This window comes from Microcoleus sp. AT9b-C3 (assembly GCF_036705485.1).
Taxonomy (GTDB): domain Bacteria; phylum Cyanobacteriota; class Cyanobacteriia; order Cyanobacteriales; family Microcoleaceae; genus Microcoleus.
On record NZ_JAUBUR010000026.1, the window covers coordinates 1 to 57671 of the forward strand.

At 45.4% G+C, this 57671-nt stretch carries 47 protein-coding genes and 2 tRNA genes; 21 read left to right on the forward strand and 28 right to left on the reverse strand.

The window, feature by feature from the left end; all coding sequences use genetic code 11:
* Positions 1 to 19 precede the first annotated feature (19 nt).
* The 6 genes from QUB77_RS21350 to QUB77_RS21375 all read right to left on the reverse strand — a co-directional run bounded on the left by QUB77_RS21350 (position 20) and on the right by QUB77_RS21375 (position 6242).
* A tRNA-Ser gene (locus tag QUB77_RS21350) sits at positions 20 to 106 on the reverse strand.
* Between the two features lie 60 nt (positions 107 to 166).
* Complete coding sequence (locus QUB77_RS21355; RefSeq protein ID WP_333177017.1) at positions 167 to 2785, reverse strand: ComEC/Rec2 family competence protein; 2619 nt, start codon at positions 2783 to 2785, stop codon at positions 167 to 169.
* A 211-nt stretch (positions 2786 to 2996) separates the two neighbouring features.
* A complete protein-coding gene (locus QUB77_RS21360; protein ID WP_333177014.1) occupies positions 2997 to 3476 on the reverse strand; it encodes a DUF4079 domain-containing protein in 480 nt (159 codons plus the stop codon).
* Between the two features lie 698 nt (positions 3477 to 4174).
* Complete coding sequence (locus QUB77_RS21365; RefSeq protein WP_333177011.1) at positions 4175 to 4519, reverse strand: DUF1815 family protein; 345 nt, start codon at positions 4517 to 4519, stop codon at positions 4175 to 4177.
* 317 nt (positions 4520 to 4836) lie between these two features.
* Complete coding sequence (gene radC / locus QUB77_RS21370) at positions 4837 to 5568, reverse strand: RadC family protein (RefSeq protein ID WP_333177009.1); 732 nt, start codon at positions 5566 to 5568, stop codon at positions 4837 to 4839.
* A gap of 122 nt (positions 5569 to 5690) precedes the next feature.
* Positions 5691 to 6242, reverse strand: coding sequence for an excalibur calcium-binding domain-containing protein (locus QUB77_RS21375; RefSeq protein ID WP_333177006.1), 552 nt, complete (start codon positions 6240 to 6242; stop codon positions 5691 to 5693).
* A 1112-nt stretch (positions 6243 to 7354) separates the two neighbouring features.
* Here QUB77_RS21375 and QUB77_RS21380 point away from each other — a divergent pair.
* Both QUB77_RS21380 and QUB77_RS21385 read left to right on the forward strand, forming a co-directional pair.
* A complete protein-coding gene (locus QUB77_RS21380; RefSeq protein ID WP_333323349.1) occupies positions 7355 to 8371 on the forward strand; it encodes a succinate dehydrogenase/fumarate reductase iron-sulfur subunit in 1017 nt (338 codons plus the stop codon).
* Positions 8372 to 8465: 94 nt separating this feature from the next.
* Positions 8466 to 8654 carry a chlorophyll a/b-binding protein gene (locus QUB77_RS21385; protein WP_006634850.1) on the forward strand — a complete coding sequence of 63 codons (189 nt, stop codon included), beginning with the start codon at positions 8466 to 8468 and terminating at the stop codon, positions 8652 to 8654.
* Between the two features lie 234 nt (positions 8655 to 8888).
* Here the strand turns inward: QUB77_RS21385 and QUB77_RS21390 are convergent, their stop codons facing one another.
* Complete coding sequence (locus QUB77_RS21390) at positions 8889 to 9509, reverse strand: pre-peptidase C-terminal domain-containing protein (RefSeq protein WP_333323351.1); 621 nt, start codon at positions 9507 to 9509, stop codon at positions 8889 to 8891.
* On the opposite strand from QUB77_RS21390, the gene QUB77_RS21395 reads away from it, so the two are divergent.
* On the forward strand, positions 9508 to 9705 hold the full coding sequence (locus tag QUB77_RS21395; RefSeq protein WP_333176995.1) for a hypothetical protein: 198 nt from the start codon (positions 9508 to 9510) through the stop codon (positions 9703 to 9705). The genes QUB77_RS21390 and QUB77_RS21395 overlap by 2 nt on opposite strands.
* Positions 9706 to 9753: 48 nt before the next feature.
* Here the strand turns inward: QUB77_RS21395 and QUB77_RS21400 are convergent, their stop codons facing one another.
* The 4 genes from QUB77_RS21400 to psbX form a co-directional block, all read right to left on the reverse strand.
* Entirely contained in the window at positions 9754 to 11205 is a 1452-nt protein-coding gene (locus QUB77_RS21400) for a trypsin-like peptidase domain-containing protein (protein WP_333176993.1), read from the reverse strand.
* Positions 11206 to 11314: 109 nt separating this feature from the next.
* The gene (locus QUB77_RS21405; RefSeq protein WP_333176990.1) at positions 11315 to 12439 is read right to left on the reverse strand and encodes a redoxin domain-containing protein; all 1125 of its coding nucleotides are present in this window, start codon (positions 12437 to 12439) and stop codon (positions 11315 to 11317) included.
* Between the two features lie 353 nt (positions 12440 to 12792).
* Positions 12793 to 13605: a Ycf66 family protein gene (locus QUB77_RS21410; protein ID WP_333176987.1), complete on the reverse strand. Its 813-nt coding sequence runs from the start codon at positions 13603 to 13605 to the stop codon at positions 12793 to 12795.
* Positions 13606 to 13886: 281 nt separating this feature from the next.
* The gene (psbX, locus tag QUB77_RS21415) at positions 13887 to 14006 is read right to left on the reverse strand and encodes a photosystem II reaction center X protein (protein ID WP_333051895.1); all 120 of its coding nucleotides are present in this window, start codon (positions 14004 to 14006) and stop codon (positions 13887 to 13889) included.
* Positions 14007 to 14130: 124 nt separating this feature from the next.
* Here psbX and QUB77_RS21420 point away from each other — a divergent pair, with 124 nt between their 5' ends.
* Positions 14131 to 14415, forward strand: coding sequence for a YggT family protein (locus QUB77_RS21420; RefSeq protein WP_006634856.1), 285 nt, complete (start codon positions 14131 to 14133; stop codon positions 14413 to 14415).
* Positions 14416 to 14489: 74 nt separating this feature from the next.
* Here QUB77_RS21420 and accC read toward each other — a convergent pair whose 3' ends face one another.
* Positions 14490 to 15845: an acetyl-CoA carboxylase biotin carboxylase subunit gene (gene accC, locus QUB77_RS21425; RefSeq protein WP_333176983.1), complete on the reverse strand. Its 1356-nt coding sequence runs from the start codon at positions 15843 to 15845 to the stop codon at positions 14490 to 14492.
* Between the two features lie 228 nt (positions 15846 to 16073).
* Between accC and QUB77_RS21430 the strand changes: the two genes are divergently transcribed.
* Positions 16074 to 16157, forward strand: a tRNA-Leu gene (locus QUB77_RS21430).
* A 126-nt stretch (positions 16158 to 16283) separates the two neighbouring features.
* On the opposite strand, the gene QUB77_RS21435 is transcribed toward QUB77_RS21430, so the two are convergent.
* Positions 16284 to 16523: a hypothetical protein gene (locus QUB77_RS21435; protein ID WP_333176981.1), complete on the reverse strand. Its 240-nt coding sequence runs from the start codon at positions 16521 to 16523 to the stop codon at positions 16284 to 16286.
* 126 nt (positions 16524 to 16649) lie between these two features.
* On the opposite strand from QUB77_RS21435, the gene QUB77_RS21440 reads away from it, so the two are divergent.
* Positions 16650 to 16862 (forward strand): helix-turn-helix transcriptional regulator, encoded by a 213-nt coding sequence (locus QUB77_RS21440; protein ID WP_333176978.1) that lies wholly within the window; start codon positions 16650 to 16652, stop codon positions 16860 to 16862.
* Positions 16863 to 16930: 68 nt separating this feature from the next.
* On the opposite strand, the gene QUB77_RS21445 is transcribed toward QUB77_RS21440, so the two are convergent.
* Positions 16931 to 18385, reverse strand: coding sequence for a hypothetical protein (locus QUB77_RS21445; RefSeq protein WP_333176975.1), 1455 nt, complete (start codon positions 18383 to 18385; stop codon positions 16931 to 16933).
* Positions 18386 to 18438: 53 nt separating this feature from the next.
* Positions 18439 to 22527: a CHAT domain-containing protein gene (locus QUB77_RS21450; RefSeq protein ID WP_333296075.1), complete on the reverse strand. Its 4089-nt coding sequence runs from the start codon at positions 22525 to 22527 to the stop codon at positions 18439 to 18441.
* Between the two features lie 500 nt (positions 22528 to 23027).
* On the opposite strand from QUB77_RS21450, the gene QUB77_RS21455 reads away from it, so the two are divergent.
* On the forward strand, positions 23028 to 23270 hold the full coding sequence (locus QUB77_RS21455) for an AbrB/MazE/SpoVT family DNA-binding domain-containing protein (protein ID WP_333176970.1): 243 nt from the start codon (positions 23028 to 23030) through the stop codon (positions 23268 to 23270).
* Complete coding sequence (gene mazF, locus QUB77_RS21460) at positions 23267 to 23611, forward strand: endoribonuclease MazF (protein ID WP_333176967.1); 345 nt, start codon at positions 23267 to 23269, stop codon at positions 23609 to 23611. Before QUB77_RS21455 ends, mazF begins: the two co-directional genes overlap by 4 nt.
* Before the next feature lie 253 nt (positions 23612 to 23864).
* On the opposite strand, the gene QUB77_RS21465 is transcribed toward mazF, so the two are convergent.
* The 3 genes from QUB77_RS21465 to QUB77_RS21475 all read right to left on the reverse strand — a co-directional run bounded on the left by QUB77_RS21465 (position 23865) and on the right by QUB77_RS21475 (position 30544).
* Positions 23865 to 25136 (reverse strand): FAD-dependent hydroxylase, encoded by a 1272-nt coding sequence (locus QUB77_RS21465; protein WP_333176965.1) that lies wholly within the window; start codon positions 25134 to 25136, stop codon positions 23865 to 23867.
* Between the two features lie 209 nt (positions 25137 to 25345).
* A complete protein-coding gene (locus tag QUB77_RS21470; RefSeq protein WP_333176963.1) occupies positions 25346 to 28855 on the reverse strand; it encodes a PAS domain S-box protein in 3510 nt (1169 codons plus the stop codon).
* A 558-nt stretch (positions 28856 to 29413) separates the two neighbouring features.
* Positions 29414 to 30544 carry a serine/threonine-protein kinase gene (locus QUB77_RS21475; protein WP_333176961.1) on the reverse strand — a complete coding sequence of 377 codons (1131 nt, stop codon included), beginning with the start codon at positions 30542 to 30544 and terminating at the stop codon, positions 29414 to 29416.
* A 603-nt stretch (positions 30545 to 31147) separates the two neighbouring features.
* Here QUB77_RS21475 and QUB77_RS21480 point away from each other — a divergent pair.
* Together QUB77_RS21480 and QUB77_RS21485 are read left to right on the forward strand one after the other, a co-directional pair.
* A complete protein-coding gene (locus tag QUB77_RS21480) occupies positions 31148 to 32842 on the forward strand; it encodes a S8 family serine peptidase (RefSeq protein WP_333176959.1) in 1695 nt (564 codons plus the stop codon).
* Positions 32843 to 33041: 199 nt separating this feature from the next.
* Positions 33042 to 33578 (forward strand): GUN4 domain-containing protein, encoded by a 537-nt coding sequence (locus QUB77_RS21485; RefSeq protein WP_333176955.1) that lies wholly within the window; start codon positions 33042 to 33044, stop codon positions 33576 to 33578.
* A 307-nt stretch (positions 33579 to 33885) separates the two neighbouring features.
* On the opposite strand, the gene QUB77_RS21490 is transcribed toward QUB77_RS21485, so the two are convergent.
* The gene (locus tag QUB77_RS21490) at positions 33886 to 34551 is read right to left on the reverse strand and encodes a glycosyl hydrolase 108 family protein (protein WP_333176953.1); all 666 of its coding nucleotides are present in this window, start codon (positions 34549 to 34551) and stop codon (positions 33886 to 33888) included.
* 99 nt (positions 34552 to 34650) lie between these two features.
* On the opposite strand from QUB77_RS21490, the gene QUB77_RS21495 reads away from it, so the two are divergent.
* The 5 genes from QUB77_RS21495 to QUB77_RS21515 all read left to right on the forward strand — a co-directional run bounded on the left by QUB77_RS21495 (position 34651) and on the right by QUB77_RS21515 (position 40055).
* Complete coding sequence (locus QUB77_RS21495; RefSeq protein WP_333176950.1) at positions 34651 to 36831, forward strand: tetratricopeptide repeat protein; 2181 nt, start codon at positions 34651 to 34653, stop codon at positions 36829 to 36831.
* Positions 36832 to 37207: 376 nt separating this feature from the next.
* Positions 37208 to 37804, forward strand: coding sequence for a tRNA isopentenyl-2-thiomethyl-A-37 hydroxylase MiaE (locus QUB77_RS21500; RefSeq protein WP_333176947.1), 597 nt, complete (start codon positions 37208 to 37210; stop codon positions 37802 to 37804).
* A 91-nt stretch (positions 37805 to 37895) separates the two neighbouring features.
* Entirely contained in the window at positions 37896 to 38393 is a 498-nt protein-coding gene (locus QUB77_RS21505) for a GNAT family N-acetyltransferase (RefSeq protein WP_333176944.1), read from the forward strand.
* Positions 38394 to 38407: 14 nt separating this feature from the next.
* Positions 38408 to 38590, forward strand: coding sequence for a hypothetical protein (locus tag QUB77_RS21510; protein WP_333176941.1), 183 nt, complete (start codon positions 38408 to 38410; stop codon positions 38588 to 38590).
* 76 nt (positions 38591 to 38666) lie between these two features.
* Entirely contained in the window at positions 38667 to 40055 is a 1389-nt protein-coding gene (locus tag QUB77_RS21515) for a cytochrome P450 (RefSeq protein ID WP_333176938.1), read from the forward strand.
* A 56-nt stretch (positions 40056 to 40111) separates the two neighbouring features.
* Here the strand turns inward: QUB77_RS21515 and QUB77_RS21520 are convergent, their stop codons facing one another.
* The 3 genes from QUB77_RS21520 to QUB77_RS21530 form a co-directional block, all read right to left on the reverse strand.
* Positions 40112 to 43954: a PAS domain S-box protein gene (locus QUB77_RS21520; RefSeq protein ID WP_333176935.1), complete on the reverse strand. Its 3843-nt coding sequence runs from the start codon at positions 43952 to 43954 to the stop codon at positions 40112 to 40114.
* A gap of 435 nt (positions 43955 to 44389) precedes the next feature.
* Entirely contained in the window at positions 44390 to 45781 is a 1392-nt protein-coding gene (locus QUB77_RS21525; RefSeq protein WP_333176932.1) for a malic enzyme-like NAD(P)-binding protein, read from the reverse strand.
* 712 nt (positions 45782 to 46493) lie between these two features.
* Complete coding sequence (locus tag QUB77_RS21530) at positions 46494 to 46889, reverse strand: hypothetical protein (RefSeq protein WP_333176930.1); 396 nt, start codon at positions 46887 to 46889, stop codon at positions 46494 to 46496.
* Positions 46890 to 47510: 621 nt separating this feature from the next.
* On the opposite strand from QUB77_RS21530, the gene argS reads away from it, so the two are divergent.
* The gene (argS, locus tag QUB77_RS21535; RefSeq protein WP_333176927.1) at positions 47511 to 49268 is read left to right on the forward strand and encodes an arginine--tRNA ligase; all 1758 of its coding nucleotides are present in this window, start codon (positions 47511 to 47513) and stop codon (positions 49266 to 49268) included.
* A gap of 108 nt (positions 49269 to 49376) precedes the next feature.
* Here argS and QUB77_RS21540 read toward each other — a convergent pair whose 3' ends face one another.
* From QUB77_RS21540 to QUB77_RS21550, 3 genes are all read right to left on the reverse strand, one after another.
* Positions 49377 to 49637 carry a ParE family toxin-like protein gene (locus tag QUB77_RS21540; RefSeq protein ID WP_333176924.1) on the reverse strand — a complete coding sequence of 87 codons (261 nt, stop codon included), beginning with the start codon at positions 49635 to 49637 and terminating at the stop codon, positions 49377 to 49379.
* Entirely contained in the window at positions 49634 to 50047 is a 414-nt protein-coding gene (locus QUB77_RS21545; protein ID WP_333176921.1) for a hypothetical protein, read from the reverse strand. The genes QUB77_RS21540 and QUB77_RS21545 overlap by 4 nt, the downstream gene beginning before the upstream one ends.
* Before the next feature lie 79 nt (positions 50048 to 50126).
* Positions 50127 to 51047 carry a hypothetical protein gene (locus QUB77_RS21550; RefSeq protein ID WP_333176918.1) on the reverse strand — a complete coding sequence of 307 codons (921 nt, stop codon included), beginning with the start codon at positions 51045 to 51047 and terminating at the stop codon, positions 50127 to 50129.
* Positions 51048 to 51239: 192 nt separating this feature from the next.
* Here QUB77_RS21550 and QUB77_RS21555 point away from each other — a divergent pair, with 192 nt between their 5' ends.
* The gene (locus tag QUB77_RS21555; protein ID WP_333176916.1) at positions 51240 to 52532 is read left to right on the forward strand and encodes a hypothetical protein; all 1293 of its coding nucleotides are present in this window, start codon (positions 51240 to 51242) and stop codon (positions 52530 to 52532) included.
* A gap of 277 nt (positions 52533 to 52809) precedes the next feature.
* Here QUB77_RS21555 and QUB77_RS21560 read toward each other — a convergent pair whose 3' ends face one another.
* The 3 genes from QUB77_RS21560 to QUB77_RS21570 form a co-directional block, all read right to left on the reverse strand.
* Positions 52810 to 53652, reverse strand: a complete 843-nt coding sequence (locus QUB77_RS21560) for a YheC/YheD family protein (protein WP_333176914.1) — start codon at positions 53650 to 53652, stop codon at positions 52810 to 52812.
* Between the two features lie 87 nt (positions 53653 to 53739).
* Entirely contained in the window at positions 53740 to 54429 is a 690-nt protein-coding gene (locus tag QUB77_RS21565; RefSeq protein WP_333176912.1) for an ImmA/IrrE family metallo-endopeptidase, read from the reverse strand.
* Positions 54430 to 54444: 15 nt separating this feature from the next.
* Positions 54445 to 54768 (reverse strand): helix-turn-helix domain-containing protein, encoded by a 324-nt coding sequence (locus QUB77_RS21570; protein ID WP_172189318.1) that lies wholly within the window; start codon positions 54766 to 54768, stop codon positions 54445 to 54447.
* A gap of 254 nt (positions 54769 to 55022) precedes the next feature.
* Here QUB77_RS21570 and QUB77_RS21575 point away from each other — a divergent pair, with 254 nt between their 5' ends.
* The 4 genes from QUB77_RS21575 to QUB77_RS21590 all read left to right on the forward strand — a co-directional run bounded on the left by QUB77_RS21575 (position 55023) and on the right by QUB77_RS21590 (position 57637).
* Entirely contained in the window at positions 55023 to 55289 is a 267-nt protein-coding gene (locus QUB77_RS21575) for a hypothetical protein (RefSeq protein ID WP_190662273.1), read from the forward strand.
* A gap of 179 nt (positions 55290 to 55468) precedes the next feature.
* On the forward strand, positions 55469 to 56173 hold the full coding sequence (locus QUB77_RS21580; protein ID WP_190734387.1) for a hypothetical protein: 705 nt from the start codon (positions 55469 to 55471) through the stop codon (positions 56171 to 56173).
* A 61-nt stretch (positions 56174 to 56234) separates the two neighbouring features.
* A complete protein-coding gene (locus QUB77_RS21585) occupies positions 56235 to 56603 on the forward strand; it encodes a hypothetical protein (protein ID WP_333176910.1) in 369 nt (122 codons plus the stop codon).
* Between the two features lie 56 nt (positions 56604 to 56659).
* Positions 56660 to 57637, forward strand: coding sequence for a hypothetical protein (locus QUB77_RS21590; RefSeq protein WP_333176906.1), 978 nt, complete (start codon positions 56660 to 56662; stop codon positions 57635 to 57637).
* Positions 57638 to 57671 lie beyond the last annotated feature (34 nt).

Here is a 57671-nt window from a genome sequence, read left to right on the forward strand (position 1 = left end):
ATGTGGAGTAAGGGTTCTACGGAGAGGGTGGGATTTGAACCCACGTTGAAGTTGCCTCCAAAATAGATTTCGAGTCTACCGCATTCAACCGCTCTGCCACCTCTCCAATTGATTTGAGATGTGAGCTAAAAGTATTTTACCGCACAGTGCGCCAGATTGTAAATCTTTATAAAAAAGAAGTTTGATTTTCTTCAGATTCCAGAGTGGTCTTAAATCCCCCTGCTGGAGTCCACTGGAGGGCTCCGTCGCGCCCTGTCCAGAATATCTGAGTTTTGCTTTGGCGCAGTTGAGCTGCGGTTTCTGGGTCGATTTCGTCAGCAGATGCGATCGCCACTTGTGGCCCAACTGCGCCCAATAACTCAGCCGTCAGGGTTTTTCCTGACCACCACAGCACTTGAGCCGGCTTCAAGGTTCCCGTTGCGACCAATTGTTTTTGCGCCTCCGGTGTCATTTCACCCACGAGCAACCAAGTTCGATTTCCCACCAGGAATTCTACCACCGGAATCTCCGCATTCACCAACTGCAACCGAGTCGAACCCATATCAACTGTACTGTTAGTTTCTAAAGGAAAGTAAACGCCTTGGCGAGATTGCACAGCCGTCATAAATTCCTGATTGTTGCCACGGTGAATTTGTTTCGGAGCATTATTATCATAAAATGTTTTAATTGGCAAGCGTTCTAGTAATTTTCCCCAACCACTGCTCAAACCTAAATGACCGTGAGTGGCGATCGCAAAATTCACAGAATTAACTCCTTGCTGCTGCAAAAAAGGCAACACTGTAAACCTTACGGTATTTTCATCACCGCTATTAATTAGCGCCACTTTGCCCCTATCTTGAATTACTAAAACAGGTTCGCCAGATGTCGCCAGCAAAGTAACTTGAAATAAAGATGCTTGAACGTGCCAAGCTGGCAAAACTATGATAATTATTCCCGCCACCAGCGCCAGCGGTAAAATCCAAGCCGATGAAAAACTCGGCAGCGAAATAACTCTGCTTTTCCCCTTCTTCCCTTTCCCTTTTTCCTGGTTTTTCCCTCTGACTGCTTCCGGCTTCCGTCTTTTTTCTTCCTTCCTCCTTCTATCCTTTACATCCGTTACATCCGTTACAGAATCCGTTGCCGAACTTCCCCCGATCCAAACCCAGCAAATTAAACTGTAAAGTGCTATTAGCTGAAACACCGATACTTGACCGACAGCTACCGAATTACCCGGTAATTGCGAGAAATATTGGGCGATCGCAATTAACCCCTTTGCCGGATAATCGAGCAGTTGCGCTAAAACACTGCCAGCGGGCGGAAAAATTAATCCAGCTAAAGCGCTAACCATCCCCCCAATACTCAAAATCCACAGCAAAGGAGCCGCAATAATATTAACTAAAATGCTGTAAGGTGATACCACACTAAAAACATAAAGTAACAGCGGTAGCACCCAAACTGAAGCGGCGATCGGAACTACAACAATCGAAGCGATCGCGGGAGGCATCCAGTCCAACTTTGCCATCAGCGGGGGCGTTGTCACGATTAACCCCAAAGTTGCCAAAAAACTCAGTTGGAAACCTAAATCCCAAATCCACAAAGGGTTAACAAGCAGTAAAATAGTAGCAGCGATTAACAGCAATCCCAGCGGCTTAACTTGGCGGTTCAGCACCAAAGCAAATAATGTTCCAAATCCCATCAAAGCAGCGCGACATACTGAAGCTTCAAAGCCAGTTAATGCCACTAGCAAAAATAAAGCACCGACGCCAAAACTAAATTGTAATTGTTTGGAAAAACGTCTGGTCAAACCTAGAACTAAAGCCAAAACCATTGAAACTTGAGTGCCGGAAGCTGCGATCGCGTGGGCCAATCCAGCTTGCACAAAATAGTCGCGGATATTGTAAGGTAAATCTACTGCTTGTTTGCCGAGGGCTATCGCACTAATTAAGGGCCCTTCGGGAACATTTAACTGCGATAGTTGCGATCGCACGATCCGCTGCCGCATCGCTTGAATTTTCGAGGGCTGCATCCCGCTGGGCTCCAAGAAAGCAGCCGTTTGGCTGTTAACTCGATTTACATCTGCGATCGCCTTTTCTCTCTTCCAGTCAATTTGACGGCCTTTTAGCCCTACAAAAGCTCCTTCTCTGGCTAAATATGTTTGAAAATCAAAAGCCCCCGGATTCGACGGCGGCTGCGGTTTGTACAAGGAACCCACAACTGCGATCGTATTGTCGGCGTACAAACCCGTTGCTTGCAGGAGGGGCACTGTAACGTAGAGTTTGCCGGATACTGGGCGGTTGACAACGGCCCCTCCCTCGCCGCCGTTGATTTCGCTAACTAAATCTGTTTCTAGCCAAAATTGCGATCGACCCGATCGAGTCAATCGAGGCGTACTGACAACTCTACCGCGAACTGTCACTGCCACTTCTTGAGTGTTCCCGCCAGCCGGAATCAGTTTGCTGATGTCATCTATTGCCGGTTGGGGCGATCGAACAGCAAAATAAACGCTAGCTAGAAATGCCAGCAAACCGGCAACTGCCCACACCCATTTCGCTCTCGGCAGCCTCTCCAACCAACTCAATTCTTCCCTCGCATCTAAGGGTTCTTCAAGAGCGTTTTCTTTTTGTCGGCTGCGTCTTTTCTTAGTAAGTTTGACAGAATTTTTAGTATATTTTCGCAACAACTTTGGCAGGGCGATCGCTACCCCTATTCCCAAAGCAAGTATCGCGTATCTACCCCAAGAAACCGCTGTAGAAATCAATCCCAAAATGTAGGCAAGACAGAAGATGACACCCGTTGCTTGATTCATTAATTAGCAATTTAGAGGGGGAATATTTCAGGGAAATCTATGCGGAACTTATGCACTCCTTACCAACGAAAGCGGGTTTTTCAACCGGGATAAATGGCTAAACGCCGTGTATTTGGATAAAAAACCGGGTTTCTGGCTACCGATGCGTAAGTTATGGCAAAAATTCTTTCCTTACATTCTTTCCCTTCCCGTTCCCCTTCCTCTTCCTCTTCTAAATAGACAGCCCCAATTTTAAACCGAAAGCCGCGTGCAGCACCATAAGTGCAAGGGCCGTCGTGCCTAAATAAGCGTGAACCGCGCGCAGTGCTAGCTTATTGCCCCCAAAACCCGTTAGCGAAATCAAGCTGCCAATAGCCAGTAACACCAGCACTGCCGAACCTGTCCAAAAATGCGGACTTTCCATGACTGGTTGGTGCTGCATCACCAGCGACAGCAAGCCGCCTGTATAGCCCAAAGCTAGAAACAGAAACATCCACGGTGCAAGCTTGCGGTGATCCGATCGACTTTTTAGTGCGACATCTTTATCGGGGGCCAAACGTCCCTGCCATCCTGTATACCCGACAAAACTGCCCATCGCCACCACCACGATCCCCATCATTACAGGGTGTCCCCAATGGGTTATTGGTTCGGGAATTCCCAGACTGCGAAATTGACTGGCGATGGGTTCTAGTAGTTCGCTTAAATTTACCATTTGATGCTGACTCCAAACTGGGCGATAAATATTTTAGGACTAATCATTAAAGTATTATAAAATTAGTTTAGCAAGTGCGAGCGTACACTTCAAAGAGCCGTTTAACCTAAAAGCCAAACATTGGCTAGAAGCCTAGATATACGCAAAACTTAGCCGGCACAAGCCGGCTGTGAGATGTTTTACAGCAGTGATGCTGCTTCAAGTTAATTATTAGCCTGATAGGCTAAATCTAAGAGCAAAAATAAACGCCATTCGCCCGCACATCACACCCCGTGGGCTGCCTTTTGCCCAATCTTCACAGCCTCATCCTCACTCTGGATGTTAAATTTTACCTGCCTGCTTAAAGTTAATTTCAATTCCTTGACTTTTGAATGCCAAAGTGAGAAATTAACATCGCAGCCGACGAGCACTCGCACTTCTACATTTTGCTAATCGCTCTCAAGGGAGAATCAACTGCGGAAAAAAAACTAGAGGTTCCAAGTTTGACACTTTTTGCATAAAGTATGCCGTCTGCGCGATGAGAGTTCGATCGACTGAGCGCGAAGCTGAGCGTCTCAAGGCACCCTCAAAGCACCCTTGTCTGTTGAGCAGCCATCGCTGTGCAACACGTGAACCCTCTCAACTAACTCGTTGGGGATTCGGTTGTAGCAGACAAGCACCGACTTTCTGGCGTCACCTTCCTCGGAACCGTGCAATCGCTAAACTCCCTGCGCCGTCGCTAAAGTAGCTTCCGAAGGTTGGATTTGATACTTTACGAGATTTGCCAGTTCTTGTAACTGACTAATAGCTTCTGCACCTTCTAGTTTCATGAGTTCGCGGTCGTCCCGCATCTCTGTCCAAGTGATACCGTAATCTGACACTAAAAATCGAATCAGATGGTTGTCCGTCAAACTGACCATAAATGAGGCACTGTTCATCTGACCCCCGCAAGTGTAGCAGGATGCCAGATAACCCCGATGCTCTAGCACGATCGCTAAAGCTTGGAGGTTCATTACCAAATCTTGAACGAATTTACGGTGTTGTTCTGCAAGTCTCAGAAACACAGTTCTCCTCCTATCACCACACCGTGTATTTTACATCCCATTTAATAATTTCTTAATAAATGGGTATTTAGGTGCTGGTTTAGTATACGTTTAGTATGCTCAAAAAAAATCGGATTAGCGACCTCTTCAGCCTACCTATACTAGATTAACCGAGTTGTCGTCGAAACGCAGTATCAGCAGCGACATTCAGCCAAAACAGGCTCTCGCGGGGGACTCCAGCCGGAAAATTTGCCTGCTGTCAGAGCTGATTGGGCCGTCGGAGAACCCAAAGATACAAATAACTAATGATAGTCATGAAATTAGTTAAGTATAAGAGTTCAATCGCCCTGGGGATACTCGTCCCAAAGCGTCGTCGTCTGCCGCAAGCTCCGAAAATCCCCATTCCCCAAAATCAAGTGATCCAGCAGCGGAATCGACAAAAACTGCGCTCCCGCCAGCAACTGTCGCGTCAAAGCAATATCCTCCGGGCTTGGCTCCACAATCCCGGAGGGGTGATTGTGCGAGATAATCGCCCGCGTCGCCCCCTGGCGGATCACCTCCCGAAATATATCCCGTGGGTGAGCCAAAGTTTCCGTTGCTGTGCCGATCGTAATTACCTGAGTTCCCAGCAGCCGATTTTTCACATCCAGCAGCACCACAGCAAAGCGTTCCTGAGACTGCCACATCAAATCCTGACTCAGGGCATCCGCCGCCGCTTGAGGAGAGTCAACCACAGCCATTTCCGGAGGCCGCGACTGAAATACCCGCTTCCCCAACTCCACTGCAGCCAAAATCGAAGTCGCCTTAGCAGGGCCAATCCCGTGAATCTGCGTCAACTCCTGAACGCTAATAGTGCGTAGCACAGCCACAGGATCGCGTTGGTGCAAACTCAACTGATTTAAAATATACTGTCCGAGCCCGACGGCGGAAAGTTTTCCGGGTCCCTGACCAGTACCCAGGAGAATCGCAATCAATTCAGCAGTCGCCAAACTTTTCGGGCCACCCGCCATCAACCGTTCCCGTGGCCGTTCACTCGTTGGCAAATCGACAATTCTCAAGCTGTAAGTCATAGCTGCACCCGCACCGCAAGCTCAACAATTACATGATTTTAGCCGATCGATTTGCGTTCTTCAATTCGTACAATCACCGAAAAAAGCCTTCATCATTAACCGAGGCTGTTGGCAGATTAAATCTAACGCAGCGTTTCGCAAGCGATCGAGTCTCGATCTCGATCGAGCTTAAACGGATCGCCCGGATATGCCTCTAACACTCGCTGCGCTTCTGCTTGAGTCGCAAAGTCAGAACAGTTGCAATCCGAGTTAACGCAACTCGGAAAATCGGCACTTTTAACCTTCGGTTGAGAAGACTCATAAATAACTTTCTTAGTATCTTCCTTTGGCTGCTGTGCATCAAGAGCAATCTCTGCGGTTCGCTCAACAGATTTGACTGAAGATGGCAAATTGCGATCATCGAGCACTGGTTTGACAAGTGCAGGTGTGGCAGCAGAAATGGCAGGTTTCGGTGTGGGTGTCGGCGTTTTGACAGTCTCCGCCTTGGGTGTCGGCGCTGCCGAAAGCGGTGACGGCTTGGCGGTTTGAGATGATACTAGCGGAGGGCTTGCGGCCGGAAGCGCCACTGAAACTTCCTGAGACGCAGGGGGTGCGGTGACACCAACAAGCACCAACGAAGCCACCATTAACCCGCCGTACATCGCGATCGATCGCTTGCGGGTTGGTGCGCCCACCCATTTCGGATTAACAATACCCAGAAAGAAGGCCGGGATAGACAATAGAAAGCTTAAGACGAAAAAATTAAACATAGCGATTTTTAGCACTAAAAAAGAAAAGCCATCCAGGACGCAGAAACCGGGTTTCTTTTACCAAAATCCGAGGTTAAGCACAAAGGATATCTGTTTAAACAACCTGAGTTATTTAATCCCTGTGCGTAAGTCCTGACAAGTTAACTTGCTTATTTATCTGCCGGCCAACTCACAAATCCCTATGATTTACGAAGTAAACTAGAAAGTTGGACACCCGACCCTGGTGCAACCCGGTTTCTGAATCAGTCCTGGACGCCCTCAAAGACCAAAGACCCGGTTTCTGCGTAAATATTTATCGAAAAAGCGACGATTTGTGGAAAAAACCTGTTTTTTTGCCTAAGTCCTTTTATGGTTTTTCTCCTTACTAAAGCCACGATTTTTCCCTACAGTTCGCGATCGCACTCCGACGCCTATAAACCGGGGTTTTTAATTGCAGTAAATTAGTAGAACCAAGTATTTTTCTTAAAAAACTACGTTTCTGGCCCCAACCGGCCGTAAGTCCTGGTAAAATTTCTTGTAATGCTGCCAAAAAAGTGAAATGCATACCCAGCTACCTTCAGCGCAAAGGTGCGCTTACCCTAAATTCTGGCCATTCAGTTGAGGCCAGCAGCCTGGATGAAACTGGTTGTGGCGTCTTAGGTGCTGTAACCCCAAGCAAAACGAACGAAACCGCCATCAAGCCGCCGTACAAGGCAGTTGATCGCTTGCGAGTTCCCAGTCCCACCCATTGAGGATTTAGCAGACCCAGACAAAAAGCCGGTGTGGAAAACATGAAAGTTAATACAAACAAGCTGGACATCACGCACCTCCGCCTAGCGAATTGCAGCGATTAATTACTTTTATCTCCAATTAATAGCTCACAAATCCGCTTAAAAAAGTGGTAATTTAGGATTTATAACTTGAGAATTATTGATGTTTATCAAACAATAATAAAATTTTTAAAATCTCTTCCTTTAGGTAGTTGTTAAAAAAATAAGAGCTTTCTAGACAGTCCAAAAATTTAGCTTAAAATAAACACTAAATTCCTTACTCAAAATATGAAAGTCCGCTTTAATGTAGTGCGCCAAAATCAAAACGAGGCTCCCCGGGTTCACACTTACACCCTAGAGGTGGAAGAGAGCAATACCATCCTCGACTGCCTCAACAGTATTAAGTGGGAACACGACGGCACTTTAGCTTTTCGCAAAAATTGCCGCAATACAATTTGCGGCAGTTGTTCTATGCGAATTAACGGTCGCTCAGCATTAGCTTGCAAAGAAAATGTAGCCAGCGAACTCGCAAGACTGCAAAAAATAGCCGATTCCAGCTCAGCAGAAATACCTACCGATTTCATCCCAGAAATCACCGTCGCCCCAATGGGAAATATGCCGGTTATTAAAGATTTAGTCGTTGATATGACCAGTTTTTGGGACAACCTAGAAGCAGTTGAACCATATATCAGCACCGCCTCGCGAGCAATTCCAGAACGCGAATTTCTGCAAACTCCACAAGAGCGATCGAAACTCGACCAAACCGGCAACTGCATCCTCTGCGGTGCGTGCTATTCTGAGTGCAACGCCCGCGAAGTCAACCCGGAATTTGTCGGCCCCCACGCCCTCGCCAAAGCTTACCGCACGATCGCCGACTCCCGCGACAGCGAAACCGAAAATAGGCTCGAAAAATACAACGAAGGCACCGCAGGCGTCTGGGGATGCACCCGCTGTTACTACTGCAACTCGGTTTGTCCTATGGAAGTTGCGCCGATGGATCAAATTGGTAAGATTAAACAGGAGATTCTCGATCGCAAAGACGACCAAGCTAGTCGATCGATCCGCCACCGCAAAGTTTTAATCGATCTCGTCAAAGAAGGCGGCTGGATAGACGAGCGCAAATTTGGCATCGAAGTAGTAGGAAACTACTTCCGGGACGTTCAAGGTTTGCTGAGTCTGGGCCCGTTGGGTTTGAGAATGATCGCTCGCGGCAAGTTCCCGCTGTTTTTTGAGCCTTCTGAAGGTACCGAAACCGTGCGAAATCTGATCGAATCGGTTCAAAGTTTAGAAAAGTCAGCAGATTAGCGATCGGCTGTCATTTCTCTTGTAAATTAGAAGTTGTGCGATCGCAAAGCTTCCCAAAAGTCATCACTCAAAACTCGAAACTTAAAACTTTTAAATGACTGCCAAAACTCCTCCATCCCCAAAACCGACAACCCCAAATACCCCAAAACCAGAACCAGCGTTTGGGTGGAATGCCTATGCAGAACAAATCAACGGCCGATTTGCGATGGTGGGATTCGTGGGACTTTTGCTGCTAGAATTCTTCACCCGCCAGGATTTTTTTACCTGGCTGGGTTTTCGTTAAATTAATCTAAATCAAGAAGGGAAGTTGAAAATTTATCGCTTTTTCAGCTTCCCTTCTAATTTTAAGAGTTATTTAAAATAGAGTCGATCAAATTATAAAGGCAAAATTATGAGTTTTAGAGTTTCAGATAACACATGAATGTACCAAAGTCGATCGCACTTACTTGTAGTGCGATCGTCCTCGAATTATAGGGACACGGCAATGCCCTGCCCTGACTCAGAAGTTTCGTTTAAACTAATTTCCAGTTGTTTCGCGGACGGTCAAACTGTACTTGCCTCTACCTTTTGGAGGCGGATCGTAAGCATTGACAATGACGCGGTAGCGACCGTTCGCCGATAAGGTAACAGTAAGCTCTGAATTGGAATTTTGCTGCGTCGCATCATCATTTTCTGCAAGTAATTCGCCCTGGGAGTTGAAAATAGCCAGGTAAGTATCAAACTCGGTACTTTCTACGGTAACAACCACTTTCTGACCCTGAGTGCCTTCAAAGGTATACTCGTCGTACAAACTGCTGTCGGAGGGCAGTACAGAAGACTTAGCAGGGGTGAGTTCTCCGTTTTGCTCTAAAATGACTTTAGATGAACCCGCATCAGGGCTCGATCGAGGTTCTACAGTTGGGCTCTGAGTTGGCGAACTCTGTGGTGATGGCGACGGGTTGGGGCTTGCTTGAGCTAAAACTGCCTTGTCAGCAGGCTTTGCATCAGTTAAATTTTGAGGAAATTCTCCTGAAAGGAGGGTGGAACTACTGTTAGCAACTCCACCTAAATTTGAAACTGGTAGGGAGACAGTCGGCTTACCCGAAAAAGTAGCTAGTAGAGCAATTGGCGCGATCGCCCAAAATCTAACTTGACGCATGAATTACCTCGATTTGCAACGAAGAAGGAAGTTCGGCAACGGATTCTGTAACGGATTTAACGGATGGAAGAAGGAAGTTCGGCAACGGATGAGTGTAAAGGATTTAACGGATGGAAGAAGGAAGTTCGGCAACGGATTCTGTAACGGATTTAATGAATGCACGAAAGCAGGAAGCAGGAAGCAGGAAGCAGAATAATTCGACCAATTACCAATTCCCGATTACCCATTACCTTTTTCCCCATTTTCAACGGACTGTTAGAGTGTAACGACCCCGGCCCGAAGCATCGTAAGCATTGACAATTACGCGATAGCGACCCGTAGCGGGCAAAGTAACGGTCAGAAACGAATTTTTAGTCGAATCGCTCTCATCGTCATTTTCTGCCACTAATCGACCGTTAGGGCCAAAGATAGCCACATAGGGATCGAAATCTGTGCTTTCGAGGGAAATGGCTACAGACTGACCCGATCGACCTTCAAAAGTATACTCGCGATACAGACTGTTGTCAGACGGCAATACTGGGCCGCCTGCGACTAAAGCGCCTTCTTCTTGCAAAATCGCCCGAGAAGGCGCGGTAGGAGCACTCGCTTTCAGTTCTAACGTATAAGCCCCTGACTGCCTAGCTTGGTAGGAATTTGCAACTAACGTGTAAGTCCCGTCTGCTGGCAGCCTGACTGTAATTCTGGCGTCTTTACTGCCTGCCCCGTCATCGTCTTGGGCGATTTCGCGCTGGTTGGGCCCGAGCAAAATTAAATAAGGGTCAATCTCTTGACTTTTCATTTCTATTGTGATTTGCTGGCCGGCTTTTCCCTCAAAGGAGTAGAGGTCAAAAAAGCTGTTGTCGGTGGGCAGAACGCTAGACTTGTCGGTGAGGAGGCCGCTAACAGCCGGCCCGTTTAACGCAACTTTTTGAGGTGATTTGTTGCCACCAAAGGGCGATCGGGCTTGAGCCACGCGGGGAGCCCGCCCTTCTCGCACCGCTGTCAGGAAAGGGGGTATTTTGTCTGCGGAAATGGCAAAACCGATACCGATACTGCCACCGCCCCGACCGCGAGTAAAAATAGAAGTATTGACGCCGATTAATTCTCCTGAACTGTTGAGCAGTGGGCCTCCTGAATTGCCGGGATTGATGGCGGCGTCGGTTTGAATTAAGCCCCGCTGCTGGTCGATGCGGCTGACGATTCCGACTGTAAAAGTACCTTGAAATTGACCGAAGGGATTGCCGATCGCAAATGCTTGTTGCCCGACTTTCACCGAACCGGGACGGGCTAAAGGAATGGTGGGTAAATTATTTTGACCGCGAATCTTCACCACGGCTAAGTCTAGCCCTTCTTCGCCGAATCCGATGACATCGGCGACAAGTTTTCTGCCGTCTGACAAAATGATATTGACGGTACCGCCTGCCGAAACAACGTGGGCGTTAGTTAACACCATGCCGTCAGGGCTGATAATTGTGCCACTGCCGTTAGATTTATCTGTATCAACTGTAACAACCGCCGGACTAGCCTTTTCGTAGACTCGAATATTGGTTTGTTCTTCGACATTTTGGGCGATCGCACCCTGGGAATGCACCGAGTTAAATTCCGTTAAATCTTTTGATTGCCGCACAGGGGATGTCGTAACAACCGCAGTAGCGCTGGCTGCAACCCCAACCGTTAAAATTCCCGATACTGCTAAACTTAGAAGTTTGAAATTCATGGCGATCGATTATTATTTAGCGATCGGTAGCTAGGAATTAGGTTTTGTGGCTAACCTCTAACTACCTTCTCTAATTATTTTAGGACTTGCACCACGGTAGTGACATTTCTCACGCCGGTTCTCCAATTCGGGAATCTGAATCAGCAGCTAAATACTTAAAATTAGCTTGTCGTAGCGCAGCATCCTCATTGCCGTAGAAAAAAGACAGCAAAGCAAAACGCTGGCCGCTAATCACCGGCGTCGCTTCATGCAGCAAAGAACACGAAAAAATAATCGCCGTGCCAGAATCGCCTTTATAACCGTGCGGCGCGTACTCTGGAAACCTTAAAAATCCCCCCGTGTACTCTCCCACATTCAAGTTTAGCGTCATCGCAAACCTGCGGTGCAGCGTAGCTTTGCTAGTGTTGTCGCGGTGCGGCCGAAAATAACCGCCGCTGTCAGCATCGTAACAACCTATCAAATACCGTTCAAACCTAGTGATTGTAAACTGAAAAGCTTTTTCTATTTCCGGCCGCACCCGGCGCAAAATAATCGTATTCAATCGCTCTTGCAACTTTGGCTCTTCAATAAAGAAATCTCGGCGCTTCTTGAAAGTGTCGTCGTGCAGCCCCACTGTTTTCCCGTCTATTTGCCTCATAAAGCCCGAAGGATTGCCACCGTGAGTTTTGTACATATCAATTAAACTCCGGCAAGAGGCTTTATCCAAAACGTTAGGAATTACCAACACCGGGGCGTGGCGAGTGGCTGATCGGGCTTCCTCAATTGGGGGCAAAGTTTTGATAAAATCTAATACTTGCTGAGCGTGTTGGTGCGGTTCGCCCATCGGCAAAATATTAATTACCTGAAGGTTTTCGTTGAGTACAAAAGTTTGGGGTGCATAGTGCACTCCGGCAACTCCATTTTCTTCGACATCTCGGCAAACACCGTACTGCTGACTGACTTGTTTGTGTAAGTCCCAGAAAAACAGGAATGACGGAGCAATTGTTGTCGGTCTGTTTTGTTCTTTGTCTGCTGGGTCAACGCTCACTCCGAACCGCACTACTTGCAAGCTTTGGAATTCCTCTGATAGCTCTTGAAAGCTTTTGAGGATAACTTGGATTTGTGCAAAAGCTGCGCTGGCCAAGAAAAACAGCACGATTCGCCGGCCGGCAACCGTTGAGAAATGAAATAAGGGGTTATTGGTAGAAGGAATGGAAAACCAGGGAGCCGGATCTCCTATTTCGAGTAATGGCATCTTGCTGATTTAAAATTTGGGATTTTATATTTAGATTATTATGCTGTTGATTAGTTCCACAGATTCGGTAGATCAAAAAAATTTTAAAAAAAATTAGCTTTTATATAATTTCCGGTAACACCGGAATGATGTTGACAGTTGACAGTTGACTCGAATTTACTATTCGGATGCTAACGGATTTGATATTATTTGTGTATATCTTCGTTGGTTTGGGGTTTCACCCTCGCACTTTACAGTCTTTTTAATCAATTTAATATCTGAGAATAAAGTAGATGGGCATCACTAAACGCAACTTATTTTTTTGCCTGCGGGCACGAGAAATGTTTAGTTTCACCCATCTACTTAGTGTTTGCCTATTTGTCGAAACTGGGGGAATTATCCGGTTGGTCTTCCGGGTATTCTACAGGTCGATACTCCACGTAGTCTGACGGGGGTGCTTCCACGTCGCGGTTGCTGGGGCGAGACCTAGATGATTCCGTAGGACGGGGTTTTTTGGTTCTCGGTGGCGTATCGGAACTGCGGTTTTCCGAAGCCGGGGGGCGACTGCTGCGGCTGCGGGTCGGTCTTTCTTCGGGGTTGTCTGAAACGTCCCAGTTGTCAGACCCTTGAGTGGGCGGGGCTTCTGGGCGAGAGGGACGTTTGCGAGACGATGATCGATCGGGCGAGTCGGGCCTGGAGGTGTTCGCACTACCGTTGCGATTCGAGGGGCGGCGGCGGGGTTCGTCGTCGTAGGCTTCCCGAGAGGAACGGTAGTCTTGGCTGCCTCTAATCCGGGGACGCTGCGGATAGTCTTCCTCTGGTTCTAGCTGTTCCATGTCGGCATCGTAGCCGTCGTAACCGTAGGCGTTGCTGACCGGTCGGTCTTCATCTATGTATTGGGCGCGAGTTTTGGCTTGGGCTGTGGTCGCTCCTCGCAGTTTAATGCTTTCTGCTGCAAAAAATATGGCGGAACCGGTGAGCAGAAATTGACCGAATGCCAGAATTGGGTCAAGCCGCCATCCTTGAAATAACAGAATACCGCCGCACAGCAGGCCGACTGCTGCAAAAAAAATATCGTGGTCTCGGGCTAGTTTGGGACGCCACGATCGCAGAAAATACAGTCCTGCCCCTGCTACTGCTAGGATAATCCCTAACAGGCTGCTCCAGTTCAATCCTAAATTGACCATTAGCCTATCTCCTATGTCTTTCCTATGTTAGCGAGTTAGATTTTACATCTATCATTAAGTCTGTCAGCCCGACTGTGCTTTCTGGGGCAGCGTCCGGTCAGGGTTTCAGCTTGGGAAGTGAGTATAATAATGAGTTTAACGGGAAAAAACCTCAGCTTGGCAGTCAACTGAAGGTTTTGCCTTGACAGTTGCTGGCAGCCGAGGTTTCTCGGATCGGGGAAATGCCCGACTTGTAGCCCACAATTGACTTGCAGCGCCGGACTTAGAAACCCGCTGACTTTTTAGGTGCGCTTGATTTTGTCTTTTTGGCTGATGAAGATCAGGGCGATCGTTGCTGGAAGCACTACAACCACCACGCCCACAAGCAGGCTGTACAAAAAGTTCGCTAGAGAAGGAGTCATAGATTCTAAGCCTTTGTTACAACAATTTGATTTTTATTAATTTTATACTTTCGATCGCACCTGTGAAACGGTTAAAATTATGAATAGCAGACTTAACAAAACTTAAAATTTCGAGATAAGACCCATGACTGGTATTACCGTTGCAAGTTGGATTCTGGGCTCTGTCCTAGTCGTGATGACCTTGCTGTTTATTTTTCGGATCGTCTTGACTTGGTATCCCGAGGTGAACCTGAGCAAGTTGCCGTTGAGTCTGATTGCTTGGCCGACGGAACCTTTTTTAGCCGTAACTAGAAAGATTGTACCGCCGATCGGCGGGGTGGACATTACGCCGATTATTTGGGTGGGTATCTGTAGCTTGCTGCGAGAAATGATTCTCGGTCAGCAAGGGCTGCTGACGATGATGATGTAATAGTCAGTTGGCGGGCATCGGGCATCGGGCATGGATTAGTCGCCACCCACTGCTAACTGCCAACTGACTACTGACTAATGACTGTTTTGGTTCAAGAACTGTTCGACGAAATTCGTGTAAACTTCGCCGTTGAGAAACTCGGGGGAATCGAGAATTTTTTGGTGGAAGCCCAGGGTGGTAGGAACGCCGGTGATGGCGCACTCCCGCAATGCCCGTTTCATCCTGCGGATGGCTGTCGGTCGATCGCGCCCCCATACAATTACTTTACCGATTAAAGAATCGTAGTAAGCGGGTATTTCGTAATCTGTGTAAACGTGAGAGTCCATCCGCACGCCGGGGCCACCGGGAGGCAAATAACCGCTGATTATGCCGGGATGCGGTCGGAAATTGCGATCGGGATCTTCAGCGTTGATGCGGCACTCGATGGCGTGGCCGTTGAGAATTACTTGGTTTTGCTTGATTTGCAGCTTTTCCCCTTGGGCGATGCGAATTTGTTCGGCTATCAAGTCGAGACCTGTAATCATCTCGGTGACGGGATGTTCTACTTGGATGCGGGTGTTCATTTCCATGAAGTAGAACTTGCCCGATTTGTCAAGCAGAAATTCGACAGTACCCGCACCCGTGTAGTTGATGGATTTGGCGGCGGCGACGGCGGCGTGACCCATTTGATCTCGCAGTTTCTGGGTGAGGGCTGGGCTGGGGGCTTCTTCGAGGAGTTTCTGGTGTCGGCGCTGAATCGAACAATCTCTTTCGCCGAGGTGAATGACGTTACCGTAGTTGTCGGCGAGGATTTGGATTTCGATGTGCCGGGGTTTTTCGATGAATTTTTCCAGGTAAAGTCCGGGGTTGCCGAAGGCTGCATCGGCTTCGCCTTGGGCGGCTGAGAATAGTTTGGGGAGTTCCGAGGGTTCTCTAACTAGCCTCATCCCGCGGCCTCCACCGCCGGCGGTGGCTTTGATCATCACAGGATAGCCGATGTCGCGGGCGATCGACAAAGCTTCGCGATCGTCGGCCAGCAATCCCTCGCTACCGGGAACTGTGGGGACTTTCACCCGCTGCATGGTTTCTTTGGCGGTGGATTTGTCGCCCATCGCCCGCATCGCGGCAGGAGAAGGGCCGATGAAGGTAATTTGATGGTCGGCGCAGATTTCGGCAAATCGGGCGTTTTCCGCCAGGAAGCCGTAACCGGGGTGAATGGCTGCGGCGTTGCGCGTCAGGGCTGCCGCGATGATGTTGGGGATGTTTAAATAGCTTTTGCTGCTGGTGGGGGGGCCGATGCAAACGGCTTCGTCTGCCAACTGGACGTGCAAGGCGTGTTTATCTACGGTGGAGTGAACGGCGACCGTGGCAATCCCCATTTCCTCGCAGGTGCGCAGTATGCGGAGAGCTATTTCTCCCCGATTAGCGATTAAAATTTTCGAGAACCCCATCTTCGCTGCTTAATTCACTCAATATTCTGTACAATAATGCCTTTCGGTATGTTCTGGATAATGGTTTTGCAGAAATTGTTCATAAAAATTTATTTTACATTTTGCTGGTAGTGGTGCTATGATTGTAAATCGGCGGTGCAAAAGGGCAAGTCACAAGTTAAATGTCAGGAACCTCAACCTGTGAATGTTTAACTCGTAACGCAAAAATCCCGGAGATTGCCAGAAAGAGCGGATGTGGCGGAATTGGTATACGCGCACGCTTGAGGTGCGTGTGGCATTATGTCCTTGCGAGTTCGAGTCTCGCCATCCGCATTGAATATATAAAACAACTGTTGACGGTTTTGGCTGTTGGCAGTTGTTTTATATTGAGTGGTTTTTCTAGAAAGTCGATCGAGTTTTAGATCGGATTCTCGAAAACTCGATCGAACTAAGCATTCTTTAACTGTCGATCGACAATTGTGTTTGAATTGTAACGCTGGTTTCGTTGACGCACAGCGCATTTACAAAAACAATTGTATGTGGGACTGCGGGCATTAAGGGACGCAGTGCATTCAAGTAAGCTTCGGCCTCAGGGCGGCGACTAAAACGCGCGACTGTTAACCGCTGACAGTTTGGGAGTTGGCGAATTATACACCAAGGTTTAAGTCGATCGCGATAAGTGAGTTCTTTTGGTATCATAGGAAAATCCTTTCCACGAAAGTGGATGGTTAGAGAGGCGATTGCCCTTGATTTATCAGGTCTGAGGGCGATCGTCTTTGTGATTACAAATATTAAACGATATATACTTATCGTTTGTCAAGTAGAATGGGGTTAGTTAGGTTCCGAATCCGAGAGTTGGCTGACGAAAAAGGATGGACGCTAAAGGATGTTGCCGATCGAGCGGAGGTGCCGTACAGCACAGTCAGGCACTATGCTCGATCGGAAGGACTAGCAACGGTTGATATCACATCAATTCAAAAAATAGCTCGCACCCTCGATGTTCTGATTGAAGAGTTAATGGATGTTGTGAAAGAGTAAACAGATTTATCGGTAAGTCGCGAGAATATGACTGCGAAAATGTAATTAACAAAGAAAGCAGAGGGCGATTACACATCCCCAGAGGTAAGTTGATTTTGGGGACTAGGTGAAATGGTCTGCTGAGGTGATGATTTAGCCTTGAGGTAGCGTTTAGTGACAAACCAAGCCAACCATCCGAAGCCTCCACCGGATAAACAACTAAGTACAACGGCAATAATGAAGGGATGCGGCGGTAGCAGAGGATGTTGGGGAGAAGGCAAATCCCAAGGTTTTTCGATTAAGGGGTAGCCGGCTGCTAAGATTCCGGCAAAGCCGACTCCGACACCGATGCCGGTACCGACTGCTTGAATCGTGTTTTGTAAATTGCGCTCTTTTTCTTTTTCTTTTTCCTCATTTTTCTGTAAAGTGTGTTGCAGTTGGCGATCGGACTTCGCTTGTTCTATTTCCACCAAACCCCGCAATGTATTGATAAATTCGCCGATCAAGTCTTTACCCGGCTGGATATAACTGAGGTAGGTTTCTATTTGGTCGAGATAGCGCTTGCAGGTATTTTCGCCAAACTCTTGCCAACTCGGAATATCGCCCGATCGCCAGAATTCTTGCAAATAGTTTTGATAGTTTATCTGATTGGTTTTAATCGTGGTATAATGCGCTTGCAGATTTCTCAGTTGCCGTTGATACTGCATTGATAGTTCTGGCATTGATTCCAGAAGTTTTTGCAGTTCTTCTAAAGGCAAATCTTGCTTGAATTCTTTAATTTTTGCTTCGAGTTCGCTATAAAGTTTTCGGGCTTTTTTATAACTTTCTCGCCCTTGTGGGTAGACATATTCTATTTTGTGGCGAGTCCATAGCGCGCCCAATAAATTGTCATAAGCTGAGGTAAAGTCTGGATTGATGGCTTGATTATTAATCCAGACGAAAATCTTATACAGTTTATTCGGCTGATTTTCTTGTTTAATTTCATATTCAAATAATGGAACATTCAGTAATTTACCTTTACCTTCATCGACTAATCTAGCTGTAAATTTAGTGTTTTTCAGAAAATTTGTCACCAATGTATCGGCTGCATCTTGACATTCTGCATCACCTACTGCTGTTTCTCCGTAAAACCAGATGGTTTCACCGAGGGTGTTTTCGGAACAGTCTAAAAAGAGGCTGCTGGGTTCAAATAAATAGAGTTCTTGTGGTGCGATGTCTCGATCGGGATTTTCGGGATATAAAGCTAAGTCGAAGGCATAGGTATCGTTCAATAAAAAGGGTTGCAGCTTCCCGCCGATCGCTAATCCATTTTGGTTAATGGCAGTAAGTTCGATCGGCTGTTGTTCTTTGGTCAGCCAGAGATTGATTAAATTTAATGATTCTCCTTTGTGCTGGAAAACATTTGATTCGGGATCGAACTCATAACACGCTAATTTTGATTTCAAATCTTTTAGTTCAGTGAAAGGCAGTTTTTCGCTGAGTTTAATTAGATTTTCCCAAATTAAATCGGCTTGCGGTGAAACTCGATCGAGAGGTTCATTCAAGGTCTGATTTAGATGGAAAAAACAAACACTGATACTAAAGTTTTTCATGGAGACTAGGGCGTATCTTTATTTGATTCGGGAGGTTTTTCTGGGGCAACAATAAGATTTTCTATGCTTTTCTTCAATATTGGCTTTTCTTGTCCCGGCTTGGTAGGTGATTGCGCTTTATTGCCTAATTTATCTCCCGCTTTCATTAACTTAGTATTGTATTTTCGCCTGATTTCTGGTTTGTCTTGCAACCAACTATCAATAATTTTGATATTCTCTTCATCATTGTCTGTTAATTGACCTTTGAGAGAAACTAGGGCATCTCTCAGGTTAACAAATAAATCTGATTCTTGAATTAATTCCTGGAAAATTTCTAGTTTGCTGGTGCTATTAGCCATGTTTTGCTCTCCTTTGCCAGCGGCACAGAAGCCGGCCCAATGATAGGGGTTTTGGTAAATTTTAGCACTAACTCCTTGAGTTTCTTTCTCTTCTTCCAAGCAGTCTTGTAAGATTTGCCGCCAGGTATCGTCTAAAAGGTGACATTGGTTTGTCCAGTCGAGGAAGCCTTGGATGTCGGTGTCTCGTACCCAGATTTGGGCCTGATTTAATGCTAGGGCGAGTTTACCGGGTTGGTGGTAAAGGTTTTCGTAGGTTTTGATGAGTAAAATTGCTGTGGAAAAGGCATTTACTGACCACAGGGTGACGTATAAACTGGGACTTCCCGCCAACAGGAAACCGCTGGTGAGGCTGATGTATTCGTCGGTGTTGTCGAGTTGGACTTGTCCGGTTTCGCAGGCGGAAAGGGTGACTAGACTGCATTCGCTGAGGTTGAAATAGCGGATGATTTCTTCTAGGGTGAGAGTACCGTCGGCTAGTTGCAAACCAGATTGTAGCGGTTCGTTGGGGTTGAAGGAACCGTGACAGGAAAAGAACAGATGATGGCTGTGGGCGACTCTTTCGGCGATTTCTAGTGTTTCCTTTGATTTTGCGCCTTTTTTGGCATCTTGGCTGGCTAATATTTCTGGGCTGGGGAAGATGTTTTTGATGCTTTCTACTTCCATGTCGGCAGCCATCAAGTCATCTGTGGGATTTTGAATGGCGAATAATTTATCGAATTTACCCCGTTTGTATTTTTGGACTTGGTGGAGAATTTGGCAACTGGGGGTGTAGGAAACTCCATTGTCGAAGCAGTCAACGAGACAGGGATTTAGAGGGCAATTTTCGTTGTCGCGGTGAAAGCGCTGCCAAATTTCCCCGCTGACAGGGAGGGCGTGAATTGGGAATAAATGCAGGTGGCGGTGGGGAATCAGGATTAGTTTATCGCAAGTTTTGGGAATGGCTGCGAGTATTTCATCAATGTGGAGAATCTGCGCGAGGTTTGCTAGTTTGGTTCCGAGGCTGTTTTGCCATTGTTGGCAGTTGCTGTAATAATCTCCTAAATATTCATTTATCCAATCAGTTAACCGTTTTAAATCTGACTCGTCGGTAAATGATAAAAATTGTGGTTGGGAGTTGTTCTTGGTGAGGGTGAAAGCACAAAAACTATTATTCAAAATGTACCATTCAACAATTGCTGTTTTTTGACCTGCTAACTGCTGAATCTCACCAAATTTGAGAGGTGTATAGGGATATTTTGCTGCTAAATCTTGGCGAAGTTGGTTGATGGTATCGTAGTTTTTATCTTCAGCTTGTTTTAACCGTTGATTTTCCTCAGCAATTCTCAGCCTTAACTGTTGCAACTCTTGGCGCACTTCGGGAGGGATTTCTCCTTGGGGATACAAATCTTTTACCGATAGCAACTCGATTAAGTTTTGCGCCTTGGAACGTTCCGCATATTCCACAGCTTCGGTGTAGCGTTTAAGTTCGATGCACACTTCTACCATGCCAAGATAAAGTTGATTCCATTGTTCGGCTAATTTCTGTTTGTTTTCATCCCCTGATTCCTCACCCCGTAAAATTTCTACTGTTTCAATCGCTAGGGCGTAATTATCATAGGCTAGTTGCCATTGCTGGTTGCTTCGGTAAAGATTGCTTAAACCATATAAAGTTTCTGCATGATTTTGTGGGAAAGCCTCGCGAGTTCTGATAGTTAAAGCAGCTTGATAAAACTCGATCGCCCTTTCCAGATTATCAGCCCGCGAACCGTTGATTCTGTTACTGTAGGCAAGGGCTAGGTTATTTTGAGTCATTGCCCAATCTTCGGGGAAATCCTCAAGGGTATAAACAGTTAAAGCAGCTTGATAAAACTCGATCGCCCTTTCCAGATTATCAGCCCGCGAACCGTTGATTCTGTTTCTGTACGCTTCCCCTAGGTTATTTTGAGTCATTGCCCATTTTTCGGGGAAATCCTCAAGCTTATAAACAGTTAAAGCAGCCCGATAAAACTCGATCGCCCTTTCCAGATTATCAGCCCGCGAACCGTTGATTCTGTATAAGTAGGCATTAGCTAGGTTATTTTGAGTCGTTGCCCAATCTTCGGGGAAATCCTCAAGGGTACGAACTGTTAAAGCAGCCTGATAAAACTCGATCGCCCTTTCCAGATTATCAGCCCGCGAACCGTTGATTCTGTTTCTGTACGCTTCCCCTAGGTTATTTTGAGTCATTGCCCATTTTTCGGGGAAATCCTCAAGCTTATAAACAGTTAAAGCAGCCCGATAAAACTCGATCGCCCTTTCCAGATTATCAGCCCGCGAACCGTTGATTCTGTATAAGTAGGCATTAGCTAGGTTATTTTGAGTCCCTGCCCAATCTTGGGGGAAATCCTCAAGCTTATAAACAGTTAAAGCAGCCTGAAAAAACTCGATCGCCCTTTCCAGATTATCAGCCCGCGAACCGTTGATTCTGTATAAGTAGGCACCGGCTAGGTTATTTTGAGTCATTGCCCAATCTTGGGGGAAATCCTCAAGGGTACGAACTGTTAAAGCAGCCCGATAAAACTCGATTGCCCTTTCCAGATTATCAGCCCGCGAACCGTTGATTCTGTTACTGTAGGCAACGGCTAGGTTATTTTGAGTCGTTGCCCATTTTTCGGGGAAATCCTCAAGGGTATAAACAGTTAAAGCAGCTTGATAAAACTCTATCGCCCTTTCCAGATTATCAGCCCGCGAACCGTTGATTCTGTCACTGTAGGCACGGGCTAGGTTATTTTGAGTCATTGCCCATTTTTCGGGGAAATCCTCAAGAGTACGAACAGTTAAAGCAGCTTGAAAAAACTCGATCGCCCTTTCCAGATTATCAGCCCGCGAACCGTTGATTCTGTCACTGTAGGCAAGGGCTAGGTTATTTTGAGTCATTGCCCAATCTTGGGGGAAATCCTCAAGCTTATAAACAGTTAAAGCAGCTTGAAAAAACTCGATCGCCCTTTCCAGATTATCAGCCCGCGAACCGTTGATTCTGTATAAGTAGGCAACGGCTAGGTTATTTTGAGTCATTGCCCATTTTTCGGGGAAATCCTCAAGCTTATAAACAGTTAAAGCAGCTTGATAAAACTCGAGCGCCCTTTCCAGATTATCAGCCCGCGAACCGTTGATTCTGTCACTGTAGGCAATAGCTAGGTTATTTTGAGTTTGAGCATATTTTTCGCTGCCAGGTCCCCGATTATTTAAAACTATTTGATAACCAATAATGGCAATTTCAAGATTATTCAATCTACTGCCAAGGGGAAATTCATTAATATGAATACTCAAATTTTCAATGTGGGCGACAATCAACTCAATTGCTTCTTGGTGTTCGGCAATAAAATTCTGGGTCACTTGCTGTAAAATCTCGGCAAAACAACTATTAAGGAGATGTTGCCGCCCGGCCAGCATGGGGTAAATTACTTTAATATCGCTGTTGCTATCTTGTTCTGCTTGCAATAAGTCTAGGATAAAGTTTGCATACTCTTGGGGATTTTCACCTTCAGAGTTATCGCTATCTCCCTCATCATTCATCCCCAAGAATTGCCCTAGCTGACTGGCCAAATTCCGTAAAAAATTAGCCTGATTTTCCTGTCCTTCCTCTGCCAAGTTTTCTGCTACTACCTCGCAAACTTGCAGAAACCCCGAATCTACCAATTCTAAGTTAGCCTGTAAAATCTGCGGTTCCTCACCGTTGGGGCAATTCAGGAGTGTCTCAATCAATTGCAGATAAGCTTGGGCGCGGGTTTCTTCCATTGTGGGGAGTTGTCAGTAACACGGATGTTTATTTACCATGATTCGTCGATGGGTGGCCAGAAACCGGGTTTTTTCGAGAATATTTGGTTACAGGCGAAGAGATGGGAAAAAACCCGGTTTCTTTGATTGTGCGCGAGTGCCCAGAAACCGGGTTTTTGCGAGAACATTTCGTGACAGGCGAAGAGATGGGAAAAAACCCGGTTTCTATTGATTGTGCGCGAGTAGCCAGAAACCTCGGTTAGCCCGATAGTCCGCCAGGGGTTGAAACCCCTGTCTCATAGCAAAAGTCCTCGCTATGAGGACTAAAGATTTTTTGATTTTTATCTCAGCTTTTCAGTCGGTTTCAAGCGACTTTCGCTATTAGCCAGGGGTTTCAACCCCTGGCGGTTGTGGGCAACACCACTTTACTATTAGTTGCTATACTGTAGACACTCTGTATATACATCCTTAAAAAAAGGGTCAAGTCCTCAGAGTAATATCACTAGCTAGAGGATCGGGTTATGGTTGGGACGATCGCCAAATGGGGAAACAGTCTTGCTGTTCGGATTCCCCAGCATTTAGCTAAAGAGATTAACTTAGCTGAAGGTTCCCAAGTGCAGCTTGTGTTGATAGATGGTAAGCTGACGATCGAGCCGATAACTCGTCGGCGATATTCACTTGAGGAGTTGGTTGAAGCGATTACTCCAGAGAATCTTCATAATGAGATTGATAGTGGAGTTGCTGTGGGAAATGAAGTTTTGTGACACAATCAAATCCCTACATTCCGAGTCGAGGCGATATCGTTTATTTAGACTTTGACCCAACTAAGGGACACGAACAAAAAGGACTTAGACCTGCTTTTGTGCTGTCGCCTCGTGCTTACAATGAGAAAAGCTCCTTAGCTTTATTTATGCCAATTACAAAGCAACAAAAAGGCTATCCTTTTGAAGTTTCTTTACCGACTGGATTGAAAGTTCAAGGAGTAATCCTTGCCGATCAAATCAAGTGTCTAGACTGGAAGGTTCGCGGTGTTCGATTCGTTGAGTCTGTATCTGAAGATGCGATCGAGGAGGTGCAAAGCAAAATTGAGCCGTTGTTACTGTAAAACCCGGTTTCTTTAGTTGGGGCGACTACGAACACCATATTTTGTAGGGGCGGGTTCACCAACAATATCTAACAATTACCAACCATCTAGATAAACCCGCCCCCACATCACCAATAACCCACATCTACCTGGAGCATGATGATTGTTGGTTGGGTGGGGGCGGGTTTTCGAGATTGTTTATTTGGGGCGATTATGGTTGGTAAAACCCGCCCCTAGGAGGATTATTTACATATCGTAAAAAACCCGGTTTCTTCTAATTTTGCGCTAATTCTGGCGGCCGGCCCATTAAACCGGTCATCAAGCGCAAGGCTAAAAACCTCACTGGGGGAATTGTCCGCAAACACCACAATCCGAAGCGGCGAAATGCTACAATTGGCAGCCAAGTATTGGAAAATAATCTGTCGAGAAAATCCGTAAATCCTAACACGATTAAATTTTCTTTTTTGCGCCAGTTGTGATACCGTTTCAATACTCGCAAATCGCCGATGTCTTCGCCTTTTTGGTGCGCTTGCTGCAAGATTTGGGCGATCGCCCCTGCGTCTCGAATGCCCATATTCAATCCCTGGCCGCCGACGGGATGGCAGCAGTGGGCCGCGTCGCCAATTAGTGCTAATCTGGGCAAAACGTAGCGATCGCTCTGCATTAACTGCACCGGAAACAAAAAGCGATCGCTCTCCAATTCCAAACGCCCCAAAAGCCCGCCCGTGCGCTGTTCCAACAAAGTCAAAAACTCTGTTTCATCCATTTGTTGCAAAGCTTTTGCTTCCGCGTGCGGTGCTGTCCAAACTACTTGACAGCGGTTCCCCGGTAATGGTAAAACTCCCATCGGGCCGCTCGGCCAAAAGCGCTCAAAAGCGATATCGTTGTGCGGTTTTTCTGCTTTAATAGTGATAGCAACGCAGGATTGCCAGTATTTCCAGCCGCGAGTGCTGATGTTGGCTTCCGTGCGGATGCGCGATCGCGAACCGTCGGCGGCGACTAATAATTTGGTGCGAATACTCCGAGTTTCGCCGTTTTGTTTGACTTCTATTTCGGCGCAATCGGTTAAATATTTTACCTCGACTACTTCCGCCGGACAAACCCAACTAAAATTCGGGTTTTTTGCCAAAGATTCTTGCAAAGCTGACAGCATGACTCCGTGCTCGCCAACGTAACCTAAAGCTGCTTTTGGTACGGGCAATTTGCCAGTATTCCCCAAATCCGGCCGGTGGAATTCGACTACACCCGGATAGTCGCCGTCGCAGAGGCTAATTTGCTCGAAGGTGGTGATTTGCGGCAAGATTTGCTGCCACACGCCGATACCTTCTAAGATCATTCCTGATAGCAGGGTGATTGCATAGGCTTGTTTTTTGGCGGCGGCGGCGGCGGGGAGTTGGGTTTCAATTATGGCGATTTTTAATCCAGAATCTTTTAAGGCGCTGGCTAAGGTCGCCCCGACTATGCCGCCTCCGACGATGGCTATGTCAAAGTCGAGTGTCGGTGTTTGCGTCGGGGCTGTGGTTGGAGAAAGTTGGTTTACAGGCATTTTCAAGGGATTTTGTCAAAGTTAATTGGATTGTTACTTTGTTATTGTAAAGAATTATTTCGATTTAGGGCAGTTTTGAGGCAGGGCTTATATCAAATCTGGTGGCATCGGAATTAATATTACCCACAGTTAGTAGGGTGCGCAATGCGCACCGGTGCGCATTGCGCACCCTACAGATAGAGGTTATGCCTCCAGAACTAGACTAATGACTACTGACAACTAACAACTGCCAACTGACTGTTTTCCGCTGTTTGGGGCGATACTTTCTGGCAAATGGGAATTTCTATGACAAACTCTGCACCTTCCCCGGGCGCGGAAATACACTGCAATTTACCTCGGTGTTTTTCAACTATAATCTGATAGCTAATTGACAGTCCCAAGCCTGTGCCTTTGCCGACGGGTTTAGTAGTAAAAAATGGGTCGAACAACTTGCCAATAACTTCTTGATTGATTCCCATGCCGTTGTCGGCAATCCGAATTGTTACTGTGTCGGAATTCGCACTGGTGCTAATCCGAATTCTGTTGGGGTGACAATATATTTCTTTTGAAGAACGCTTGCTGTTGTACTCTTCGAGGGCGTCGATCGCATTTGCTAAAATATTCATAAATACTTGATTTAGCTGACCTACATAGCACTCGACTTTTGGAAAAGTCCCGTATTCTTTGATAATCTCAATAGCCGGACGAAGTACATTAGCTTTGATGCGGTGCTGCAAAATTAGCAAAGTGCTTTCGATTCCTTCGTGAATGTCTACTCGCTTCATCTGCGATTCGTCGAGTCTGGAAAAGTTACGCAAGGATACAACTAAGTCGCGGATGCGATCGGCTCCTACCTTCATTGATTCCAAAATCTTTGTAAAGTCTTCCATTAAGTAATCAACTTCAATATCTTCGGCTACTTCTACAATTTCTGGGACGGGATTTGGGTATTTTTCCTGGTAAAGATGGAGCAAACCGAGCAAGTCTGTGGCGTATTGGCTGGCGTGGGTGATGTTGCCGTAAATGAAGTTAATCGGATTGTTAATTTCGTGGGCGACGCCGGCGACTAGCTGCCCGAGAGAAGAGATTTTTTCGGTTTGAATTAGTTGAGTTTGTGCTTGGTGCAACTCGCGGACAGCTTTTTCGAGCTCGGCTGCTTGCGATCGATACTGTCCCTCGGACTGCTTGAGTGCTTCCAAAACTTGGACGCGATCGCTAATGTCGGTGTGAGTTCCCACCCATTCGCGAATGCTGCCGTCTGCTGCTAAAACTGGAACTCCGCGCACCCAGAAGTGTCTGTAGCTGCCGTCTGCGGCCCGCAAGCGGTGCTCGACTTCGTAGAGACTTTTGGCTTCTACTGCGCGCATCCAAGCTTGCGCCGTGATCGGGCGATCGTCTGGGTGAATTGCCGAAACCCAGTTGTCTGTAGCTTCCTCCAAACTTTGACCTGTATATGCCATCCAGTCGATCGGCGCGATCGGCTTTCCCTGGGCGTCTCTCATCCATACCAGTTGCGCCGTGGCCCTTGCGAGCGATCGATATCTTTCCTCACTCAGACGCACAGATTCTTCGGCTTGCCGGCTGGCTGTCACATCGCGCAAAATAGCTGTGAATATGATTTCGCCTGCCACTTCGAGTTTGGAAATAGAAGCTTCGGCGGGAAATTGCGTACCGTCTCGGCGGCAGGCGAAAATTTCTTTGCGGCTGCCCATGTTTCGGGCTTGTTTAACGCCGCCGCCGAAATTGCTGACGAGGAGACTGTGAGGGGTGGCAAAAGCTTCGGGCAACAGCAGGCTCAGGGATTGCCCGATCGCCTCAGCAGCCGTCCACCCGAAAATCTTTTCTGCACCTTGGTTGAACAGGATAATTTTTTGCTCAGCATCCACCGAAATAATCGCGTCGTCGGCAATTTCTACAATGCCGGCGAAACGAGCTTGAGACAGTTGCAGAGCTTTTTCAGCGTGTTTGCGATCGCTGATGTCGCGGGCGATCGTCGAAATGTATGCGAGTTTGCCGCCCGGTGCGGAGTGGGAGATGATAACTTGGCTGACGGGAATTTCGAGTCCCGATGCTGACACGAAGGCTGTTTCTCCACTCCAAACACCCCCGGAAACAGCGGTGGCGATCCCTTGATTCAAAGTGCTGCGGGCTAACGCTGCCGTGAATTCTGCAACTTGTCGGTTGGATATATCTTCGTTTTCGCCTATACCCACCATTTTTCGACCTGCTTTGTTGATGTAAATGGGGCGTCCTTCGAGGTCGCAGATACCTACAAAATCCGGCGTTGCTTCCAGAATTGCTGCCAGATTGCTTTTGGCGATTTCGGCTTGTTTGCTCTCAGTAATATCCCGCGCGATGCTAACTATACCGCTGATATTTCCTAGCCCGTCCCAGTAAGCACTTTTTGTAGAAAGAAATATCCGCAAATTGCCTTTAACTGGCAGTTTTTCTTCGATTGATTGCGTTTCTCCCGCTGTCATAATTGGGAGATCTGTTTTCCTAATATTGGCCGCAATTTCCGGCGGAAATAACTCCCTGTCATCTCTGCCTACAATGTCGTCTACAGACTTGCCAATTATACTGGCTCCCGCAGCATTAAGCATTAGGTAACGGCCCTGCACATCTTTGACGAATAGGGCTGTCGGCGTACTGTTGATGACTGCCATCAACAGGTTATAGTTTTTTTGAAGCGCTTGCTTTGTTGTTTGAGAATCGAAAATTTGCTGCTGCAATTGCTCGTTAGTGATTTGCAGTTGCATCGTCCGTTTCTCAACTTGAGTTTCTAAGTCTGATTTAGCTTTCCTCAGTCCCAGTTCCGCTCGATAGCGCTTCCGGTCGGCGCTGCAAAGAGTTTTGGCATTCTGCCAAATCAGAACTGTAAAAATAATCACGTTCAATATGCTTAACAGCGATATCCCTACCTCCGGCGTGTAGGCTTGTAACCGCTCTCCCGATATGATGAAATAACCGACTAAAGGCGGGATAATGATTGCCCGTGGTAACAAGCGCCTCGCCATGATGCCGCCCGCGCGATCGCTCGTCATTACTGCGATCAATCCTCGCTCTGGACTGGCAAATAAAATGCCGAAGCTCAGCAACATAAATGCTGCGGAAGTGTGCAAAGCCATTCCTGTATTATTGCCAATTTGGTAAAATAAAGCTTTGTCGTAGAAATAGCCTATCAAACCCATATATGCAATTAAAAATGCAGAACAGCTTAAGATTTGAATCCGCAGATATTTAGGCCGACGTTCTAATAGCAGCAGTAGGGCTGTTCCCAGCAATAAAAAAGCACCCGCAGTATTCGGTGCCATGCGTCCGGGTGTTCCGGTGATTGTCAGGGTGTAACTTTCTTTAAATAGCAGTTGGTCGATGCCTAAGTCTAAATTAAAACTATATTGAACTAGGGTTAATAGGCTAATTAATATAATTAAGAATGATGGTAGTAAAATTAAGTTTTTGTATTTTTTTTGAGACTTTCTTGCTCTTAATTTTGCGCGCCGGATCTGTTGGATGAATAGAGAAAACCCGCCCAAAATAAAGCAGATCGCAGAATTGGCTTTCATGGTAACGAGTCCGGGCAGAATGCTTTTTAACATTTGCAGATCGAATATCCAACCCAAAAGGACTGTACAGCCGATCGCCATTACTGCAATACTCGCTTTTTTGGAAAAAGACTGCACAGCAGCCATTCGGGTTGAGGGCGTTTGCCGTTGTTGTGCTCGTTCAAAAACTTCCAATTTCTCGATCCCTCTAATTATTGGGTTTCTACGTATCTAAGGTAACAATTAACACTCTTCTGATATTGTTGCCTACTATACAAAGCTGCTTAAGATTTTCTCAAATCTGCTAACCATAAAATATGAATTATTTTATCTAACTTTAGAGGGATAGTCAAATGAAAGTTGAAGGCTCTTATGTAGAAGGCATCCGGCAGAATTCAATATTTTTTTTGGTGGGGAATTTTTTTTAAAATTCCTTGTTCCTTGTTCATTGTCCCTTGGATATCGGAAATTGGCTCCCGATTCATCGGCAAAACGGAGTGTTTTTACTCAGTACATCAAGGGATAATGGTAGCGGATGAATCACTCTGTAACCAGATCACTCGCATTGTAAACCGGCTGCTGTCGCTGTGGAAAGTGCGATCGGCAGAACATATAAGACTCGGCGGTTGAAACCGCTCCTTGTCAAACAAAGTCCCAGCAGAGAAGGACTAAAGAGGGGATATTAAAGTCGAATTTGGTAACTGTCAACTGTCAACTGTCAACTGTCAACTGTCAACTGTCAACTGTTAACTGTTAACTAACTCCCAAATTTTGAAGTGCTTCCAAAGCTTCGGTTGCTGAGGGGTAACGCTGGGGGAAAGCGTACAGCACCATCTTGTCTAAAACGCGAGCCAACTCCGGGGTGACACTTGCATTTTTCTGCCAGATGAGATTCCCTAAATTATCAACTCTGAGTTGTTTCGGGCGCATTCCTGTCAAAGCTTGAATCCCGATGAGCCCGACAGCATAGATGTCGCTGCACAATTTTGGGGAACCGATGGCTTGTTCGGGGGGAATGTAGTCTTGCTGAGTACCGCCGCGCGATTTCGTTTGACCTATGCTGTTTTGTGAAGTGTTGATTTCTTTAACCGCCCCAAAGTCAATTAATACAATTTTGTTATCTGATGTGCGCCTGATTAAATTTTGAGGGTGAACGTCACGGTGAATTACATCTTGTTTGTGAACGAATACAAGCACTTCCAAAATATCTCTCAACAAAGCAATAACCTGATATTCTTCCCAAGGTTGACCTTCGATTAGTTCTTGATACAAGGGTTGCCCTTCGATGAATTGATAGACTAAATAAAAATATCCATCTTCTTCAAAGCGAGCTAACAATTCTGGTATCCGATCGTGTTGGCCCAATCGATATAAAAGCCGCGTTTCTCGATCGAATAGGCGGCTGCTTCTCTCAGACTGGCTTTTCAGGCGCTTGACGAGGCATAAAGGTCGATCGGGCAAATTTTCATCTTCAGCCAGATAGGTATCGCTGTACTCGGTGGTGACCAAATGTTCTCTAATTCGGTAACGCATCCGCAGCAGCTTTTGTAACATGGGATCGACAGAATTAGCTGGTTGTGTGCCTTTTTGTACAGATCTCATGATGCAGTCCCAAAGATTTGCTCCGACTACTCTTTCTTCTTCGCCAAGAATTCCTGCTTGTCTCAGTACCTTGGTGAGATATTTCCACAAGTTGTAGCCGACATACCGCCCCAGGTAGCCCACTGTGTACCCGCGGGCGATCGGATCGTTTTGCTGAATTTCTTGATAGGTCAAACCCCCTACAACGCCTCTAATTATCGACTGCTGCAACCGACTCAGGTGTTTTTCCGTTTGTTCGTATACCAGATTGTCCAAAAACAATATTGCTTCTTCTACTGTCATAGCTTCATGTCTTAAGTTACTTGTACACGCTCTGCACATCTTTTTCTCTAAAATAGCCACTTGCCGGGGATGAGGTACAGCTTTCCATTCACCAATTAGCCAGTACCCATTGCGTTGCAATCGGGCAACTGAAAACTGCTGTATTTAGCTTATACATGATTTAACTTTACTTTGATAGTTTGTCTACTTATTTAAATATATTTTTACAAATATGACTTTTATGACTTTAAGTTCTGAACTTTATGAATTGACATTCTAAGGAGTTTGGGTTATGATACAAATTAAATTTTCAAGGTAACTAAATCTATGATGCTTTTAAAAATATACCCGTTCTAACCGCCCCGGTTAATGGGTGACAATACCTCTGAAAGCGTTACGTGGTCTAGCGCCAATCCCACGCCATGAATTCCAACGCTATCTGAGGCTTTGTGGAAGATATAACCCCCACTCAACTTCCAAGCTGCAGGATATCAATTGAGGAATTTTCATCATTTTTCATAGGTTTGTAGTGAGGGCGCATAGTCTTCTTCAATGGAGATTAAAAACTAAAGTCATTACTACAAACAACGTCACATTTTGGAAAAATTACAATTTTTTTAACTTATGTTAGGCATCTACACGAATCCTACCGATCGCCCTTTTTTCATTCAACAGCCAAAGGATCTCGCCACATCAGCATTTCCGGTTAACAACGACTTGCCCAACCGAGCGATCGATCCATTCAAGGTTTCTAGTTATAGTGCTGAATCTAGCTTGACTAATCTAGCAGCATTCAGCACCGACCAACAGACACAAACTACGGATTTTATTGTACCTAATGCCAGCGCTGGCTTCAGTTACTCTGTGAGCGATGCTCAAGTCAAACCGCAGTCACAGTCAGCGAGCGCAAACATAGAGCCGCTAACGGGAATGATATCTGCCTCTCAGTTTAATTTTTCCGATTCAGATAACTCTCTTTTTACAGCTCGTAATGTTGTTGGCGTTCAGAACGGTAGCATCAGCTTAACAGAGTTCGTGGGGACAGGCGATCTCGACGATTTCTACCGATTCGATATCAACACTAATAGCAATTTTAGCCTGCGTCTCGACGGTTTGAGGGCGGATGCTGACGTATGGTTAATTCAAGATAGAAACCGCAACGGTGTTGTTGATTTTGGTGAAAGAATTGGCTCCTCTCGTGAGAGTGACACCATCCCGGATGTGATTAATTTATCCAATCTGGCTCCAGGGACATACTATGTCGAAGTCTCTAGCTACTTAGGCTCTACCAATTACAACCTGACTCTTTCGGCAAGACCTGTTCCTGTATTGCCAGATATTCCTACACCTAACGGTGTTTTTAATGGCAATTACGGCTACGGTTTAGTGAATGCAAATGCAGCAGTTACCCGCACCCTGAACAGCTCAACTCTCTTCCCTGATGTTCCTAATTTGAGCGAGAATAATTGGGGGCTAGACGCAATAAATGCGCCCGAAGTTTGGGATCAGAACATTACAGGAAATGGGATTGTTGTAGCTGTCATCGATACTGGCGTTGACTACAACCATCCTGACTTGGATGACAATATTTGGCAGAACGCTGATGAAATTGCGGCAAATGGCATCGATGACGATCGCAACGGATATATTGATGATATTCGGGGTTGGGATTTTGTAATTAACGACAACAACCCAATCGATTTGGATGTCTACGGTCACGGGACTCACGTAGCAGGTTTGATCGCTGCGGAACGAAATGATTTTGGCATCACAGGAGTTGCGCCCAATGCTAAGATTATGCCTATCAGAGTGATAGACAGCTTTCGTGACGCCTATAGTAATGATGTTGCTGCTGGAATCCGCTATGCTGCTGATAATGGAGCAAATGTAATTAACCTCAGCTTGGGAAATGAGTTTTACCCTTCCAACGATGAGAATGACGCAATTGAGTATGCAAATAACAAAGGCTCTGTTGTGGTTATGTCAGCGGGAAATTCGGGTTTTAGCCAACCTGATTATCCAGCTCGTAATGCCGATCGCTGGGGAATTGCAGTGGGCAGTATTGATATAAACGGCAGGATGCCTGACACCTCGAACCGTGCGGGTTCCACACCTTTGGAGTACGTAGTTGCTCCGGGAGTAGACATCTATTCTACAACTCCCTATGACACCTATGACATCCTAACTGGCACATCTATGGCAGCGCCACAGGTAGCGGGTGTAGCGGCTTTAGTTTTGAATACCAATCCGAATTTAACTCCGGGTCAAGTTGAGTACATTTTGACGACAACAGCTAATCGGAATGGGTTGACTGTATAGCATCTATCGGGTAAATAAGATACACCTGGGTATTGATGTACCGATGCACTGGTGGTTCCTTCCCCTTCCCTGAATTGGGAATTGGTAAGCGCGTACCTCACGAGTCTTGAGAACCGCTATAGTGGGGGCAATTTACCTGTGGCATCGGTGTCAACCAAAACGAATTATTTGCTAAATCGCTTTTACTCAGAGGAGCATCATGTTTAAACTTGGAAAAACAACCCTCGCATTAATCACCGTATCGGTTGCAGTTTTGCAGCCAGCTTTTCGGGCTCGCGCACAAGAAACGAGCAGCGAATTCAGGCAACTACAAACCTTATTAGAAGCTAAGAAATGGGACGACGCCGATCGCGAAACCGTCTCTTTACTCCGCAACAACCCCACGTCTTGTCCGAACCTCCGCGCGATCGACCAATTGTGGATGCAACACAGCAATAATAAATACGGCTTCACTCCGCAGTTAGAGATTTGGCAACAGACGGGGAAGGGTTTAAATTGTCAAACTTGCGAAGAAGAAATTAAAGAATTTAGCAAAAAGGTAGGATGGAAACTTGACTCGCGAGAAACTCCTCTGCTAGGGGATTTTCCCGCTCAGTACCCAACTGTTGCTGCATTAGGTTGGCAAAACTACGTTGGTAGAGATACAAGTTTTTTTGGCGATCGGCGTAATACATGGCAAGCGTCGAAAGTTCAAGGTTATAACTTGTTCTCTACTTTTGCTAATTGCGGCAAGTAAGTAAACAAACCTAAAAAAACAGAATACTCAGATACCCGACTTCTTAAAGAAGTCGGGTATCTAAAGCGCGAGGTCGTTTTACGTTCTTTTGCTTTCATACTTCTGCTTCTTTTAAAAAGCTGGTTTGGCTGAATACAGGTATGAATTAAAAATTTCCCAATTGCTATGGGCCAAGTATGGTGAGTTTTGTAACGTTGGAGAAAAGTTTATTCATACCGTAAATCAGCAACGCCATTTATACAACACAGGCAAGATGTCTGTTCCACAAATATAGAACAAGAAATAACAGTCAACAGCCAACAGTCAACTACTTAATCTTATTTACATACCCCCACAAACTGTAATCGCGACTGAGCCAACCCCGGAAAAAAGCCATCTGAGTCGGATCTTCTTGCACCCTTTTGTAGCGGTAAATAATTCGTTCGTTAATCATTTGCAGGGCAGTATTTCTGTTATTTGCCCCTTTCAGCGCTTCCTTGGTGCGCGAGTCAAAAACTCCCGTTTGCGGCAATCCTAATGCTTGCTGAAGAAAGGTAATTGAGTTATTAATACCGAAATTAACGGCGGTGTCAAACATGACGATCGCCAAAGCCGGCTGCATCGTGCCCGAGAGGCTCGAATCCCAGTAATATTGATAAATTTCTAGGAGCTCTGCTTCCGACATCTGCGTCACGTCGAGGGGCGGAAGCCCGCGACTGTAGCGGTAGGCGTTGTATTCCGTTTGCAAGACGCCCCGATAAGTTCTGCCGCCCTTATCGGCTGGGTGATTGCTGAATCCGCCCTCAAAATAGAGGGTGAAATAAAGAGCCGTTTGAAATAATTTCTGCCGAAAGCTGGCTGTCTGCTGCTGCTGTGCGAAAGTCTTTTGGGCAAAGGGTAAGGGGATTGCTAAGGTTAACAAGAGTATCCCCAGCAGGAGGTTTGGTTTCCACTTAATGTTATGTTGGCGCTGTGTCGCTTGCTTGTCGCTCATAAATTCTCTGTGACGATCGCCCGTAATTCCGCTAAAACTGCTACTCTTCAAAATAATATAGATTCAACCTTTAACTTGATAGCACAGATAGGCCGCCAAATGAATTCCGATTTTCCCAACCAATCCGAAACACCCCAATTAGAAGATGCTGCATCGCTGACAGTCGTTGCAGAAACATATTACTCTCAAGGCAATTTAGCAGCAGCCGTCGCTGCTTGTCGCCGAGCTCTGGAATTGCAACCGGATTGGGCGGCGGCTTACGTGACAATGGGCAATGTGCAGCAAGCAAGCGGCCAAATTGAGGAAGCGATGCGGTTTTATTCGGAGGCGATCGCTCTGAATCCCGATTTTGCTGAGGCTTATGCTAATTTGGGCAGTATGCTCTACAAACAAGGGCATTTGGTGGAGGCTATTGTCAATTACGAAAAGGCGATCGAACTTAAACCGAATTTGGCTGCTGCTTACTGGAATTTGGCAGGGGCACTGAAGCAGCAGGGGCAGCAGGATGCAGCGGTAGCATACGAGCAAAAAGCTCTCGAACTCAATCCCCAGCTTGCTGAGGTAGATTTTCACTTAAATTTAGGAGATAAATTAGCGCGGCAAGGGAAGTTAGATGAGGCGGTGGCTGCATGGCAGCAGGCGATCGCATTTAAACCCGATTTAGCCGAAGCATACTGTCAAATTGGGCGAGTTTTGCGCCACCAAGGTCAATTTAAAGACGCAATACCTAACCTTCAAAAAGCCCTAGAAATTAAACCAGATTTTATTTCTGCCCACCAACATTTGTGCGGCATCCTCAGAGATACTAGCAATTTAGCTGCCGCGCGGCAAGCCGTGCACCAATACAGCAAAATGTGTGGCGAGACAGATCCAATTATGACCGCGATTTACTTCATCAGCACCTATCAAGTGTCGGGATTAAATCAAATTGCGGGCGATCGATTTTTAGAGCTAGAGTCGTACTTGCAGCAAAACTTAGAAACCGCTAGCCCGGTGGAAATTAAATCGCTTTATGCAAACTTGTTATTCAGCACGCCCTATTTGCGAGATGACTTGGAAGCCAACTCACAACTTTACAGATTAATTGCCCAAAAGTATATCGACCAATGTATTAAACCTAATTTTTCTCAACCCGCCAATTACAGTTTCAAACCAAGTGTTCCATCCAGCAAGTTAAAAATCGGCTTTTTGTCCAATCACTTCAGCCGCCATTCTGTAGGTTGGTGCAGCGCTGACATCATTCGCGAATTGTCCGACATCACACCGAATGTTTATTTGTACGCTTCCGAAAGAATTGTTCCTGACGATCGCACTCAGCAATTTGAAACTTGGGGCAAACTGACTTTTCCGACAACCTACCCGAACGGACTTGCCAATTCCGCAGAAATTATCGACAAAATTCAGCAAGATGAACTGGACGTTTTAGTTGATTTAGATTCTCTCAGCGTACCAGTTCACGCTGACATTCTCTACCAAAAACCCGCACCAGTTTGTGTTTCTTGGCTGGGATTTGACGCCCCTTACCTATCGCCGGAAAATTACTTTCTTACAGACTGGCACTCGCACCCAGCAGGGCGGGAAAAATATTATGACGAGCAGCTAATTAGGATGCCGGATTCCTTTGTAGCGGTGTCGGGTTTTCAGAGATATGGAGCAGATCCCGTTGTATTGAGAAGGTCGCATCGGATCGGTTTGGATCAGATAGTTTACCTGTGCGTGGCACCCGGCAGAAAATTCAATTACGAGTTGGTAAAAGCCCAAATTGCGATTCTCAAACAAGTGCCAAACAGTATCTTAATTCACAAAGCTTTAGGCGATGCTGCGGTGTTTGAGGCTGCATATCACCAAGCTTGCGAAGCAGAAAAAGTGAGCAAGCACCGAATTAAGTTTTTGCCGAGGTTTGCTACTGAGGAAGAACACAGAACTATCTATTTGCTGGCCGATGTTTTGTTAGATTCTTATCCTTACAACGGAGGAACTCACACTTTAGAAGCTTTGTGGTTTAATTTGCCAGTGGTGACTCGCACAGGAGAGCAATTTTTGTCGAGAATGGGTTATTCGTTTTTGCAGGCTTTGGGAATTGAAACTGGTGTGGCTTGGTCTTGGTCGGAATATGTGGAAGTTGGTGTAAAATTGGGTAAAGAACGTGAATTGAGAAATGCAATTAAAGCACAGTTGGTGAAATCTAAAGAGCCAGCCAATTTGTCGCCCCTGTGGAATCCGAAAAAGTTTGCTGGTGATATGTATTCGGTCTTGGAAAAATTAGGTAAAGTGGTTTGATGCGCTATTTATAGGGGTAAGGTACGGTGTGCATGGAGCCTTACCTAATTAGGTTGTTAAGCTGTTGTGCATTGATTTTTAACTTTGAGTGAGTAGAAGCCCACCCCACAAGAGTTTAAATCAAAATAATTACGCGGTAAGGTGCGCATTGCGCACCCTACATATACAGGAACTCAACCCATAGGTAAGGTGCGCATTGCGCACCCTACATATACAGGAACTCAACCCATAAGCTAATTCGCATTTAAATTGCATGGTAAAATAAACTTTCACTCTTGTGCGGTGGGCTTCTAGCCCGCCCTCAACATACAATTTAAATGCAAAACAGCTTATCGAAGCAGTCATTCCTAATCTAAAATCTAAAATCTAAAATGGTATGACTTCAACACTGCCAACTATTAAGTTTTTGAAACAGCCGACTTCGGAAGCTTGGGTAGAACAGGCGATCGCCCATTTGGATACAATCTTATTAGACCATTCTCACTGCGAACGGAAAGCGGCGGGAGTAGCGTTAAATTTAATGTTTCGCTACCCCGCCAGGGAAAAATTGGTGAGGATGCTAACGGCGATCGCCCGCGAAGAATTAGAGCATTTCGAGCAAGTCAACCAGCGGTTAGAAAAGCGCAGCATTGCTTTAGGCCCTTTGGCTGCACCTCCCTACGGTGCGGGTTTGTCCGCCCAAATTCGCAAGCAGGAACCGGAGAGACTTTTGGATTCTTTGTTGGTTTCTGGTTTGATAGAAGCGCGCAGTCACGAACGGTTGGGGCTGCTGGGCGATCGCTGTCCCGACGCGGAATTAGCTAAGTTTTACCGCAGTTTGATGGCTTCGGAGGCGCGCCATTACGGGGTATATTGGATTTTGGCAACAACTTATTTCGATCGCACTCTTGTGATTGACAGGCTGGAGGAATTATCATTAGTAGAGAGCGAGTTGCTGGCAACTCTTCATCCCGAACCGAGAATTCACAGTTAAAAGCTAGGTGCACTTAAAGACTGTAAAACACAAAAAATTAGTAATTTTACAGTTGCTAAAGTCAAAAAATAAATATACGTTGCAACAACCAATGAAAACCCAACATCTGGATTTTTTTATTCGTTCCTGGGAAACGCGCGATCGCGCTGAGGCGTTCTATTTAATTAGAGACGTTTTAGCAGAGTACGGGTTAAAATGCGAACCTCACGGGGCCGATCGAGATGTCTATGATGTAGAACTACATTATCACAATCAAGGCGGGGAATTTTGGGTAGTTGAACGGCAGGATAAAATAGTGGGTACGGCGGCTTATTATCCGATTGAGCGCGGAAATAATGCTGTGGAAATTCGCAAAATGTATATTTTGCCCGCAGCAAGGAGACAGGGTTTGGGGAAATTTTTACTGCAAGAATTGGAAAGTAAAATTATCGCTCGCGGCTTTGATGAAATCTGGATTGAAACTGCTAGCATTCTCAAAGAAGCTGTGAAAATGTACGAAAATAGCGGATATCTACCGACAACTGGTGTGGAGACGCCAAGGTGCGATCGGGTTTACGTAAAATCTCTAGGTAGAAAAAACCTACAATAAGGTTTGTGTAAACAATGATTTATTTACTCAGTTTCAATCAACTTTTGGCAAGTTTGTTTGTTTTAGGAAGAATAGCGTTTTGGATAGGCTATCTCAAAGAGCCGATAGAACGAGCTTTTGGCCAGGGAGTTACTCTGTATCCTACTATTGCCGTACTAATTTATGATGCCTACCGCGTACTATTTTTCAATAGCTGAGGGATTTGAGAGTTTTTTGAAATAAGACATATGCTTTGATTAGTCCTGTAAAACCCTAAAACTATGAGAAAAACAAATGACTATCCCCACAGAAAACTCTCCCTCTCAAAATCATGCTACCAACAAATTGCTAGACGGCCCTAAAGACGCTAGATTTGTTCAGACAGTGCGGGGACTTTTAAATCCTCTGTATTATTTAGATAGTAATTATCAGCGCTACGGCGATTTTTTTACCAGCAAATTTAGCAACTTTCCGCCCCAAGTAATTATTAGCAATCCTCAAGCTATTCAAGAAGTTTTTACATCCCATTCCCAACTATTTAAATCCGGTACAGTAAATCAGATAGGGCTACCTTTAGTAGGAGCGAATTCGTTATTTTTATTAGATGGCGATCGACATTTGCAGCAGCGCAAACTTTTAATGCCACCTTTTCACGGTGAACGCATGAAAACTTACGGACAAATCATCTGCAATACCACGGAAAAAGTAATTAATAATTGGACTCCTGGTAACTTGGTAATCGCGCAATCAACTATGCAGGAAATTTCCTTGGAAGTAATTTTGCACACGGTTTTCGGGCTGAGCGAAGGAGAACGCTACCAGCAAATTCAGCAACTAATTACTAATATGTTCAGCCTGTTTAGCAATCCATTAAGCGCTACCTTTTTGTTTATCAAGTCGTTGCAAAAAGATTTAGGTGCTTGGAGCCCTTGGGGAGGATTTGTGCGACAAAGAGAGCGTTTAGATGAACTGCTTTATCAAGAAATCCGCGAACGCAAAACTTTATCTCAACCATTAGGAGAAGACATCCTGAGCTTGTTAATTTCAGCTCTTGACGAAGCAGGACAGCCGATGAGCGACGTTGAATTGCGGGATGAATTAATGACAATCTTATTCGCAGGACACGAAACTACAGCCACAGCTTTGGCCTGGGCTTTGTATTGGATTCACTACATCCCAGAAGTCCGTGAAAAACTGCTCCAAGAACTCAATTCTATTGATGTCGAAAATTGCGATCCGGCGGAAATAAGTAAACTCCCGTATTTGAATGCTGTATGTTGCGAAACGCTGCGGATTTATCCGATGCTATTTTTTGCATTTCCGCGCCTTCTGCAGGCTCCGATGCAGTTAATGGGTTATAATATTCCCCAAGGAATGATACTTTCTACCTGCATTTATTTGGTTCACCAGCGTCCTGATATTTACCCGGAACCTAAGCGTTTTAAACCAGAACGTTTTCTAGAAAGGCAATTTTCGCCTTACGAATATTTGCCGTTTGGGGGAGGAAACCGCCGCTGTATTGGCACGGCATTTGCAATGTTTGAAATGAAGTTAGTAGTGGCGAAAGTGCTGTCACGATACTCTTTAGAACTTGCAGAAAATCGTCCGGTTTTGCCGGTACACCGCAGTTTTACAATGGCACCGGCTGGTGGTGTGCGTTTGGTAGTAAAGGGTCGCAGTTGAATCCTATCAAATCTGGTCTATCGCTCAGGCATTAGATGATACTAATGCAACGGGTTTTAATTTATTTTTTGTCGCAGAGGAATCTCGATCGCAAATTCGGAACCTTCTCCCAATACAGAATTGCAAGAAAGTTTGCCGCCGTGTTTTTCTACTATAATAGAGTGCGAAATCGCCAATCCTAAGCCAGTTCCTTTGCCAATAGGTTTAGTAGTGAAAAACGGATCAAACAAGCGCTTTTGCACATCTTCGCTCATGCCGGGGCCGCTGTCAGCTATCCATATGGCAACGCTGTTATTTTCGGTTACTTGGGTGCGAATCGTAATTGCGAGATTTTTGGCGGTGCGATTTGGTTCCTTTATCTCCATTTCCAATGCGTCTAGCGCATTGCTCAATAAATTCATAAATACTTGATTTAACTGACCGGGATAACATTCAACTAAAGGCACATTACCGTATTCTTTAATTACATTAATGGTCGGATGATCGGTTTTATGTTTCAGGCGGTTTTGCAAAATCAGCAGCGTGCTTTCGATGCCTTCGTGAATGTCAACTTGTTTCTTTTCTGCTTCGTCAAGTCTTGAGAAAGTCCGCAGGCTCAAAACTATGTCGCGGATGCGATCGGCTCCGACTTTCATAGATGCTAAAATTTTCGGTAAATCTTCAATAAGATAATCAATTTCCAAGTCATCCCTGGCATCTACAATTCTTGCGCTAGGCTGCGGGTATTCCTTCTGGTAAAGTCGCAGGATTTTTAGCAGGTTTTGAGTGTATTCGCTGGTGTAGCTGAGATTACCGTAGATAAAATTAACTGGGTTGTTAATTTCGTGGGCGACACCTGCTACTAACTGTCCCAAACTCGACATTTTTTCACTTTGAATTAATTGAGTTTGGGTACGTTGGAGTTCGCGCAAAGTTTCTTCTAGCTGTTGAGTTTGAGCTTGAGCTAGTCGGGCCGCTGTGCGGGTTTGGGTGTAGAGTTCGGCGTGGTCGATCGCGATCGCCAGTTGAGCCACCACCGCTTGCATTAGTTCGACTTCCGAGTCTGTCCAATGTCGCATAGACAGGGTTTGATAGCAGGTAATCACCCCAATATCGCCGGCAGCAGTATGAATTGGCAGCGACAGCACTGATTTAAATTTTGAAGCCTGGAAAAGTTCGCGCAATTCTACATCTTCAAAAGTGCTGACATCATCAATTCGCAGAATTTCTCGCCGCAAAATCTGTCGCACAGCAAAACAAGATTTGTCGTCTACAGGATAAGTGCCGAGAATACTCGGCAAATCTGCATTCTTGGCTTCAAAAGTTACGTCCCAAACTGGAGGATTGCTGTTGGGGCGATACCAAGTGAAGATGCACCAATCTAGGTGCATCAGATTACGAATTTCCTGAACGGCGGTTTCTACAATTGTGTCTAAATCTAAAGAAGTGCGGATTTGGTTGGCAATTTGATTGAGTAGTAGTTCTCGCTGAGCTTGCTGTCTGAGCGCTTGTTCCGATCGCACTAGAGTTTCTTCTGCAAGTTTGCGATCCGTTAAATCTTGGATAACTGCTTGGATGATTTTTTCATTTCCAACCTCGATGATTGTCAGCACGACTTCTGTGGGAAAATTAGTACCGTCTAAGCGCTGATGAACCCAATCAAAACGGTGCTTTCCCCGCTCAAAAGCGATCGCTATCATTTCGTTAACCAAGCTCAAAGAATCTCTGCCGTTGGGTTGGAAAACAGGCGAGAGTTTGCCGGGGTTTTGGCCGTACAACTGTTGCGGGGTAGTACAGCCGAATAGTTTTAGGGTAGCTGTGTTGGCATCGGTGATGGCATTGTCATATAACATAAAAACAGGCAAACTGGTTAATTCGTAGAGCGATCGAAATTTGGCTTCCGACTGCTGCAATGCGGCTTCTGTTTGCTTGCGATTTGTAATGTCGGCAACCATTGCCAAAGCGCCCACATAGCGTCCCTCTTTGTCTGACAAGGGATTAGTAGAAAGTATCACCCACAAGTCGCTGCCGTCTCGGCGAAGGAACTTAAAATCGTGTTGTTCGCGAATTCCTTGATTGCGGCGGTTGAGATTGGCTTGTGCGATCGCAATGCCTTCTGCATCCATGAAAGCAAATAGCGACTTCCCGATCGTTTCCTGGGGAGTGCAGCCGAGCATATCGGCCATTTTTTGGTTGACAAAAGTAGTTTTACCCTCCGTATCTATCATCCAAATTCCTTCGTCGGCTGTCTCGACAATGCACCTATATTTTTCCTCGCTTTCCCTGAGTTTTTCTTCGGCTAATTGGCGAGCCGTAATGTTTTGAGTCATTAGCAATCCGCCGATGATTTCTTGCCGTTCGTTTCTGACTGGCAAAGCATAACCGAGGTAAACGCGATCGCTGTAAATAATTTCTGTAACAACTGTTTCTCCTGCCAGTGCCGCCCGATAAGTTGGCTCGAGATTAGCGCAAACATCTGGCTCGAATACTTCCCAGATTGTCTTGCCTTCCATCAATTCTTTGGAAAGCCCCACGGCAGCTAATTCTGTACCTTCTACCAGGGTGAAGCGCAGTTCTGGATCGAACAACATTACCGCACCGTTAGGAAAGTTGCTTGCCATAGTGCGGTAAAGCTCTTCGCTTTTTTGTAGCGCAGCTTCTGCTTGTTTGCGATCGCTAATGTCAATTATGACTGCACCGATGCCGAGAGCCTCGCCATCTTTGTCTAGCAAGGGAAAATAAGAGCCTGTCAGGTGTCGGGCAAACCCAGGCTTTCTGGGATTGTCACCACTCATCTCGATATTAATTAAGGGTTGTTTCGTCCTCAAAATTTGTTCGTACAAAGGCTCTATTATGGGAGCAATATTCGGCAATATTTCGCCTACAGTCTTGCCGATGTGATCGGCTGGACTCAGGCAATTTATTTCTGCTAGGAATTGATTAATTTGCACGTACCGCAGTTGGGAGTCCAAAATGCAAAGTCCCGCCGACGCCTCCTTCAAAAAGGCATCAAATAGTGCTTGTCTCTGTGCTAATTCTTGTTCTAAAGCTTTGCAAATACTGAGATCTGTTAAAGAGCCAATCATTCCAACAACTTCTCCCGTTTTGTCTTTCAAGAGCGAAAGCATCAGGTGCGAGGAAAATTTTTCGCCTGATTTACGGCGCGTGATAACTTCTATTTCATGCTCGCCTTTTTTTTGTAGCGGTTTGATGACTTTATCTAATAAAAATTCGTGCTGTTCTGGCGGGTAAATTAGAGAAATGTGCTGTCCGATAGCCTCAGTTTTTTCATAGCCGTATAAATTTTGGCAGGCTTGATTCCAAATGGTGATCGAGCCGTCCATATCTGTAGAAATCACCACTTCGTGAATTTGGTCGATAATTTGACTTTGGAGACGCAATTTTTCTTGAGTCTGTTCCAGTTCAGCGATTTTTTCTTCGAGTAGTTTCTGAGTTTTTTCCAGTTCGGCAGTCTGCTTTGTCAGCAATTTTTCTAGATGTGAATTGCTGTGCGGGGGCGCTAATCCTAGCGACTCGCTATTTTCAGCCCCAGGATTAAAAATTTCTTCAGCGCTCAGCCAAATCGCGCACTCTCCCCCTGTTTCAATTGCCCGCTCGGAAACTCGCACGGGTACGAGATGGTTATTTTTATGTTTGTATGCTGCTTCGCACAGGTGCGTAGGGCTATTTTTTACTTGACATTCTAGATATTTTTCTGGGGGCGCGCACTGTGTTTGCTGAATTTCCCAGTAGTTGAGGTGGAGAGTTTCTGCAACGGTGCGGCCGATAATACTTGCAAAAGCAGGATTTACGTCGAGAAAAGTCCCGTCTGTCCGGCACAAGGCCAGCCCGATAGGGCTGAGTTGTAACAATTTGCGGTGGGAGCGATCGCGCTTGGCTTTTCCTAACTGGCTTTGCATCTGACCTAGCTGGACTTGGTTTATTTATTTATTTAATTATATCTTTTTACGTTGTTTATTGCTGTAACTTTTATCCTTCATTAAGCAAGAGAGAAGAAGGAAGTTCGGCAACGGATTGTATAACGGATTTAACGGCTGTAACGAATGGATGCTGAGGTTAGAGGCAAAAAGGAAGAGGTTGAGGCTGGAGGTTCGAGGGAAGTTCGGCAACGATCCCTGTACTGGATTTAACGGATGGATGTTGAAGAAAAAGACAGGATGGCGAAACAAAAATGAGTAAGAATCAACGGGGAGGAGGAAAGAGGGAATGAGAAGAAACCAGAAAAATCACAAAAGAAGAAGTACAAAACTGGTACAAAGACCATTAATTTATACATGGTATCTTCCCTCCAACCTTCTTCCTTCTTCCTTCTTCCTTCTTCCTTCTTCCTTCTATTAATCGCGGGCAATACCTTCGGATCTGGCGGCCAACTGCACTGCACCGGCGACAGCAATGGCAACTCTTTCGTCAAAAACCGACGGTATAATGTGCTCTTTGTCAAGCTGGGAAGGACTGACTAAAGAGGCGATCGCATAAGCTGCTTCCAAATACATACTGGGCGTAATCGTGGTTGCTTTGCAGTCCAAAGCACCTCGAAATATTCCCGGAAATGCCAAAACATTGTTAATTTGATTTGGGTAATCGCTGCGTCCGGTTGCTATGATCGCCGCATCTTCCATAATTAATTCTGGCTGAATTTCAGGAATGGGATTTGCCATTGCAAAAACAATCGGATTTTCGGCCATCGAACGCACCATCGAACGGGTGACTACGCCGGGGGCGCTGACTCCTAAAAATACATCGGCACCGGCGATCGCATCTTCCAAAGTACCGCTCGAAGCCACGGCAAATTCTAGTTTTTCTGGGTTCATATCCGTGCGGTCTTCGGAGAGGACGCCTTTGGAGTCGCACATGATGATGTTTTGTGCACCTGCTTTACGCAGCAACCGGGCGATCGCGACTCCGGCCGCACCGGCGCCGTTAATCACGATACACACTTCGGCGATGGTTTTTTTGACAAGTTTCAAGGCATTAATTAATGCTGCCAAACTAACAATTGCAGTGCCGTGCTGGTCGTCGTGAAAAATTGGAATATCTAAGGTTTCCCGCAATCTTGCTTCGATTTCAAAGCAGCGGGGAGAAGAAATATCTTCCAGGTTAACGCCGCCAAAAACCGGGGCGATATTCTGCACTGTGCGAATAATTTCGTCGGTATCTTGGGTATTCAAACAGATAGGAAAGGCGTCAATACCTGCAAATTCTTTAAATAGCATGGCTTTACCTTCCATGACTGGCAGTGCGGCGGCAGCGCCGAGGTTTCCCAGTCCCAAAACTGCGCTACCGTCGGTAACAATGGCAACAGTATTTTGTTTGATTGTGAGGTTATAAACTTGTTGGGGGTCATTGGCGATCGCCGTGCAGATGCGGCCGACTCCAGGGGTGTATGCCATTGCCAAATCTGACTGGCGTTTGAGGGAAATTTTGCTAACTACGCTGATTTTTCCGCCGCGGTGCAAGTTGAAAGTGCGATCGTACACGTCGATCACTCTGATATCTGGCAGTCCTTTCACTGCTTGCACTATTTCTTCATTGTGCTCGAGGCTGGAGGCATCGACGGTGATATCGCGAACCGTAGTGGCGCGGGTTTGCTCGATCAAGTCGATTTGGCCGAAGTTGCCGCCGACAGAGGCGATCGCGCTGGTGACTCTTGCCAGCATTCCCGGCTGGTTCGGCAGAGCAACCCGAATTGTTAAACTAAAGCTGGGGTTCGGTGTCAGTTTTACCATGATTCCTTGATTTCAGATTTAAGAATTTCAATCTTAGATTTTATCCCCAATGTGAGGCATAAAATTTAATAATTCAAATTTTTCACTGAAATTTTTAACAAATTCTATGAGTCTGTGGTACGATCGCTCTGCACTGCCAGGGGTTTCGGTGGAAAACTGATATTTTTTTGAGTAAAGCTTGGCTCTGTTTCTAGCTAATGACTCTCCCACAAACAGCCTATTTTCTGTCAATTTCCCCGCGAACCGCGAATATGAACTGCGGGGGTAGAAACCGGGTTTCTGAGGTCAACCTGCGGAACTCTTATCTATTTTTGAGAATATTTCTGCTTATTCTGAACATCAGCAGATATTTCGCAAAAATCTATTTTCTAGCGATACCGCCTAATTCCTGCTGCTGTCTTTTGAAGCGAGACACCCAGAAGAGTTGATGCGGCTTTTTGGTGGCCTTTATTGGGAATGTAAAAAGTAGATGCACGGCTGTTTGAGCCGGCAGGTAAAAATCTGAGCGACTGACAAGCGGGTCTTTGATATATATTTTGTCTGGTTTAACACTTGCCAAAGATTGCGAGTGCAACCTTGCAAACGCTCTAAATTACCTGCACGCTTTGCCCGATAATTCCAGGGATTGTAACTAACAGACAATCTACCCCGCGCCACCACGGGCACAGCTTGGGCCGAACCTTGTTGAGTTGCTGGTTGCTAACTGTCAATTTTACCGATCGGCCGCAGCATCGGCCCATATAATTGTAAAGAATTTGCAAGCCAGACAATCTGGGGGAACTTTTTCTAAATCTTGCATATCTACTGGTTGCTCTGCTTCGCTGCCGGGGGGAACTATGCACAGAGCAACTTGTCCGACTCCAGCCATGAGTTCGGCAACTCGCTCCAAAATGCTGTCCATTTTTTCCATTAGTTGCTCTGCTGCATCCAGACTCGGCGCGATGATGAAAAAGGTTTTGACTCCATCGGGACAGGGGGCAAAGCCGAGGTTACACTCTCGTAATAGTGCTTGGGTGGAGAGACTGAAACCGTCGTAGAAGCGAGCGATTACTGCTTGATAAAAGGCGATTGTCAGAGAGCGATCGCCAAAAATAGGTTGAGGTAACATAACTACTTCCTTTCGTAGGATTTGTGGGAGCATTGAAAAAATTTTAACATACCTTAATGTAAGCGATTTAACAAAATTATTTAGCGATCGAGATCAGTGACTAGATGTGATAATTTTTAATTTGTGTAGCGATCGCAACTGTCAGGAACTCAGGGCTAAAGCCACTGAGCTTGTAAGAAATTACAAGTTGTTCTGACCAGACCCCTCTTTTGAGGAGACGTTATTCAGGTCACGATACCGGAGAATGCGACGCCAGTTTTCCGCTCTGTCATCTGCAATTAAACAGTTTTAAAGTCACTGAAACAGTGTTGCAGGTCTAACAAGCCTTTATAACCAGGTCGAGGCGAACATTACCCCGCAAGGGAGAAAGGAGACAACCATATCTCCACAGAGGGGCAACCATACCCCTCTAACCCCGAAAGGGGATTCAAGGCGGTTGAAACCGCCGAGTCGTTTTCCTAGGAAGGACTAAAGTCTCGCTCGATTCCCACTTACCGAGTGTTTTTTGTGATAAAATTTACTCGGTGTTAGCGCTGCCAGTGATTAAAATCGCATCAGTAGCAAAAGCTCAGTAAAAATACATAAGTTAAAAACACTAAGTATTAAATCACAATATTAAAGATGAACTCGATCGCCCAACAGTTAAAAGCAAAATTTGAAAAAGCATTCACCGCTGCATTCGGCGAAAGTTATGCAGGTGCAGATCCGATGCTAGCCGCCGCCAGCAATCCCAACTTTGGGGACTTTCAGTGCAACGCGGCGATGAGTTTGGGGAAAAAGTTAGGAAAGCCCCCACGGGCGATCGCCTCAACAATTATCGAAAACCTAGATATTAGTGACATCTGCGAAACCCCAGAAATCGCCGGGCCCGGTTTTATCAATTTAAAGCTGAAACCCGCTTATTTGGAAGCGCAAATTAGTGCGATCGCCGCCGACTCGCGTTTGGGGATTGAACCCGCGAAAACGCCTCAGACAATTGCGATCGACTTTTCGAGTCCGAATATAGCCAAAGAAATGCACGTCGGGCATTTGCGATCGACAATCATCGGAGATGCGATCGCCCGCATCCTCGAATTTCAAGGCCACGACGTACTCAGAATCAACCACATCGGCGACTGGGGCACCCAATTCGGAATGCTGATCGCATACTTGCGCGAAGTTCACCCCGAAGCCCTCACAACCGCTGACGCCCTAGACTTAGGCGATTTAGTGGCATTTTACCGCCAAGCAAAACAGCGCTTTGACGCAGACGAAACCTTCAAAGAAACCGCCCGCCAAGAAGTAGTAAAACTGCAAGCAGGCGCCGAAGACACCCGCCGCGCTTGGAAATTGCTGTGCGATCAATCCCGCCGCGAATTCCAAGTAATCTACGACTTGCTCGATATCAAATTAACCGAACGCGGCGAATCGTTTTACAATCCATTATTGCCCGCAGTAGTCGAAGATTTAACTGATCTAGGTTTGCTAGTAGAAAGTGACGGCGCGAAATGCGTTTTTGTAGACGGTTTCACCAATAAAGAAGGCGAACCACTCCCGCTAATCGTGCAGAAAACCGACGGCGGCTACAACTACGCCACAACAGATTTAGCAGCAGTGCGCTACCGCATCCACAAAGACAATGCAAAGCGCATAATTTACGTCACCGATTCGGGGCAAGCAAACCATTTTGCCCAAGTATTTGCAGTAGCCAGAAAAGCCGGTTGGATTCCTGAAGATGTCGAAATTGTCCACATTCCCTTCGGTTTGGTATTGGGAGAAGACGGCAAAAAACTCAAAACTCGTTCTGGGGAAACGGTGCGGTTGCAGGATTTGTTAGATGAGGCGATCGTCCGCACGCGCCAAGATTTAGAAGACAGATTAAAAGCCGAGGAAAGACAGGAAACTGAGGAATTCATTGCTAACGTATCTCGAACAATTGGTTTGAGTGCGGTTAAGTATGCCGATTTAAGTCAAAATCGCGCCAGCAACTATGTATTTAGTTACGACAAAATGCTCGCTTTGCAAGGAAATACCGCTCCATATATGCTGTATGCTTACGTGCGCGTGCAGGGAATTCGCCGCAAAGGTGAAATTAATTTTGATAACTTAGATGCTGGGGCGAAAGTAATTTTGCAATCCGATGCCGAGTTAGTATTGGCAAAGCATTTATTGCAGTTGAATGAAGTTGTGAATGCTGTCGGCGGCGATTTGTTGCCGAATCGAATTTGTCAGTATTTGTTTGAATTGAGTCAAAAGTTCAATCAATTTTTTGAGCAATGTCCGGTTTTGAAAGCTGAGGAACCGTTGCGGACTTCGCGGTTGATTTTGTGCGATTTGACGGCAAGGACTTTGAAGTTGGGTTTGGAGTTGTTGGGGATTAAGGTATTGGAAAGAATGTAAGTTTTTAACTCTTGTGAAACAGGCAAGATTCCAGGCGATGTAGGGGCGGGTTCGCTAAGAATAATTGCCTGAAACCAACCATCTAGAAAACCCGCCCCGGCCTGATTACTAGAAAAAATGTTCATAATCATCGTGGTTTCCAATCCAAAACCATGTCACGGTATCTCCTTGTAAAATCCCCACTGCTCGATAGCCGCGCGTGATTCTCGCAGACCAAATATTTTCTTCCTGGTTGATGCACTTGAAGTGCAAAGATCGATGAAAGGGATTTTCCAGCCAGAAACGATAAGCTTTTCTAGCTTGCTCTTTTACTCTACTGTCAAGAGAACTGTATTTTTCCCAAAAGGAAGGAAGGGTGGCAGATTTCATAACTCATTGAGTCTCATTTCCTCTGCCTTTCCTTCAGCAATTTCTTGTTTTGCGCGTTGGGCAGCAGCCACAAGTTGCGGTTGCGTTTTTTGGAAAGATTCGTCCCATTGAAGCTCATCTTTTAAGTCTGCGATATACTCTTTCAAGTATTCTGCTACTTGTTGCTGTAAAGTTTCTGGCAGAGACTGCATCATCTCGATCGCTGCATCAATGCCTTCCCACAGTTCAGAAAGCGGTACAGTCTCTCCTGTCATTGCTTCGTGCCATCCTTGACGAAAACAGTCTTCGGCTGACTTCAGCGGTTCCTCATCAGCAAGAACAATAACGCGAACTCTGCGATCGGCAAATTTGGCTGATTGCGCTAGAATTTCTTCCCACGTTCCCTCTAGTTCTAGTAGTTGTGTTGTCATTTTTTTCATGGAATTGTGACTAAGTTTATTTTAGCGTGTGAAGAAGTACGATCTAGTAGAATAACAGCAGCTTAAGGAATTATGGGCAACGATTTAGAATTACTTTAATACCTTTTTCCAGTTTCTTAATTTCTGCCCCTTGGGCATCAATCCAGGCTCTTTCACTCTCACGTTCTGCGGGTGTCTCTTGCTGATATCGCTCTTGCTTTTCCAGAAAATTATTGTAAAACATCATGGCTTCAACCAAAGCTTGACTTCCTAGTTTTAATCTGTCATCAAAGATTGAAGTGATGAAATTATTGATCGCGGTTGAAACCTGCTTTTCAAAATTTACAGCCTGTTCCCAAAAAAGATCACCTAAACGCTGTTTGGTTAAATTATCCAGAGCCGGACTAAGTGCAGCTCTCAGTGATTCGGTATTCTCAGGCAAGTAAAATGTCGGCTGCTCAAACTTATTTGCTATCTGACTAAAAGTTAAATTCATCTGATGATTCCACACAGCTTTTGTCTGGTTATCTAAAAGTTTGGCACACTTCGTAATCACTTTTAAGTTAATCTTACTAATGTCTTGATAAACCATACCCAGGCTGTTCGTAATAATTTGATTTATTTCCCTACAAACAATATCAACAACGAGGGGAATATCTTTAATAAAATCATCCTTTTCTTTCCAGCCAATTCCTTTTTTTTGTTTCTTTGCTGCATCAATAAACCACTTCTGTCTCACGCGGGCATCAAATATTTGATGCCAATAATCTTGAGATTCAGTGAGCGCCGAACTTTGACATAGCTGACCGAGTTCATTAATTCTGAAATGGCAGCCACTCAGTTCCCCAAGCTGTTGCCATATTTCCTGTTTTGAAGCTAGGGTAATCCCAAGTTTGCAAGTCCAAACGTGTTCAGCGTGATCTATATCGTTCCGGCATCCTTGCACAATTTTCTTAAGTCTGGTAGCTGATTCCCTCAATTCGTCAAAGCCAGGCTGGACTGACTTAATCATGGTTGTGGCAGATTCCTTAATCTCTAAGGATTTATAATCATCCGCCGCGACGACTCCCGCTGATTGGGCGATGTTCTGAAATGCTTTCAGGAATTCGTTCATCTAAGTAATTCCACTGTAGACTGACAAAGTTAACCATAATAATATAATATATTATAATATGTAAAAATAATCGCTATTAAGGTAAAAAATATGGTTTTTGTGTTTCCTCCTCACATACAGGCTGGTATCATCTCCGGCACTTATGAAGTGGTGAAGAATAGTGCAGGAGTATTATTGGGAATAGCTAGAGACAGGGCAACAGGTCACTTTGTAGGTGCCGCAATTGGGATGGCTGCCGAGCCGTTGTTAGCTATCCCAGACTTTGTGTTAGGTGTAGCGCAAATGGTTCAAACCGATCTGGGTTTTAAAGAAACTTACAAAAGACTAGATGTGATTCAGTATGGCTTAAACTCTCTCTCGGCTAATGTGGGCATTCTGTCAGCATCTACTGCCGTCATTGGTGTCGGCGTGGTGGCGATAGGGGCACTGTCCGCCGTTAACCTTCATCAGACCTTAAAAATGAGGGAAGATATTAAGGAATTGAAGCTAACAGTTACACACGGCTTTATTAGTATAGAGGCACTGCTCAAAGACCAGAAAGCAGAAGTTATTGCGGAAATTAAACTGTTAGCTGAAAGCATTAATTTTCAGCAACATCGTTTAATCTTAAGTCAAGCTTATCAGAAATTTGATCAAGCACAGAAACTAATTCAAAATGCTTTGTTGATGGAAGATAAACATACCCGAAATTCTACCTTGACAAGCGCACAACACATTTTAGCTAATGCTTTAGCTGACTATAATAATCCTGACTTATTCAATGGCACTTGTGCAGTTGGCTATCTTCGTAGAGTTGAATGTGCTTGGGCAATTGAGCAGACAATTTCATTAACTTATCAATTGCTGAACGAGCCTGCATCTGTAAGTAATTCCCTTTCCCACCTCCAAGAAAGAATACGCCAAGACATTTTCATCGTTATTGAGCGCTGCACCAAAGATGAAATTGATTTTATATTTCCAGAAATCACACGAATTTACAATCAGGATCTAGCAGTTTTAAACTCTTGGCAAAATCAGGTAGATTGGATGCTAAGTTTATCGGCTGATGAGCGTAAACAATTGGCTAGTTTAAATATAGAAACGACACCAGTTTCAAATACTAATCAAGAAGTTGCTATAGTGGCAGAACCAGAAGAAATTGCGCTCTACGAAAACTTGCAGCAAAAATCCCACTTCAAATCACTACGCGATCAATTGCGATTTTTGATAAAACCTAGCTTGCGTCAACAACATGAATCTTATATCAGTCAGAAAGCAACTACCTCTGGCTATAAAGCTTTAGCCCCCTCAAATTGGCAAGAAGTCAATGATTTAACTGTTGCTAACCTCTACTGGTATTTTCAAGGAAATGATGAATCAGCAAAGCAGACCGCAACAACATAGCCCTAGTTTGTCACTAATCCGCGAGTCGTGCGGCTGGAATTGGGTCGGTGGCTGAAGGTAAATCAACTTTTAGGGTGCGTCAGACGAAATTATAGATTGACAAAATAAGGGTTTGGGACTCTGACGCACCCTACTCTATATGCGAGTTGCTACATTAAATTAAAAAATGTGAATTTTAAGTTATTGGCTGAAACCTATTTCGCTTAAACCCTTTCAGCTAATATACAGCTTACACCACATTCATCTAAATACGATGGAGTACATTGAAATCGAGCATTTACGGCTTTTTGTTAACAATCAAGCTCTCCAAGACGCCTTTAAACATTGTTACCACAATTTGGCGATCGTTATCTCTGACAAAAATATCGTAATTGGGACTTGAGTTAATTTCAATCAACCAATATGCTCCGTTTTTATCTAGCGCGATGTCAAGCCCAGCATAATTAATCGCAATTTCAGCAAAAACAGGTTTAACAAAATCTTCAATCTCAGACATGAGATTTGGGTTAATTATATGTTGGGCTTTTGCACCTTCCCAGTGCAGCGGGCTTAAATTGCCCGCAAATTCAGCCTGAGATTTGTCTTTTTCGTACAGCAAAACTAGCTTTTCTTTGCAGAAGACAGCCCGATATTCGTGGGAAATTTCGATATATTCTTGAGCTAGCGCCACATAGTCATAATCTTTGCTATTGACATTAAATATAATTTCTAGGGCTGCTTTAATTTGCTCTCTAGTTTCACACAAAAAAACATTGTTGCCACCAGCACCGCGATTTCTTTTGAGAATCACCGGGAAAGCGAATTTTTGGTTTACTTCTAAAACTATTGATTCAATATCTGGGAAACTCAAATACTTTTTATACTTCTCCTCGCCGTGAGGCGAGACAAAACCGAGAGTTCTGGGAGTATTTATTTTGCCGTTTAATAGTTGATAAGTATATTCTTTGTCTTTAAAAATCTCTGCTACTGACGCGCTGTTAAATGGCGTCATGTAATTGACAAAGTAATATTCTTCGCCGCCCTGTTTGATTCTAATCAAGTTTTGGGAAGGATGCAGGATTTCGTAAGGGATATTTAATTCCTCACAAGCTGCCAGCAGGATTTCAATATTGGTTAGCATAAAATGTAACTTAATTAGAAAGTAATTTTAAAGATTTGAGATTTGAGAATCGCTTCCAAATCTCAAACCTCAAATTAGATCGCACTTTTATCCAAACAACCGCTGCTGTCCGTTTGCCGCGTCTTTCCCGGCATAAATCTCGCGCGTTCCCTTGGGAATGTAAATCCAATCGAATTCTTGCAAGCGGTTTGTTAAATTGGAAATGCTCACTCCCAATTCATCTCTCATTTTGTATAAATGCGACCACTTAGTTAAATCGCGTCCCTGTCTTTTTTCCTCCAAAATACACCGAGGCATCAACAAACAGCTTGCAAAATATTGCGCTTGCCATTCGATCGACAAAACCTTATTATCAGCACTCGCACCCCGACAAACAAACGGTTCCTCGACATCAGACGCGGTTTTTTCTTGATTGCCTAAGTTTAATTCCAACTGTTCCACTGTGCCGTCTGCTTCGTCTTGATTGACGTGTAGCACCCAGTGGCCGATTTCGTGGGCGATCGTCGATTCGATGAAGCCCGGCGGTTTTTCGAGAATCTGTTCGTTGATTTCGATTAACCGCTGCTGCGGCAAAATCCTCGCCGCGATCGCACCCTCTTCATCCGGCTCAATGCACTCCCAAACTACGCCTAAATCCAGAAAATCAGCAACTGTTGTCGCATCAAAAGGCCATCTCGGAGCAAAATTTTGCGTTTTCTGCATCTGCATCAAGATGTCATTTGCCAAACGCTCGATCGATTCTTTGGGATAGAAGCAATACGGCTTAAAAATACTCACTATGAGGGGCCTCTCTTACGCTTCAAAAGACTGTTTGAGCCAATCTGGATTTTCTTGCATCCGGCGGAAAAGAGCCTGCATTTCCTTCGGATTCTGCTTCAGCAGCGCTTCGTACTGCTGCGGCAGCCTCCCCGCCAAGAAAATCAATTCCTCTTCGTTTATGTCTAGATTCCGCGCTAATGCTCGGATTACGTCCTCTTTTGGCGCATAATCCGCTCGATCGTTCTCCAATTTCGACAAATAAGTAAAATCCACACTTAGCATAGCAGCTAGCTCACGTTGTGAGTAAGCTTTGTCCTTGCGAGCTTGACGGATCAGTCTTCCAAATGTTTGTTCCACGGTTTTTCGCCTCCTGACAAGCATTCTAGCCTGTTTTGATGAAAAGTTCAACAAAATACTTGACGGGAAAATCAACCCGCGCTACCATGAGGTTAGTTGACGGTTTAATCAACCCAGTAAGCCTGACTGGTAGGGTTAAGAGTGCAAATTAGCCTAGCTCACACGCTGCATATAGCGTCGTCAACTTCAGAGGAGTGAGAAGCGCTGGGCGTCAAAACGCTTGTACGCAGCAAATAAGGAGGAGCAGATCGCAAATGCTGAGAACCTGGACAGACACGCATTACAAGCTCGAAGACGATGACTGGCTATACATCGCCACCCACGAAGAACAAAGCTCAGCCTCACTGGTTTGTCCCGGCTACGCGCGGGATGGCGAAGGCTTCAGCATCCACTTCACCCCAGCGCACCTAGAAACGTTAGAGCATTTGCTCGCCGCGCTGCGGATTATCAAAGCTCAACAAGAGGCGGTGCTTGAGTATACCTATCCCGAACCAAAAGCGACAACACATCTCATTAGGTAATGGAAGGAAGAAGGAAGAGGGAAGTTCGGCAACGGATTCGGTAACGGATGTAACGGATGTAACGGATGTTAGGAAGAGGGAAGAGGGAATAAAAATAACTCCATTTTTGTGAGTTCCAATTCCCAATTACCGATTCCTAATTGTCAGAACATAAATCAATAACTAAGGAAAAACGAAGAATGACTACTAAAACACAAGAAAGACCTACATTTTCAGTATTTGGTGCCAAACCGAGCAATGCTTTGCTAGTACCAGAAATCCCGATCGCAGTACGTAACAATTGCCAGGCCGGCCAGTGGACAATTGGCGATACAGACTACGGTTCCAAGTGTTCAATGACAATCCTCAAATTCTCCAAATTCTTCGGTTCCCTCGGTCAAACTTCCCACACACTGTGGGGTCAACTGTGGTTTGTCGCAGAAAGTGGCGAATTGCCGCAAGGAGTTGTCATGGTGACATACATCAAAAACCGCAGCTTGAACGATTTTAACCGTTTGGTAGCATCAGTTCAATCTCGCGGCGTAGAACCTGCAACCGGAATTTTTGTTCCCGAATTTGTCAAGCATTCCGGCCAGAAACCAGACGACAGCGGAGTAGTAAAACCGATCAACTACTACAGCTTGAAATGGTCTTGGATGGAGCGTAAAGACTGGGGAGTAATCGACCAAGCCGCAGCAGTTTTGTCAGATTCTAGCAATCAATCGCGGATGATTGACTTAGAAGGAACAAAAGCTATGGTGTGTTTAGATAACCTACCGGCGCAGCAAGTTGCCTGCTTGATGGCTGCTCACGCTGGCGGTGAAAGCGATGCTATGGCTTTGAATTCTAACGGCGGTATGTCGCTACCGCCAGCGGAAGACAAATCAACTGCTGACTTGTTCTAATTCTGTCGTAAAGGCGCGATTATATCGCGCCTTTACCATAACTGTTACAACGCATAGTGAAATGAAGAAATTAACGAATCTAAAAACCCAACCCAACCTGCAAGAAAGCCGTTTGAAAGAGAATCTTGAGCTGCTCGACCAAATTCGGGCAGACGCAGTTAACGACATCGAAAGTCTCACCAAAGACTTCCAACACATGACTTTAGTTGCCGAATCAGTCCAGCGGAATTACCGAGCTTTGTTAGCCGAAAATCAATTGCTAAAAGGCACACTTTTAAGTATAATTGATGAGTGCGGCTGTAGGCAAGGAAATCGGTGCGATCGCTGCTGGAAAATTCTCAAAACTCTAGCCAGCGGCAATCCCGAAGAAAAACCCGACGCAGCCAGAAAGTACCGTTCCCTTCTCAGCCAACTCCGCAAATTAGAATAACTGAAAACGTTTCAGTCACAAGTGTCTAAAAGTTATAATCAGGAGAAGCAAACATTATGACAATAGCAACTGCCAAGGATAGCAAAGCCAAAATTTTGCAAAACTTTCAGCAGATTTTAGCCGACAAGAAAAAGATCGAATCCAAAGTAGAAACAAAAGAAGAGTCAGCCGAAAAAGCCAAAAACCAACAACTCCTAGAAGTCGCTTCCACCTACACAATTGACAGCATCGTCAAAGGCTTAGCAGACTTACAATTAGATTTCGGCAGCATCACCAGCGGACTTTCGGAAAAACTGAAGGCGGAATCTTCAAAATTAGACGAATTAAAACGCGCCCTCGAAATTGAAGCGGCACAATTGCAAGAGTTGCAGCAAATCAGAGTTGTAGCAGACGCCCTCCACATTTTAACTCAAGAGCACCGAGAAAAATTGACCCTGCTGGAACAAAACGTTGCTAACCAACGCGAAATTATCGAAAAAGACACCACCCAAAAACGCAAAATTTGGGAAAAAGAACAGCAAGAATTTGATGCAGCAGTTCAAGAAGAAACTGCACTCATAACTAAAAATCGTCAGGAAGAAACAGCCGATTACCAATACGAATTAGAACGCACCCGCAAAATCGAAACCGACGAATACGAAGAAACGAAGCGCAAACTAGAACGGGACTTGCAAGAATCTACCCGCGAAAAAGAAAAAAATTGGGTGGAACGGGAAAAAGTCCTCAGCGACAACCAAGTGGAGTTTGAAGAGAATCAAAGAAAAGTCGCCGGATTTGAAGAAGAACTCAAACAGGCTTATGTCAAAGCCAAAGAAGAAGCAATTCAAGAAGTTTCCCGCGAAGCTAAAGTCAAGGCAGATTTAGTGGAGAAAGAATGGGAAGGAAGCAAGCAGGGATATGAATTGAAAGTGCAATCTCTACAGCAGACAATTGAGCGACAAACCGAACAAATCGCCGAAATCTCTGCACAATTGCAAGCGACGATGAAGCAAGCGCAAGACTTGGCAATGAAAGCTTTTGCTACCAAAGCTTAAGGTTTGTAGCTCAATTTTGGATAATAATCGGCGG

Bases quoted from the DNA above. Each gene is read 5' to 3' on its own strand.
- QUB77_RS21355 (WP_333177017.1), bottom strand. From the start codon at position 2,785: ATGAATCAAGCAACGGGTGTCATCTTCTGTCTTGCCTACATTTTGGGA.
- QUB77_RS21360 (WP_333177014.1), bottom strand. From the start codon at position 3,476: ATGGTAAATTTAAGCGAACTACTAGAACCCATCGCCAGTCAATTTCGC.
- radC (WP_333177009.1), bottom strand. From the start codon at position 5,568: ATGACTTACAGCTTGAGAATTGTCGATTTGCCAACGAGTGAACGGCCA.
- QUB77_RS21380 (WP_333323349.1), top strand. From the start codon at position 7,355: ATGAAAGTCCGCTTTAATGTAGTGCGCCAAAATCAAAACGAGGCTCCC.
- QUB77_RS21385 (WP_006634850.1), top strand. From the start codon at position 8,466: ATGACTGCCAAAACTCCTCCATCCCCAAAACCGACAACCCCAAATACC.
- QUB77_RS21395 (WP_333176995.1), top strand. From the start codon at position 9,508: ATGAATTACCTCGATTTGCAACGAAGAAGGAAGTTCGGCAACGGATTC.
- QUB77_RS21390 (WP_333323351.1), bottom strand. From the start codon at position 9,509: ATGCGTCAAGTTAGATTTTGGGCGATCGCGCCAATTGCTCTACTAGCT.
- QUB77_RS21400 (WP_333176993.1), bottom strand. From the start codon at position 11,205: ATGAATTTCAAACTTCTAAGTTTAGCAGTATCGGGAATTTTAACGGTT.
- QUB77_RS21405 (WP_333176990.1), bottom strand. From the start codon at position 12,439: ATGCCATTACTCGAAATAGGAGATCCGGCTCCCTGGTTTTCCATTCCT.
- QUB77_RS21410 (WP_333176987.1), bottom strand. From the start codon at position 13,605: ATGGTCAATTTAGGATTGAACTGGAGCAGCCTGTTAGGGATTATCCTA.
- psbX (WP_333051895.1), bottom strand. From the start codon at position 14,006: ATGACTCCTTCTCTAGCGAACTTTTTGTACAGCCTGCTTGTGGGCGTG.
- QUB77_RS21420 (WP_006634856.1), top strand. From the start codon at position 14,131: ATGACTGGTATTACCGTTGCAAGTTGGATTCTGGGCTCTGTCCTAGTC.
- accC (WP_333176983.1), bottom strand. From the start codon at position 15,845: ATGGGGTTCTCGAAAATTTTAATCGCTAATCGGGGAGAAATAGCTCTC.
- QUB77_RS21435 (WP_333176981.1), bottom strand. From the start codon at position 16,523: ATGATACCAAAAGAACTCACTTATCGCGATCGACTTAAACCTTGGTGT.
- QUB77_RS21440 (WP_333176978.1), top strand. From the start codon at position 16,650: ATGGGGTTAGTTAGGTTCCGAATCCGAGAGTTGGCTGACGAAAAAGGA.
- QUB77_RS21450 (WP_333296075.1), bottom strand. From the start codon at position 22,527: ATGGAAGAAACCCGCGCCCAAGCTTATCTGCAATTGATTGAGACACTC.
- QUB77_RS21455 (WP_333176970.1), top strand. From the start codon at position 23,028: ATGGTTGGGACGATCGCCAAATGGGGAAACAGTCTTGCTGTTCGGATT.
- QUB77_RS21465 (WP_333176965.1), bottom strand. From the start codon at position 25,136: ATGCCTGTAAACCAACTTTCTCCAACCACAGCCCCGACGCAAACACCG.
- QUB77_RS21475 (WP_333176961.1), bottom strand. From the start codon at position 30,544: ATGACAGTAGAAGAAGCAATATTGTTTTTGGACAATCTGGTATACGAA.
- QUB77_RS21480 (WP_333176959.1), top strand. From the start codon at position 31,148: ATGTTAGGCATCTACACGAATCCTACCGATCGCCCTTTTTTCATTCAA.
- QUB77_RS21485 (WP_333176955.1), top strand. From the start codon at position 33,042: ATGTTTAAACTTGGAAAAACAACCCTCGCATTAATCACCGTATCGGTT.
- QUB77_RS21490 (WP_333176953.1), bottom strand. From the start codon at position 34,551: ATGAGCGACAAGCAAGCGACACAGCGCCAACATAACATTAAGTGGAAA.
- QUB77_RS21495 (WP_333176950.1), top strand. From the start codon at position 34,651: ATGAATTCCGATTTTCCCAACCAATCCGAAACACCCCAATTAGAAGAT.
- QUB77_RS21500 (WP_333176947.1), top strand. From the start codon at position 37,208: ATGACTTCAACACTGCCAACTATTAAGTTTTTGAAACAGCCGACTTCG.
- QUB77_RS21505 (WP_333176944.1), top strand. From the start codon at position 37,896: ATGAAAACCCAACATCTGGATTTTTTTATTCGTTCCTGGGAAACGCGC.
- QUB77_RS21510 (WP_333176941.1), top strand. From the start codon at position 38,408: ATGATTTATTTACTCAGTTTCAATCAACTTTTGGCAAGTTTGTTTGTT.
- QUB77_RS21515 (WP_333176938.1), top strand. From the start codon at position 38,667: ATGACTATCCCCACAGAAAACTCTCCCTCTCAAAATCATGCTACCAAC.
- QUB77_RS21520 (WP_333176935.1), bottom strand. From the start codon at position 43,954: ATGCAAAGCCAGTTAGGAAAAGCCAAGCGCGATCGCTCCCACCGCAAA.
- QUB77_RS21525 (WP_333176932.1), bottom strand. From the start codon at position 45,781: ATGGTAAAACTGACACCGAACCCCAGCTTTAGTTTAACAATTCGGGTT.
- QUB77_RS21530 (WP_333176930.1), bottom strand. From the start codon at position 46,889: ATGTTACCTCAACCTATTTTTGGCGATCGCTCTCTGACAATCGCCTTT.
- argS (WP_333176927.1), top strand. From the start codon at position 47,511: ATGAACTCGATCGCCCAACAGTTAAAAGCAAAATTTGAAAAAGCATTC.
- QUB77_RS21540 (WP_333176924.1), bottom strand. From the start codon at position 49,637: ATGAAATCTGCCACCCTTCCTTCCTTTTGGGAAAAATACAGTTCTCTT.
- QUB77_RS21545 (WP_333176921.1), bottom strand. From the start codon at position 50,047: ATGACAACACAACTACTAGAACTAGAGGGAACGTGGGAAGAAATTCTA.
- QUB77_RS21550 (WP_333176918.1), bottom strand. From the start codon at position 51,047: ATGATTAAGTCAGTCCAGCCTGGCTTTGACGAATTGAGGGAATCAGCT.
- QUB77_RS21555 (WP_333176916.1), top strand. From the start codon at position 51,240: ATGGTTTTTGTGTTTCCTCCTCACATACAGGCTGGTATCATCTCCGGC.
- QUB77_RS21560 (WP_333176914.1), bottom strand. From the start codon at position 53,652: ATGCTAACCAATATTGAAATCCTGCTGGCAGCTTGTGAGGAATTAAAT.
- QUB77_RS21575 (WP_190662273.1), top strand. From the start codon at position 55,023: ATGCTGAGAACCTGGACAGACACGCATTACAAGCTCGAAGACGATGAC.
- QUB77_RS21580 (WP_190734387.1), top strand. From the start codon at position 55,469: ATGACTACTAAAACACAAGAAAGACCTACATTTTCAGTATTTGGTGCC.
- QUB77_RS21585 (WP_333176910.1), top strand. From the start codon at position 56,235: ATGAAGAAATTAACGAATCTAAAAACCCAACCCAACCTGCAAGAAAGC.
- QUB77_RS21590 (WP_333176906.1), top strand. From the start codon at position 56,660: ATGACAATAGCAACTGCCAAGGATAGCAAAGCCAAAATTTTGCAAAAC.